General features: G+C 41.6%; 54 protein-coding genes (2 of these 54 only partly in view). 32 read left to right on the forward strand and 22 right to left on the reverse strand.

Annotation, left to right across the window (positions count from 1 at the left end):
- The 3 genes from ACT3ID_RS11125 to ACT3ID_RS11135 all read left to right on the forward strand — a co-directional run.
- Positions 1–213: the 3' end of a DEAD/DEAH box helicase gene (locus ACT3ID_RS11125; RefSeq protein WP_491542105.1), read on the forward strand. 1,380 nt of this gene lie to the left of the window's left edge; only the last 213 of its 1,593 coding nucleotides appear in the window; the start codon falls outside the window, past its left edge; its stop codon occupies positions 211–213.
- Between the two features lie 157 nt (positions 214–370).
- A complete protein-coding gene (locus ACT3ID_RS11130; protein WP_491542106.1) occupies positions 371–664 on the forward strand; it encodes a hypothetical protein in 294 nt (97 codons plus the stop codon).
- 29 nt (positions 665–693) lie between these two features.
- Complete coding sequence (locus ACT3ID_RS11135; protein WP_491542107.1) at positions 694–1,449, forward strand: lysophospholipid acyltransferase family protein; 756 nt, start codon at positions 694–696, stop codon at positions 1,447–1,449.
- Positions 1,450–1,671: 222 nt separating this feature from the next.
- On the opposite strand, the gene ACT3ID_RS11140 is transcribed toward ACT3ID_RS11135, so the two are convergent.
- Positions 1,672–2,883, reverse strand: a complete 1,212-nt coding sequence (locus tag ACT3ID_RS11140; RefSeq protein ID WP_491542108.1) for a sialidase — start codon at positions 2,881–2,883, stop codon at positions 1,672–1,674.
- Complete coding sequence (locus ACT3ID_RS11145) at positions 2,880–3,287, reverse strand: hypothetical protein (protein WP_491542109.1); 408 nt, start codon at positions 3,285–3,287, stop codon at positions 2,880–2,882. The genes ACT3ID_RS11140 and ACT3ID_RS11145 overlap by 4 nt, the downstream gene beginning before the upstream one ends.
- A gap of 67 nt (positions 3,288–3,354) precedes the next feature.
- Here ACT3ID_RS11145 and nei point away from each other — a divergent pair, with 67 nt between their 5' ends.
- The 3 genes from nei (at position 3,355) to ACT3ID_RS11160 (ending at position 5,571) form a co-directional block, all read left to right on the forward strand.
- On the forward strand, positions 3,355–4,179 hold the full coding sequence (gene nei / locus ACT3ID_RS11150; protein ID WP_491542110.1) for an endonuclease VIII: 825 nt from the start codon (positions 3,355–3,357) through the stop codon (positions 4,177–4,179).
- Positions 4,180–4,300: 121 nt separating this feature from the next.
- Positions 4,301–4,747, forward strand: a complete 447-nt coding sequence (locus tag ACT3ID_RS11155; RefSeq protein WP_491542111.1) for a DinB family protein — start codon at positions 4,301–4,303, stop codon at positions 4,745–4,747.
- A gap of 329 nt (positions 4,748–5,076) precedes the next feature.
- Positions 5,077–5,571 (forward strand): putative metallopeptidase, encoded by a 495-nt coding sequence (locus ACT3ID_RS11160; protein WP_491542112.1) that lies wholly within the window; start codon positions 5,077–5,079, stop codon positions 5,569–5,571.
- Between the two features lie 132 nt (positions 5,572–5,703).
- Here ACT3ID_RS11160 and ACT3ID_RS11165 read toward each other — a convergent pair whose 3' ends face one another.
- Together ACT3ID_RS11165 and ACT3ID_RS11170 are read right to left on the reverse strand one after the other, a co-directional pair.
- Positions 5,704–6,399, reverse strand: coding sequence for a response regulator transcription factor (locus ACT3ID_RS11165; protein ID WP_491542113.1), 696 nt, complete (start codon positions 6,397–6,399; stop codon positions 5,704–5,706).
- Positions 6,400–6,418: 19 nt separating this feature from the next.
- Positions 6,419–7,801: a sensor histidine kinase gene (locus tag ACT3ID_RS11170; protein ID WP_491542114.1), complete on the reverse strand. Its 1,383-nt coding sequence runs from the start codon at positions 7,799–7,801 to the stop codon at positions 6,419–6,421.
- A gap of 180 nt (positions 7,802–7,981) precedes the next feature.
- Between ACT3ID_RS11170 and ACT3ID_RS11175 the strand changes: the two genes are divergently transcribed.
- The 10 genes from ACT3ID_RS11175 (at position 7,982) to ACT3ID_RS11220 (ending at position 20,047) form a co-directional block, all read left to right on the forward strand.
- Complete coding sequence (locus ACT3ID_RS11175; protein ID WP_491542115.1) at positions 7,982–9,322, forward strand: sialidase family protein; 1,341 nt, start codon at positions 7,982–7,984, stop codon at positions 9,320–9,322.
- A 43-nt stretch (positions 9,323–9,365) separates the two neighbouring features.
- The gene (locus ACT3ID_RS11180; RefSeq protein WP_491542116.1) at positions 9,366–9,842 is read left to right on the forward strand and encodes a DUF411 domain-containing protein; all 477 of its coding nucleotides are present in this window, start codon (positions 9,366–9,368) and stop codon (positions 9,840–9,842) included.
- Between the two features lie 67 nt (positions 9,843–9,909).
- Entirely contained in the window at positions 9,910–10,392 is a 483-nt protein-coding gene (locus tag ACT3ID_RS11185; RefSeq protein WP_491542117.1) for a class I SAM-dependent methyltransferase, read from the forward strand.
- Positions 10,365–10,559, forward strand: coding sequence for a hypothetical protein (locus ACT3ID_RS11190; RefSeq protein ID WP_491542118.1), 195 nt, complete (start codon positions 10,365–10,367; stop codon positions 10,557–10,559). Before ACT3ID_RS11185 ends, ACT3ID_RS11190 begins: the two co-directional genes overlap by 28 nt.
- 275 nt (positions 10,560–10,834) lie before the next feature.
- Positions 10,835–11,257, forward strand: coding sequence for a hypothetical protein (locus ACT3ID_RS11195; RefSeq protein WP_491542119.1), 423 nt, complete (start codon positions 10,835–10,837; stop codon positions 11,255–11,257).
- Positions 11,258–11,389: 132 nt separating this feature from the next.
- Positions 11,390–15,205 carry an efflux RND transporter permease subunit gene (locus ACT3ID_RS11200; protein WP_491542120.1) on the forward strand — a complete coding sequence of 1,272 codons (3,816 nt, stop codon included), beginning with the start codon at positions 11,390–11,392 and terminating at the stop codon, positions 15,203–15,205.
- Positions 15,192–16,664: a TolC family protein gene (locus tag ACT3ID_RS11205; RefSeq protein ID WP_491542121.1), complete on the forward strand. Its 1,473-nt coding sequence runs from the start codon at positions 15,192–15,194 to the stop codon at positions 16,662–16,664. The genes ACT3ID_RS11200 and ACT3ID_RS11205 overlap by 14 nt, the downstream gene beginning before the upstream one ends.
- A gap of 59 nt (positions 16,665–16,723) precedes the next feature.
- A complete protein-coding gene (locus ACT3ID_RS11210) occupies positions 16,724–18,550 on the forward strand; it encodes an efflux RND transporter periplasmic adaptor subunit (RefSeq protein WP_491542122.1) in 1,827 nt (608 codons plus the stop codon).
- A 203-nt stretch (positions 18,551–18,753) separates the two neighbouring features.
- On the forward strand, positions 18,754–19,278 hold the full coding sequence (locus tag ACT3ID_RS11215; protein ID WP_491542123.1) for a DUF3347 domain-containing protein: 525 nt from the start codon (positions 18,754–18,756) through the stop codon (positions 19,276–19,278).
- 142 nt (positions 19,279–19,420) lie between these two features.
- Positions 19,421–20,047, forward strand: a complete 627-nt coding sequence (locus ACT3ID_RS11220) for a class I SAM-dependent methyltransferase (RefSeq protein ID WP_491542124.1) — start codon at positions 19,421–19,423, stop codon at positions 20,045–20,047.
- Positions 20,048–20,664: 617 nt separating this feature from the next.
- Here ACT3ID_RS11220 and ACT3ID_RS11225 read toward each other — a convergent pair.
- The 7 genes from ACT3ID_RS11225 to ACT3ID_RS11255 form a co-directional block, all read right to left on the reverse strand.
- Entirely contained in the window at positions 20,665–20,841 is a 177-nt protein-coding gene (locus ACT3ID_RS11225) for a hypothetical protein (protein WP_491542125.1), read from the reverse strand.
- 253 nt (positions 20,842–21,094) lie between these two features.
- Positions 21,095–21,319, reverse strand: a complete 225-nt coding sequence (locus ACT3ID_RS11230) for a translation initiation factor (RefSeq protein WP_491542126.1) — start codon at positions 21,317–21,319, stop codon at positions 21,095–21,097.
- Between the two features lie 15 nt (positions 21,320–21,334).
- A complete protein-coding gene (locus ACT3ID_RS11235) occupies positions 21,335–21,481 on the reverse strand; it encodes an oxidoreductase-like domain-containing protein (protein WP_491542127.1) in 147 nt (48 codons plus the stop codon).
- Positions 21,482–21,552: 71 nt separating this feature from the next.
- Positions 21,553–22,152 carry a hypothetical protein gene (locus tag ACT3ID_RS11240; protein WP_491542128.1) on the reverse strand — a complete coding sequence of 200 codons (600 nt, stop codon included), beginning with the start codon at positions 22,150–22,152 and terminating at the stop codon, positions 21,553–21,555.
- Between the two features lie 125 nt (positions 22,153–22,277).
- On the reverse strand, positions 22,278–22,904 hold the full coding sequence (gene can / locus ACT3ID_RS11245) for a carbonate dehydratase (protein WP_491542129.1): 627 nt from the start codon (positions 22,902–22,904) through the stop codon (positions 22,278–22,280).
- 3 nt (positions 22,905–22,907) lie between these two features.
- Positions 22,908–24,200, reverse strand: coding sequence for a metal-dependent hydrolase family protein (locus ACT3ID_RS11250; protein WP_491542130.1), 1,293 nt, complete (start codon positions 24,198–24,200; stop codon positions 22,908–22,910).
- Positions 24,201–24,390: 190 nt separating this feature from the next.
- Positions 24,391–25,833 (reverse strand): carboxypeptidase regulatory-like domain-containing protein, encoded by a 1,443-nt coding sequence (locus tag ACT3ID_RS11255; protein ID WP_491542131.1) that lies wholly within the window; start codon positions 25,831–25,833, stop codon positions 24,391–24,393.
- Between the two features lie 479 nt (positions 25,834–26,312).
- On the opposite strand from ACT3ID_RS11255, the gene ACT3ID_RS11260 reads away from it, so the two are divergent.
- Both ACT3ID_RS11260 and ACT3ID_RS11265 read left to right on the forward strand, forming a co-directional pair.
- Complete coding sequence (locus tag ACT3ID_RS11260) at positions 26,313–26,729, forward strand: hypothetical protein (RefSeq protein WP_491542132.1); 417 nt, start codon at positions 26,313–26,315, stop codon at positions 26,727–26,729.
- A 378-nt stretch (positions 26,730–27,107) separates the two neighbouring features.
- Positions 27,108–28,217: a hypothetical protein gene (locus ACT3ID_RS11265; protein ID WP_491542133.1), complete on the forward strand. Its 1,110-nt coding sequence runs from the start codon at positions 27,108–27,110 to the stop codon at positions 28,215–28,217.
- Between the two features lie 93 nt (positions 28,218–28,310).
- Here ACT3ID_RS11265 and ACT3ID_RS11270 read toward each other — a convergent pair whose 3' ends face one another.
- The 4 genes from ACT3ID_RS11270 to ACT3ID_RS11285 all read right to left on the reverse strand — a co-directional run bounded on the left by ACT3ID_RS11270 (position 28,311) and on the right by ACT3ID_RS11285 (position 33,094).
- On the reverse strand, positions 28,311–29,048 hold the full coding sequence (locus ACT3ID_RS11270) for an SDR family oxidoreductase (protein ID WP_491542134.1): 738 nt from the start codon (positions 29,046–29,048) through the stop codon (positions 28,311–28,313).
- Positions 29,045–30,343 (reverse strand): FAD-binding oxidoreductase, encoded by a 1,299-nt coding sequence (locus ACT3ID_RS11275; RefSeq protein ID WP_491542135.1) that lies wholly within the window; start codon positions 30,341–30,343, stop codon positions 29,045–29,047. Before ACT3ID_RS11275 ends, ACT3ID_RS11270 begins: the two co-directional genes overlap by 4 nt.
- Before the next feature lie 81 nt (positions 30,344–30,424).
- Positions 30,425–32,185, reverse strand: coding sequence for a hypothetical protein (locus ACT3ID_RS11280; protein ID WP_491542136.1), 1,761 nt, complete (start codon positions 32,183–32,185; stop codon positions 30,425–30,427).
- A 24-nt stretch (positions 32,186–32,209) separates the two neighbouring features.
- Positions 32,210–33,094 carry a UbiA prenyltransferase family protein gene (locus ACT3ID_RS11285; RefSeq protein ID WP_491542137.1) on the reverse strand — a complete coding sequence of 295 codons (885 nt, stop codon included), beginning with the start codon at positions 33,092–33,094 and terminating at the stop codon, positions 32,210–32,212.
- Positions 33,095–33,960: 866 nt separating this feature from the next.
- Here ACT3ID_RS11285 and ACT3ID_RS11290 point away from each other — a divergent pair.
- From ACT3ID_RS11290 to ACT3ID_RS11320, 7 genes are all read left to right on the forward strand, one after another.
- The gene (locus ACT3ID_RS11290) at positions 33,961–35,301 is read left to right on the forward strand and encodes a type II secretion system F family protein (protein WP_491542138.1); all 1,341 of its coding nucleotides are present in this window, start codon (positions 33,961–33,963) and stop codon (positions 35,299–35,301) included.
- Positions 35,302–35,562: 261 nt separating this feature from the next.
- Positions 35,563–37,335, forward strand: coding sequence for a GspE/PulE family protein (locus ACT3ID_RS11295; protein WP_491542139.1), 1,773 nt, complete (start codon positions 35,563–35,565; stop codon positions 37,333–37,335).
- A gap of 74 nt (positions 37,336–37,409) precedes the next feature.
- Entirely contained in the window at positions 37,410–37,913 is a 504-nt protein-coding gene (locus ACT3ID_RS11300; RefSeq protein ID WP_491542140.1) for a cyclic nucleotide-binding domain-containing protein, read from the forward strand.
- Positions 37,914–38,127: 214 nt separating this feature from the next.
- Positions 38,128–39,387, forward strand: a complete 1,260-nt coding sequence (locus ACT3ID_RS11305; RefSeq protein ID WP_491542141.1) for a type IV pilus twitching motility protein PilT — start codon at positions 38,128–38,130, stop codon at positions 39,385–39,387.
- An 18-nt stretch (positions 39,388–39,405) separates the two neighbouring features.
- Positions 39,406–41,112: a PilN domain-containing protein gene (locus tag ACT3ID_RS11310; RefSeq protein WP_491542142.1), complete on the forward strand. Its 1,707-nt coding sequence runs from the start codon at positions 39,406–39,408 to the stop codon at positions 41,110–41,112.
- 17 nt (positions 41,113–41,129) lie between these two features.
- Entirely contained in the window at positions 41,130–42,002 is an 873-nt protein-coding gene (locus ACT3ID_RS11315; protein WP_491542143.1) for a type IV pilus inner membrane component PilO, read from the forward strand.
- 1 nt (position 42,003) lies between these two features.
- The gene (locus ACT3ID_RS11320; protein ID WP_491542144.1) at positions 42,004–43,902 is read left to right on the forward strand and encodes a secretin GspD/PilQ domain-containing protein; all 1,899 of its coding nucleotides are present in this window, start codon (positions 42,004–42,006) and stop codon (positions 43,900–43,902) included.
- Between the two features lie 205 nt (positions 43,903–44,107).
- Here the strand turns inward: ACT3ID_RS11320 and ACT3ID_RS11325 are convergent, their stop codons facing one another.
- Positions 44,108–45,193: an alanine racemase gene (locus ACT3ID_RS11325; protein WP_491542145.1), complete on the reverse strand. Its 1,086-nt coding sequence runs from the start codon at positions 45,191–45,193 to the stop codon at positions 44,108–44,110.
- 171 nt (positions 45,194–45,364) lie between these two features.
- On the reverse strand, positions 45,365–46,597 hold the full coding sequence (locus tag ACT3ID_RS11330; RefSeq protein ID WP_491542146.1) for a dipeptidase: 1,233 nt from the start codon (positions 46,595–46,597) through the stop codon (positions 45,365–45,367).
- A gap of 227 nt (positions 46,598–46,824) precedes the next feature.
- Between ACT3ID_RS11330 and ACT3ID_RS11335 the strand changes: the two genes are divergently transcribed.
- A complete protein-coding gene (locus ACT3ID_RS11335) occupies positions 46,825–48,120 on the forward strand; it encodes a M20/M25/M40 family metallo-hydrolase (RefSeq protein ID WP_491542147.1) in 1,296 nt (431 codons plus the stop codon).
- A 22-nt stretch (positions 48,121–48,142) separates the two neighbouring features.
- Here ACT3ID_RS11335 and ACT3ID_RS11340 read toward each other — a convergent pair whose 3' ends face one another.
- The gene (locus tag ACT3ID_RS11340; RefSeq protein ID WP_491542148.1) at positions 48,143–48,631 is read right to left on the reverse strand and encodes a hypothetical protein; all 489 of its coding nucleotides are present in this window, start codon (positions 48,629–48,631) and stop codon (positions 48,143–48,145) included.
- 223 nt (positions 48,632–48,854) lie between these two features.
- Between ACT3ID_RS11340 and ACT3ID_RS11345 the strand changes: the two genes are divergently transcribed.
- The 6 genes from ACT3ID_RS11345 to ACT3ID_RS11370 all read left to right on the forward strand — a co-directional run bounded on the left by ACT3ID_RS11345 (position 48,855) and on the right by ACT3ID_RS11370 (position 54,684).
- Complete coding sequence (locus ACT3ID_RS11345; RefSeq protein ID WP_491542149.1) at positions 48,855–48,995, forward strand: hypothetical protein; 141 nt, start codon at positions 48,855–48,857, stop codon at positions 48,993–48,995.
- 270 nt (positions 48,996–49,265) lie between these two features.
- Positions 49,266–50,021, forward strand: coding sequence for a ParA family protein (locus ACT3ID_RS11350; protein ID WP_491542150.1), 756 nt, complete (start codon positions 49,266–49,268; stop codon positions 50,019–50,021).
- Positions 50,022–50,046: 25 nt separating this feature from the next.
- Entirely contained in the window at positions 50,047–50,361 is a 315-nt protein-coding gene (locus tag ACT3ID_RS11355) for a hypothetical protein (RefSeq protein ID WP_491542151.1), read from the forward strand.
- Between the two features lie 102 nt (positions 50,362–50,463).
- Positions 50,464–51,222 carry a GNAT family N-acetyltransferase gene (locus tag ACT3ID_RS11360; protein ID WP_491542152.1) on the forward strand — a complete coding sequence of 253 codons (759 nt, stop codon included), beginning with the start codon at positions 50,464–50,466 and terminating at the stop codon, positions 51,220–51,222.
- A 20-nt stretch (positions 51,223–51,242) separates the two neighbouring features.
- Positions 51,243–52,061: a lysophospholipid acyltransferase family protein gene (locus ACT3ID_RS11365; RefSeq protein ID WP_491542153.1), complete on the forward strand. Its 819-nt coding sequence runs from the start codon at positions 51,243–51,245 to the stop codon at positions 52,059–52,061.
- A 10-nt stretch (positions 52,062–52,071) separates the two neighbouring features.
- The gene (locus ACT3ID_RS11370; RefSeq protein ID WP_491542154.1) at positions 52,072–54,684 is read left to right on the forward strand and encodes an alpha/beta fold hydrolase; all 2,613 of its coding nucleotides are present in this window, start codon (positions 52,072–52,074) and stop codon (positions 54,682–54,684) included.
- 7 nt (positions 54,685–54,691) lie between these two features.
- Here the strand turns inward: ACT3ID_RS11370 and ACT3ID_RS11375 are convergent, their stop codons facing one another.
- From ACT3ID_RS11375 to ACT3ID_RS11390, 4 genes are all read right to left on the reverse strand, one after another.
- Entirely contained in the window at positions 54,692–55,246 is a 555-nt protein-coding gene (locus tag ACT3ID_RS11375; protein ID WP_491542155.1) for a tetratricopeptide repeat protein, read from the reverse strand.
- A 71-nt stretch (positions 55,247–55,317) separates the two neighbouring features.
- Positions 55,318–56,316, reverse strand: a complete 999-nt coding sequence (locus ACT3ID_RS11380) for a Gfo/Idh/MocA family protein (protein WP_491542156.1) — start codon at positions 56,314–56,316, stop codon at positions 55,318–55,320.
- 22 nt (positions 56,317–56,338) lie between these two features.
- Entirely contained in the window at positions 56,339–56,797 is a 459-nt protein-coding gene (locus tag ACT3ID_RS11385) for a dCTP deaminase/dUTPase family protein (RefSeq protein WP_491542157.1), read from the reverse strand.
- A 105-nt stretch (positions 56,798–56,902) separates the two neighbouring features.
- On the reverse strand, positions 56,903–57,671 hold the 3' portion of the coding sequence (locus ACT3ID_RS11390) for a lipase maturation factor family protein (RefSeq protein WP_491542158.1). It continues 677 nt past the right edge of the window; only the last 769 of its 1,446 coding nucleotides appear in the window; the start codon falls outside the window, past its right edge — the gene reads right to left on this strand; the stop codon is at positions 56,903–56,905.

Raw genomic sequence — 57,671 nt, forward strand, 5'->3', positions numbered from 1 at the left:
GTTTCAGAGAAGAAAGAAGAATCAAACGGTACAGATAAACCAGATAAATCGGGTAAAAAGGCAAGGCTGCCCAATCATCTTACCGAGTTTGATAATGAAGAAGATATTTTCCAGCCGGAAATTATTGAGAAGGCGGTTTCCCGAAATAGAAATTCGCTGAAACCGGCCAAAGGTATTTGGGGCGTGATAAAAAGCTATATTCCGAAATTATAGTCCTGTTATTGTGTATAGATTCGGGATACGATTTCTGGTTCCACTGTCTCTTTTGGGGATTTTAACTGCTTGTTCTGCTAACGAAGTCTCTCAAAGAACGCTCCTGTTATCTATATCTGCTGATAGCAGTGGTTTTAGCGTAACAGAACATCAAGTGGTGGATCAGCCCTTTAAAAAGTCACATCAGCAGGGCAATTATCAGGCATTGTTGCTAGACAGTGAAGGAAATACGCTCCGCGAAATTACTTTCCAGGATATAGAAAATTCTGGATCCAGGGAAGCAGCAGATCTTTCTGTCTCGATTCCGCTTGAGGAAAAATTGTATCAGATTGCTATTTTTCAGCTGGATGGCAGATCGGGTCATTTTAGGAGGACAGATGAATCGATGGTGACGTGGACACTGCCTGAATCTTTGAAAGAAAAGTTGAAACAGTCCGAAAGTGATCACTAACATTCGTTAATTCGATGAAACAGGGATAAATGGGTGCAACAATTAAGTCGTTGGCAATTTGGATAGGAGTAGCTCTGCTAATCCTGATTTGGCTGCCGATGCTTGTTATTTGCCGTTTGTTTGATCCCGATCCCCATTATCATACAGGCAAGCTTTTTCGAAAGCTCGGAAAAGCAATCTCAAAAATTAACCCCAATTGGCAAATTACTATCAGCGGCCGAACCGATGTAGATGATCGGGCTCCATATGTAGTGGTCTGTAACCACCTGTCCCAGGCCGATATCCCGCTGATTTCGAACTTGCCCTGGGAGATGAAGTGGGTGGCCAAAAAGGAACTCTTTGATACTCCGGTTGTGGGATGGATGATGAAGCTTGCCGGTGATATTTCGGTAGATCGCCGGGCTCCGAATCGGAAAGAGATGACGTTCGAGCAAGCCCGTCATTACCTGGAGAACCGATGTTCGGTGATGTTTTTCCCGGAGGGAACCAGATCGCGTAATGGTAACCTGAATGCTTTTACTCGTGGTGCCTTTGAGCTGGCCATCCGGGAGCAGAAACCGGTGTTACCGATGGTTATCGACGGCACACAAAATACGTTACCGAAGCGTAGCTGGAAGTTTGGAATTGCCAGGCATATTAAGTTGAAAGTACTCGACCCTGTTTCCACAGAAGGTTTGGAAAGAAACGATACGCGCTCATTGACCGAAGAGGTGAGGGGACGTATTCTGGATCAGCTTGCCGAATGGAGAGGTCAGTCACCCGAAGAGATCGATAATTTGGCGTGATTAACGGTTTTCTTTGTGGGCACATAATCAAGATCGATTTTTAAAACCGTGAGTTAATTTTGTGTTTAAAGGCTTTTATGTTATCGAGGGTTACCTTTTGGCTTGCCCTTGTGGAATCCTCCGAAATTCGGAGGGCCACTACGTGGCATTCCACGGGGCTTGATCCAAACGGCGAAAAAACTACTTTAGTTGAGAGCGAGTTATTCTCGTTTTATTGTAGAATCAAAGTGGCAGCGAAACCTGCTTCATCTCTACTTTCGGTTCGTCCGAAGAATCCACATCTGTCCACGCAAAAATGACTTCATTGCCGATGATCTCCATCTGAGGAAAGCCCGTCCGGCGCGAGCTGTTAATTTGGTCAACAGTTCTTGTTGTAGCCGTTGTTTCATCTAATCCGAAAGAAGCCAGCTGCAAGTTAGCCTGTTCATTGCTATCCTTTTCCATCCATGAAATATAAGCTTGTCCATTTTGGACCGCTGCGTCAACACGTCCCAATGATTCTTTACTGTTAAGCTTGATCGGTTTTCCGAACTCTTTACCATCGTTCATAGAAATGGCCATATTAGCGGTAGGTTTATCATTTGCCCCGGTATGCCAAGCTAAAACGGTCGTTGATCCCTCGGCAGCCAGTTTGGGCCCATTCACAGGACAGGCCCCGATCTTCCAGTTATCATTATGCACGGTCTGTGGATTCGACCACTGTTTCCCATCAAATCGACTTACATAAATATCTCGGATTTCATCATCGGTCCGGTTGCGGTAAGCTACAATAGCACCATCTGAAGTTTTGATGAGTGAAGTCTGACAACAGTCGCAGACGGAATCATCAATTAAAAATTTGTCTTCAATTGTTCCATCAATAGATATTAACGCTCCCCGCAGTGTCATGGCATTATCCAGATCATAATAATCATCTTCCGATCTGTCGGCTGTTTGGCGTCCGTCTAACCAGACAGCTAGTATGGTATCATTATTCCAGGGAATCATCGATACAAAACCGTGTTCGGTGGCGGTTTCATCCTGATGAGGTGTCAGAACAGAGGACCAAGGTTTGTCTTTATTATTGGTGGAGATGGTGACATTGTAGGCGTACGGTCCGCCCGGGATTTTCTTCAGCCAGTGAGCTGCTACCGGTCCGTTTTCGTCGGCAATAATTGATGGAAAATCTGCCCAGTTGACGAACCAGCTGGAATCGCGGGTAATAGTATAAGGAGAACTCCAGTTTTGGTTGGCATATTTAGTGTACTGTAACACATTTCCCTGATCCGCTGATGAAATCCAGCTCATATAAAGCGTGTCTTCAACTGAATACAGGTAAGGATAGGAGCTGTTTTCGGGGGCGGGATGTTGCAGTGTACTAATATTACTATCGCCAGTTGAACATCCTATCAAAATCCCACCCAGCATTAATAAAAGAATCAGTGTTCGCTTCATGTTGTCTGTGTTTCTGTTTTCTCGTTTTGTAGTTTAATGAGCCGGTATCCTGTGTAAATTCCCAACACTTTTAAGATAGGAGATGTTATCAAATACCAAAGCGGTTCCCGTTCATTAAGTACAGAATAATCTACGAATCCTATGACAATCATCAACAGAATAAATCCTAAAATTTCGACATATGCTTTTGAACCTGCAATTGTAGTTGTAAGCAGCCCGCCAAATAATCCGAATGCAAACTGAAGGGCCGTAACTCCGGAGATCCAAATGTTGGACGGCATTTGTGAGATGCCCGTCAGAAATAGTTCAGTATTAAAATATACAGATACTATTACGTGCACGAAACTATTTAGAGCTACGATGGAGAAATATCCTACTGCGATGGCAAGCATTGATCGTATCATAAATGAGTGAACGAATGTAGCATTATACTTGTAAAAGTGGTGATAAATACTAATCAAAGTTATTGCGATGCCTGAAGGACCCGAAATTTGGAATACGGCAGACAAGTTACAGGATGCTCTGCAACACAAGGAGATCACCGATCTCTACTTTGCTTTTGATGAACTAAAGGAATTTGAATCAAAGCTGAAAGAAACGCGCGTAAAAAATGTGGAGGCGCGGGGAAAGGCGATCCTCACGTTTTTTGAGGATGACCTGGTGATGTACAGCCATAATCAGCTTTACGGCAAATGGATGATCAGCGAAAAGGGACAAAAGCCTGATACCAATCGATCACTGCGAGTTGCTATTCATAACGGGACAAAATCTGCCTATCTTTTTTCTGCTTCTGATATTGAAATTATACCTAAGGATGAGGTTCCGGAGCATTCCTATATCAAAAAACTGGGTCCTGATGTACTGCACCCGGATACGAGCTATGAAGATATCATCGATCGTTTCCAGTCGGATACCTTCCAGAACCGAAAACTAACCACGCTGCTTTTGGACCAGGGATTTATCAGCGGTATTGGTAACTATCTTCGGAGCGAAATTATGTTCTATGCCGGGGTGGATCCGCATCAAAAACTGAAACAGTATTCTGATGAAGAGAAAGAAGCTCTTGCTAAAGCAGTCGTGAAGCTGACAACGCGATCCTACGAGACAGGTGGCATTACTAATGACCCGTCGATCGTAGAAGCGCTGAAGCGAGAAAATGCTAACCGCAAGGAATATCGACATTTCGTGTATAAACGAACCGGCAATCGCTGTCACAAGTGTGGAACAGTTATCGAGCAGGATAACACCGGCGGACGCAAAATCTATTATTGTCCAAAGTGTCAGCTTGGTGAGTGAAGGAAATAAAACCAACGAGATTTAATGTTACCACTTACCATTGTAATAAAAAAGTTCCCTCCAGAGAGGGAACAGGGGCGGATTTAGAACTAATCCTTTAAATAAAGAAGCCATTATCGATATGAGCTCACTTAAAAAAGAAATGAGATCCTATTTTCTGCGTGACTTGGATCAACTTATAGATAATCTGCGGGAAATACCTGAGGATGAACTCTGGAGAGTACCGGATGGCGTTACTAATAGCTGTGGAGTTCTTGTACAGCATCTGGTTGGAAATCTTAATCATTATATCGGTGAGGGATTAGGACAAATAGGCTATGTACGTCAGCGCGAGCAGGAATTTGCCTCTACCGAAAAGTCCAAAGATGAATTGATCAGAGAAATAGAGGATCTGCAAATTACACTGGATGACGTTTTCGATTCTATAGGAGAGGCGGATTTCAATGCTTCGTATCCTATGGAATTATCTTTTGAGGCGTCGATCGGGGGATTTTTGATCCATCTTTATGGGCATTTGAACTATCATCTGGGACAGATCAACTACCTGAGGAGAATTCAGTCATCCTAAGAAACCCCATTTCTTCCGTCGGGTGGTTGGAGTTGCCGTCCGGCGGATTGGAGAAGCAGTAAGTAAAGTGGATTTCTTTTACTATTCTTTGGTTATATATGGCTTTTCTAAAACCAGTTAATTATTTAGTAGATGTTTCCGTGAAGGCCGTCCGGCGGAAAGTCAAGTAAATAAACTGAATTTGTTTTACCGCCCGACCGTACACCCAGCGGTCGGGCGGGAATGTGCCAATCTTCCGTAAAATCATTTCCTCAAAACAGATGAAACTAATCTCGCAGAATCATACCTTTGGGACCTCTGAAAATTTGAATCTAAAATGAAGCACGTCAATGAAAGACAATGATTTTTTAAAACCGGGCGATACCGTTAGTCACAGTAACAAGCAGCTGATGGAATCTCCCGAAGTAGAAAAGATTGCCGAGACTGTTATCGAACGGGAAAGCCTGGATTTTGGTCCTGCCTCAATTGGTTATTTCCTGGTTTATCCAAATCTCTCAAAATATCGGGCGGCAAAATGCAAAAAAGCCTCCCGGGAGGTTGAATATTACTCCGGTAACAATTACCTGATTGAAATATCCGGTGAAATGTGGGATATGCTGGATCAAAAAACACGGGAAATGGTGTTGTTTCACCAGCTTCTGCATGTCGACCCTGTTTACAAGGCCAAGAATCAGGAGTGGAAGATGAAAACTCGCAAGCCTGACTTTTCTGATTTTTACGAAATCAACGATAAATACGGCAACGACTGGTATAAAACAGTACAAGCCACTGTTTCATCGCTCTACGATTTGGATCCAAAGCGTGAGAGCAAAGTTACCTTATAAATAATCACCACGAGTATGTTGAATTAAGCATCCCATCTGTTAAACTCTAAAAACGACATGTCGCAGAGGCATGTCGTTTTTTATTTGTAATAGGTTAATTAAATAAAAGAGGGAAGAGGATGTATAATGAAGTCAGCTAACTTCATCTTTCAGGACAAATCCCTTACTGTGTATATTTTCGATACTGACGCCGGGATTGTCCGCCAGGTGCTTTCGAAGCTTGGAGATATAGACATCCATAATACGTCTGTTGAAGTAGTTACTGTCTCCCCATATTTCCTTCAGCGCTTTTTCTCTGCTTAGAAGTTCACCTTTCTTTTTGCAAAAAAGAGTGAGCAAGTCGGCTTCCCGTGGAGTTAGCGACTTCGTTTCTTGTTCCTCGGAGGTAAGCTGACGCTTACTAGTATCAAAAGTAAAGTTGCCGAGCTTATAGATATTGTTGCTTCGATCATCCTTCGTGTTATCAAAGCGATTGAGAATTGCCCTTATTCGGGCGATAAGCAGTTCTTCGTCCACAGGTTTAACAATATAGTCGTCTGCTCCAAGGTTAAATCCTTTAAGCTGATCTACTTTTAACGTTTTAGCGGTTAAAAAAACGAATGGCGTATTGGGTTGTAGTTCCTTTATTTCACGAGCCAGAGTAAAGCCATCTTTCTTCGGCATCATAATATCCAAAATACAGAGATCATAATTTTGATCTTTGATCTTGGACAATCCTTCGTTACCGTCTCTGGTCCAGTCGACACGAAACTCGTTCATTTCCAGATATTCTTTTAGGATATAGCCGAGATTTTCATCGTCTTCAACCAGAAGCAGGCGATAACTCATAGTATAAAATAATTAATATTTAGGCGGGCAGAATAATTGTAAAAGTACTGCCCTTATTGATTTGACTGTTAAGCTTTATTCGTCCTTTGTGAGCCTTTACAATACTTTTCACGTAACTAAGACCCAATCCAAACCCTTTGACATCATGTATATCGCCCGATTGGGCCCGATAAAATTTTTCGAAAATATGTTTTTTGGTTTCTGTGTCCATACCAATTCCATTGTCAGTAATGCTGAAGCTGACACCTTCATCTCCATGTTCTGTTGAAATGGTAATATTGGGTTGCTGTTTGGAATATTTAATGGCGTTATCGATAAGATTCTGGATGATATTTTTGATATGGGTTTTATCGGCATAAATGATATGCTTGTCCGCATTCAGATTGAGGCTGACAGACCCATTTCTCTCGGAGAGAATAAGTTTAAATTTACTGACCTCCTTTTTAATAAGCTCATGAAGGTTTATTTTCTCTTTGTTGATTTTTGTGTAGTCAGAATCTGCAAGCGTCATTTGCAATACCTTGTCAACCTGTTTTTTAAGACGTTTACTTTCATCATGGATCAGGTCAAGATAGCTGGTGAGTTTTTCGGATTGTTGTAGCTGTTGTGACTTTCCAAGTGCTTTAGATGCAAGAGAGATGGAGAAGATGGGAGTCTTAAATTCATGGGTCATATTGTTTATAAAGTCGTTCTTCATTCTGGCTAGTTTCTTCTGTTTTCGAATGGTGAGAATTGTATAAGCAAAACAGCCGACTATGATCAGAATTCCGAGGATCGAAAGACTCAACATCCAGCCAATCTGTTTGGCAATGTAAAAGCCTTTGTTGGGGAAATGGAAATTAATATGCGCATCTCCCATTAGTATAGGAGTACACATCTTATACTTTGATTCTATAATGGGTGACAGATCGGGGCCGCTCATAGTCGCAAATATAACATACTCTTTATCGTCTTCCTGCCCACATCGATCACAATTGGGACTATGATTAACGAGTCCAAATTCGTAATCGATATTAAAATTATTCGCATTAAAGACGGAATCTATTTTTGCACGAAGCTTTCTTTTAAGTGTATCTCGAGATAATAAAAGGTTCTCACCGGAGAAGGTAGATTTATCATTATTAATGATGAAAGCTAATGGTTGAGGAAGGTCATAAAGATAAGAATGTAACGAGGGAAGATAGTTGTCATTGGCATAAGCCAGGAGAGATTTTTCCAGTTGGTCATCCGCTTTAACACTATTACTGATATCCCCTCTGATAGAATTTAAACGCTGGTCAAATTGCTCCTTTTGGGTTTTATATGCTGCATCGATCCAGAAGTATTGAACTACAACAATTCCCACTAACGAAATAACAGTTAGGGCGATGACTAAGTAGATTTTTTTCTGTGAAAAAGCCATAAGCAGGAAGTTTCACCTTTTCTGTTATGCTAAAAGTATAAAAGATATGTTCCTATTACACATTCGTTAACATTTCATTAACATTTTTAAGTTTCTGTTAGTAGGAAGCACACCGGTAGATTAATAGCTTAACGGAGCGATGAACTGTAAGTAAAGCATAATTGGTATCAACTTTAAGTTATGAGTTATTTTGTTGCGCTTTTGGTCTTATTCCATATTAACCAGGCCGATTCGGTAATATTTTCCAACAAGGTTCAGATATCAGCGGATAACCCCAAAAATTCACATGTTGAGCCTCATCTAAGCATAAATCCCAACAACTCAAATGAGTTTTTGCTGGCATCCGTAGTATTACCTGATTCCAGCAGGCATCATGTTGACGCATTTCGATCAACAGATAACGGCAGGAATTGGGTTAGGGAAAAGCTGCCGACTACGGATTCCCTGGGTACAATCGATCCTTGGACTGCTTTCGATCGCCGGGGAAATTCGTTTGTGTCTTTACTTACTGCTACTACTTTTTCCAAAGATGACAGCTTTATAGGATTTAAGCTTTTCCGGAAAAGTAATGTACAGAACGATTGGCTAAACACTTATACCCATATTTCGGAGAGAGGGCAGGGAGGTTCTTTCGATCAGCCCAAGCTTACTATTGATAATACTATGAATAGTAAGTATACCCACCGGCTTTATATGAGTTCTAACCGCTGGGCCCGTCCGACGAAGCTTCAAAATTCTACCAAGACCGTTGCTTTTTTGTATTCACAAAACGCCGGCGACTCTTTTTCAGATATCAATTATGTTGCTGAAAATAATTTCAGGAAGCAAAGTTTAAATACATTGATTTTATCGGATGGTACTCTTATTGGTGGATACTATAATTACATGACCATCGAGCCGCGGTCATTACGTACCAAACCAGCATGGACATTTAAATCATTTGACGGCGGAAAAACCACTTCCTATCCCAATATAATAACAATAAAAGCGGTAGATATGCCACTGTTGGCTGCTGATACGACGTCGGTTGAATATCAGGACCGAATATATATGGCCGGGGTACTTTCGCATAAGAATCCCACACTATCTGTACTTTTTTCCGACAGCAGGGGAGAAAGATGGAGTGAACCAAAGAAAGTAAAAGAATTGGCTACTGCACGTAAAATAGCTCACTATCCCGCAGTTGACGGAGAAGGAAGGCTGGGAATTCTTTGGACAGAAAAGATGAGTGAAAGTAAAAATAAGGAGTGTTATCGAGTGCATTTTTCTCACTCTTGGGATGGAGGGGAATCCTTTGCTACAAAATCAGTCTTGGAAGAAGGCAAATACTGCTTGGATATCCCGGGTAAGCCCAGAATGTATGCAATGGCTGATGAATACCGCCCCGTTAATCCTCGGTTTTCTAAAGGAGGGGAATATTTAGGATTGGTTGGAATGCCTGAAGGCGGATTTTACGCCGTTTGGGTTCAGACCGTCGATGGTATACTCCAGCTTAGGGGAAGTCACATAGAATTTGAATGAGAATGTATTGATAATCTTAAACCGTAATAAAATGACTACTAATATGACATGTTCACTAAAAACTTTTTTTGTCACCTCATGTTGCCTGCTAATAATCCCGTTTGTGGCCCACGCGCAGTCGGACCATGAGAGCGAAGAGCTTGCAGAGGACGATTCTATTGAGATAATGGTCCATAAACAACCCAATTGCCATTGCTGTACAAAATGGACTTCGTATCTGAAGGAAAAAGGTTTATCTGTCACCGAGACTCAGAGTGACACTCTGGATGCTGTTAAGGATCATTATCTTGTGCCCGAAGATCTCGAGTCCTGCCATACGGCAATCGTTGACGGTTATGTGGTAGAGGGACACGTGCCGGTCGAATCGATCTACAAATTACTGAAAGAACAGCCTGATGCCCAGGGAATTTCTGTCCCGAATATGCCAACCGGTACACCAGGTATGGGAAATGACGGGACCCCCTTTGAAGTATATCTTTTTGATGAAGAGGGGAATCACTCTCTTTTTGAAAAATATTGATATAGCTGATAGCCTTATCGCGCAATTATCTATCTAATTTTTTAACTCAACTGAAAAGCACCTCGTCATGTGTCGATATTTAAAAAAAGATTGCGTACCACTAAATAACATACTTCTGCTTGTTGTTGCAATAGTGACTGTCAATTCGGTGGCGTGTGCACAGTCGAACGCGGGAACTGCTGATGCGATATTTGAAGCAATGCAGATAGGAGAGGGGAGTTGGGCCGCTGATATCGGAAGTGGAGATGGGGATTACTCCATTCCGATGGCGTCTATAGTAGGCGATTCGGGCCATATTTTTGCCGTGGATATCGATGAGGATAAACTTCAAGAATTACGAAAAAGATTAAAAGTTCGGGAAGTAACAGGTATAAGTCCGATCTACAGCATTTCCGGAAATCCTATGCTCCCACCGAATTCGCTGGATGCTATATTGGTCAGGAATGCCTATCACGAATTTCGAAATTACATGAGCATGCTACATCATATGAAAAGAGCACTCAAGCCGGGGGACGCCTGGTTATGGTCGAGCCTATACAAGAAGAGATGATTGATAAGAGCAGGGAAGAGCAGACTGAGGAACACGATATTGCCATGCGATATGCACTCGATGATCTGAAAGAAGCCGGATTCCGGATAGGAAAAAAAGTTGACCGTTTTAATTCCAACAGGTACCAGCGGTACTGGATGGTTATCGCAAAACGACCCCAGGATTAATATAATTAATTACCTTCCCCTGGAAATCGACTAAAGCTCGATCAGCATGAAAACCGTAGCAATTACCAGTAACAAGGTAAGCACACTTACAATTAGTATATCGAGCCGGGTAGTGGATTCGGGCTGTATTTGATTGATCCTTTTTCTTATCAAGATAGTACTGAGGGTTATCATCAAAGGTAGTGATATAACATTTCGGCACTCTAAAATATCATTGCGTGATGTGCGATAAATTTTGTAATATTGGGATTCTAAATTAAATGCATTATCACTTCTTGTCATCATTTAAAAAGACATATCGCCTATTTTCGATGCTTCTGGCAATTTTAGTTGCCGTAAGCATCTCACTTCCGGTGGATCTGATAGCAGCACACTGTAGTATGGATATGGATTCTCCGGCAGCTGAAATGTCAGCCGATCACTGTCCGATGACAGAAAGCCATCAGTATGAGGAGTCACATGATCAGCAAGAAGACTGTGACTGGATTTTAAGCTGTGCTTGTAATATCAATAAAACAGAGGTAAAACCAGAAGCTGTACCATCAGTTTCTAATAATGCGAAAACTTTTGTTGTCTCTGTTATCCAATTTATTGATAGTGAATCCAAGACAACTTCTGCTTTTCTCCGTGCTTCGTACTTGACCTCCCATACTGAATTCCCACCCCTCTTTCTGGTAAATAGCGTATTCCTGAATTAGTCAATCCTGCCTTTAAATCTTTTCTAGGCCTCTACGCATTACGTATCACGAATCACGTAGTTAATCTCGTAGCCCGTAATGCGTTGTAGTTATTTGCTTTTATCTCACTACTCAAGACTCACGACTAATTCAATGCTCGACAAAACCATACGCTTTTTTCTTGAAAACAAGCTTATTTCAGTGCTCCTGCTGCTTCTTTTTGTGGGATGGGGGATAGCTGTGGCTCCCTTCAACTGGCAGCTTGATGATGTTTTTCCGCGTGATCCGGTGCCGGTGGATGCCATTCCCGATCTGGGTGAAAATCAACAGATTGTCCATACTGAATGGCCGGGTCGATCTCCGCAAGATATTGAGGATCAGATCACTTATCCGCTGACGACCGAACTGTTGGGACTACCGGGAGTAAAGACCGTGCGCAGCAGTTCTATGATGGGGCTATCCACGATCTACGTGATTTTTGAGGAGGATATCGAATTTTATTGGAGCCGCTCCCGCATTCTCGAAAAGCTTAACGCCCTTCCTTCGGGGACGCTTCCCGAAGGCGTGCAGCCCTCACTCGGACCCGATGCCACCGGGCTCGGACAGATTTTCTGGTATACATTGGAAGGACGAGACAGTGACGGAAATCCGGCCGGCGGCTGGGATCCGCAGGAGCTTCGTACTATCCAGGATTATACGGTGGATTATGCTCTGACTTCGGCTAAAGGAGTGGCCGAAGTAGCACCAGTTGGCGGATACGTCAAGGAATATCAGGTGGATGTTGATCCGGAAGCCATGCAGGTGTACGATATTACGATGCAGCAGATCTTTGAAGCGGTCCGGGGCAGTAACGTTGATGTCGGTGCGCGGACGGTTGAGATGAATAATGTGGAATACCTGGTGCGCGGACTCGGATACATCAAGAACCTCGAAGACTTGGAACAAGCCGTAGTGGTAAGCAGGGATAATACGCCTATTCGTATTAAGGATATAGCGCATGTTACGCACGGACCTGCGATGCGACGGGGCGCTCTCGACAAATCCGGTGCCGAAGCGGTCGGAGGGGTAGTCATTGCCCGCCAGGGTGAAAATCCGCTGCAGGTGATTCAAAACGTAAAGGAACAGATTCGCGAAATCTCTGCGGGTTTGCCTTCCAAAACGTTGGATGATGGCACTGAATCAAAGGTGACAATCGTCCCGTTTTACGACCGCACCGAGCTTATTATGGAGACGCTGGGAACCTTGGAGGAAGCTCTGTTTTTACAGATTCTGGTGACGATTATTGTAGTCATTGTCATGGTGATGAACCTGCGATCTTCGGTACTCATTTCCGGATTGCTGCCGATAGCCGTGCTCATGACGTTCATTTCAATGAAATACGGTGGGGTGGATGCAAACATTGTAGCACTGACCGGTATTGCCATTGCCATCGGTACAATGGTGGATATGGCGGTGATCCTTACCGAAAATATGATCCGGCATATTGACGAGGCCGGGGATGAAGAATCACTGCTGGAGGTTATTTTCAGAGCTACGAGTGAAGTTGCATCGGCCGTTGTCACCGCTGTTTCAACGACTGTGATTAGTTTCCTTCCCGTCTTTACGATGATTGCCGCCGAAGGGAAGCTGTTTATTCCGCTGGCTTATACCAAGACATTTGCGCTGATTGCCTCTATCATCATTTCCCTGATTATTATACCGCCGTTTGCACACTGGTTCTTTTCGGTACGCATCAAAAAGCGTCCTCTGAAATTTGCCTGGAACTGTTTTGTGGTGGTATTAGGATTGATAAGCATCATCTTTTCCGTACTGCCATGGGCTGGGTGGCTGTTACTGCTTTTTGGTGCCAATACACTTGCCTCGCTCTATATAGAAGCATACAGCGAGAGGCAGGCTGTTCGGATTAACAATTTTGTTGCTGCCATCGTGGTCACATGGCTGTTGGCGAAAGCCTGGCTGCCACTGGGGCCGGAAGTATCGCTCTTCAGCAATTTTATTTTTGTAGGCAGTATCGCCGCGCTGTTGATAGGCATTTTCTTCCTCTTTATCCGCTATTTTCGTCCGATTCTACAGTGGGCGCTCTATTACCGGAAAACCTTTCTTTCCATACCGTTGGTGCTTGTGATATTGGGCGTAACCATCTGGCTTGGATATGGTAAGATGTTCGGATGGGTTGGAAAGAGCTTCGATTCAGTAGGACTTCCGGTGCAGGAGACCACGGCCTGGACCTCGATGGAGGAGACTTTTCCCGGACTCGGCGAAGAGTTTATGCCGCCGCTGGATGAGGGAGCTTTTCTGCTGATGCCGACCACCATGCCTCATGTGGGAGTGGAAGAGGCAAAAGATTACATGCAAAAAATTGATATGGCGGTATCCTCTATTCCCGAAGTGGATATTGTAGTAGGAAAATTGGGTCGGGCAGAAACGGCGCTGGATCCCGCTCCCATATCAATGTATGAGAATGTAATTCAGTATAAAAGCGAGTACAAACGAGATGAGGACGGGCGAAGAATTCGATATGCCGTCAATGAGGACGGAGATTATATCCGTGATGAATCCGGAGCATTAATTCCCGACTATAACGGGCAGTATTATCGGCAATGGCGTGATCACATCAAAAACCCTGATGACATCTGGGAGGAAATTGTCAATGCCACTCGTATGCCCGGTCTGACTTCAGCTCCCAAGTTGCAGCCGATTGAAACCAGGCAAATTATGCTGCAGTCGGGAATGCGCGCGCCAATGGGTGTCAAGGTTAAAGGTCCTGATCTTCAGACAATTGAGTCCTTCGGTCTGGAGCTGGAGGAAATACTTCGAGGCGTGCCCGAAGTGAAGAGCCAGGCGGTGTTTGCAGATCGAATTGTAGGGAAACCATATCTCGAAATTGAATGGGATCGGGAAGCACTGGCCCGGTATGGATTAAAAATTGCAGATGTTCAGCAGTACCTGGAGGTGGCCATGGGCGGAATGGCGCTGACACAGACTGTTGAGGGACGCGAACGGTATCCGGTGCGGGTGAGATATGCCAGGGAGTATCGCGATCGTCCTGAAGAGATCGAACGGATGTTTGTATCGACGGCTTCGGGGACAAGTATTCCGCTTGGATTGCTCGGAGAAGTTAAGTATCGGCAGGGTCCGCAGATGATCAAGAGCGAAGACACCTTTCTTACCGGCTATGTTACCTTTGACAAAAGAGACGGCTATTCGGAAGTAGAGGTTGTTGAAGCGGCCCGGCAGGAGATTGAGGAGAAAGTTGGAAGTGAAGAGCTTTCAGTACCTCCGGGGATCAGCTTTGAATTTGCCGGCAGTTATGAAAATCAGGTACGGGCCGAAAAACGCTTGGCTATTATAATGCCGATCACCTTGCTGATCATCTTTTTGATTCTCTACTTCCAGTTCCGATCGATCTCCACGACCGCCATGATCTTTAGCAGCATATTTGTGGCCTGGGCCGGCGGCTTTATTATGATTTGGCTGTACGGTCAGCCGTGGTTTATGGATTTTGAACTGTTTGGCACCAACATGCGAAATCTGTTTCAGATGGGGACCGTAAACCTTAGCGTTGCAGTGTGGGTTGGCTTTATCGCTCTGTTCGGGATTGCTGCCGACGGTGCGGTGGTAATTGCCACCTATATTCACCAGCTGATGGATCGGCATAAACCTAAAAATGTAAATGAGCTTCATGAGATCATTATTAAAGCCGGTAACATTCGTATTCGTCCAACCCTGATGACAACGGCTACTACGACGCTTGCTCTGTTGCCGATTCTTACATCCAGCGGACGCGGTGCCGATATTATGATTCCCATGGCTATTCCAACATTTGGCGGCATGATGGTTGCGATCGTCACGCTATTTGTGGTGCCCGTGCTCTACGCCGTTTGGCAGGAATCCAAGTGGAAGATGGAAGAGAAAATGGAACAATTACCGCTGACGAGTGAAAGTGAAAATTCCAATGAATCAAGCTAAACTGGTGATTATGACGAACTATAGAATAGATGTAGATCAATCTTCCTGTCCTCCTTCTCCCGCTGAAGTCTCGGGGCCGGCAAGGAGGAACTCCTACAATTATTGGAGGCTTTTGAGTTTAAAGTCCCCCTTGGAGAAGGGGGGTTCAGGGGGATTGAAAATCCTCACATTTATTTTCCTGTTACTAATCGGTGGAAGTCTCCAGGCCCAGGACCATCCTTCACCCGGATCGCACGAGGCCGTGGAAGACAGCATTGCCTTAAATCGCTATATACGAGAGGCATTGGCCAATAATCCGCATATTGATGGATTGTTTCACCAATACTACGCTCGTCTGGAGCAGATTCCGCAGGTTGGCGCTTTACCGGATCCTGAAGTCATGTTGCAGTATCATATAAATCCGGCGGAATACAGCAATCCGCTGACCCGTACGACGGTCAGTGCCACTCAGATGTTTCCCTGGTTCGGTGTGCTCGGCAAAAGAGAGGAACAAGTTGAGAAGATGGCAGAAGTAGAATGGACCGCTTTTGAAGCGGCCCGCAACGAGATCGTTCAGGATATTAAAGAGCGCTGGTACCGAATGCATGAGCTGCATCATCACTTGATGATCTTTGATCGAAATATGGATTTGTTGGGACAGCTTGAACGACAGGTACAACGACGGTATGAAAGTGGGAAAGTCAGCCAGGTTGACTTGCTTCGAATCCAGATTGAACAAGATAACCTGGAAATAAAAATCATAAACACCCAAGAGAAGTTGGAGGCAATGAAGATCCGGTTTAATTCACTGCTTAATCGTCCGGCGGAGTCCGAGGTTCAAATTACTGATGTAATGTATATCACACAGCTGACTAGAAAAAAGGACCGCCTTCGACAAGTCGTATATGATAATAATCCCGAACTCCGTGGGAGAGAACTAGAAGAAGAGGCTGCTCTTGTAGCTGAGGAACAAGCCCGTCTGGAGGGACGTCCGTCGTTCGGTCTTGGGCTGATGGTTATGAATAAGAACTATATGTATATGCCCCTGATGGGCGGCGATAAAGCGGCTCTGACAGGTTCGCTTACTATTCGTGTTCCGTTGTCGCGATCCAAATATCGGGCCCAACAGAAGGAGGCTAGAATTGAAGCACGAATCGCACGTGAAGAACAGCAGGAGGTTACAAATCGATTGACTGCCGAGGTAGAATCTTTGCTTCAGCGGTACCGGGATGCCGATCGAAGAATTGCTTTGCATGAAGAACGGCTGATCCCTAAAACCCGTCAGGCACTGGAAATAGCACAAGCTGACTACAGTTCGGGGCGCGCAGACTTTGAGCAGATCATCCAGTTGCAACAGCAATTGCTGGATTATGAAATGAAGCTGAATACAACCTATGTGGAGCAAAATATAGCCATAGCTGAAATAGAGACCTTGGCAGGGGAATACAACATTAGCCCAGAAGAAATTGAAACAGAATAAAAACGTACGGACGTACCTTGGTACGTCCCGACCGTTTTCATCAAAAAGAAAAAGGAATTATGAAATCACTAAAATTAAAACAGATAGGAAAAACAGTCGGCATACTGCTGATTGGACTTTTCTTAGGATGGCTGTTCTTTGGCGGTTCCGCCGGGGAAGAGGCAACAGATATAAACCAACACATCGAAGAAACCCATACCGATGAGGAGGGAAAAGTAGTTTACACCTGCAGCATGCATCCCCAGATTCGGCAAAATGAGCCCGGAAATTGCCCCATTTGCGGTATGGAGCTTATACCTGTCGACCAGGCTGAAGAGCAGCAAGAAACCGTATTTACAATGACCGAAGCCGCAGTGAAGCTGGCGGAGATTCAAACATCAACCGTAGAGCGGCGCATCCCTGAACTGGAAGTTCGTCTGCCGGGACGAGTGGCTGCCGATGAGCGGCGGGTGTCATCCATCACCGCGCAATTTCCGGGACGTATCGAAGAACTCTTTGTCGATTTTACCGGTACCTATGTTGAGGAGGGGGAAAAACTGGCTACCATCTACTCACCGGAACTGCTCTCCGCGCAGCAGGAACTAATTGAGGCGGCCAGAAATAAAAAAACGAATCCCGGGCTCTATGAATCCACCCGCAGAAAGCTGCGTTTGTGGGGACTTGCCGAAAGTGAAATACAGCGCATAGAATCAGCCGGAGAAGTAACCGATGCATTACCGATAATTGCCACCCGCAGTGGATATGTGACCCAGAAAAATATCGATGTAAAGGATTATGTAGATGAGGGGACCGTTATGTATAAAGTGGCTGATTTTTCTAAGCTCTGGGTGCTGTTTGATGCCTATGAGACAGATATCGGAGTTTTAGAGGAGGGAGATTCGGTTGATTTTACCGTCCGCAGTTATCCCGGCAAGACTTTCGAAGCCGAAATAACCTATGTAGACCCATTTGTTGATCCGGATACAAGGACTGCACGCGTTCGTGCCGAAGTGGAAAATCCCAATGGGCAACTTAAGCCGGATATGCTAGCCCGCGGTACGGTTTCAGGGTCTCTCAATGAAGGTGAAAAGCTCATGGTGCCTCAATCCGCGGTTATGTGGACTGGTAAACGATCTCTCGTTTTTGTGAAGCAGCAGGATAGTGAGGTACCATCTTTTGAACCGCGACTTGTAACACTGGGAAGGCGTTCAGGTGATTATTATGTTATTGAAGAAGGACTTGAAGAGGGGGAGCAGATTGTGACCCACGGAAACTTCAAACTCGACAGCGCTGCTCAGCTGGCCGATAATCTTAGTATGATGAATCGTGAACCAGGAAGTGGGGCCAACCGGGTAGGACATGATCACGATGACAATAGCAATGAACAACAGATACAACAGGATGGCCGCAGTCAACTTATTGACAGTAGGACAGAGGTTAACAATAATAATACTGAAGTTCCGCAAGCATTCCGTGAGACATTAAAACAGGCTGTTTACAAATACCTGGATTTAAAAGATGCGCTGGTGGATTCTGATCGGAAAGAAGCTTCTCAACAGGCCGAACGTTTCCTCGATCAGCTGGAACGTGTAGATATGTCACTACTGAAAAGTGATTCACACGATCGATGGATGGAATTTATGGAGGATCTAAACAGAGAAGCTACACAGATGGTCGAACAGAAAGAACTTGATGCTCAACGCAAAGCTTTTTTCCCTCTTTCTGAATTACTGGTTGAAAGTGTGCGTGAAATTGGTGTGGACGGTGTTTTGTATTACCAGTTCTGTCCAATGGCCTTTGGGGATGACGGAGCCTACTGGCTCAGTACAGAGGAGAAAATACGCAATCCTTATTTGAGCGAAAATATGCCCAACTGCGGTGAGATCATCGAAGAAATAGAATATTAAAACTACTAACTAGCACACACCCCTAAATTCTTCCCGAAAGCTTTCGGGAGGGACTTTTACTTATTCCTGTAATTAAGGAGTTTCCTCCGGGGGAGGGGACAGGCCCTGTGGAATGCCACAAAGTGGCCATCCCTAACTGGGATGATTCCACGAGGGCAGGGGTGGGTCAGTAATACTAACTTAAATTTATCTAATCTACTGATATGTATAAATTAAAGACAATTGTACTCTCTGCACTAATAATATCGTCAGGTCTTACTGTCCACGCACAGGAACATCAACATAACGAACATCTATCTACTCTGCTGGAGCATTATTTGGAAGCCAAAGGGGCACTGGCTGAAGATGATTTTAAGGCTGCTCAGCTAGCGGTATCTGATTTGAGTGACGAGGTTGTTGAGAATAACGAAATGAATAATCACCAGGAACACGCACAAATGCATGCCAACCATCACGGTTCTATGGTCGAAGCTGTTACCAATGCAGTACAGGCCGAAGATATTAATGAGTTGAGATCTTCCTTCAAAGATATTTCATCCAATCTAATAAAAGCGCTTGAAAATCAGGGCTATGATGAAAAATCATTATATCTGCAATTTTGTCCGATGGCAGATAATGGTGAGGGGGCTCGATGGATAAGTGACCAAGAAGCGATTATCAATCCCTATATGGGTAAGAAAATGCCGGGATGTGGAAAAACAGAAGAAATAATTGAATCACATCATTAAATGATTGAGTATTTATAACTGGTAGGTGATGTTATTATTTATCAGCCTTCTAAATAATGGAGTTTTTAAGAAGTTGATGATTGCTAAAACTGAACCAAAGCAGTTTCTGAACCCGATTTATTATTAACTTTAAGATATAGTCATGTCTAACCATACCGGCTTCCTCTCCCGATTACATGCATGGCTGCTGCATAAAGGCAGCGACCGTTATAATGAGCGTGTTGATGAAAGAAAAAGAAAACTTTTTTCGGGACTTTCTGGAAAGGTATTGGAAATTGGTCCGGGAACTGGAGCTAATCTTGAATATTATCCCGATGAGGTATCGGTTACAGGTTTAGAACCAAATCCCTATGCACAGAAATATCTGCAAGAAAAAGCCCGTGAAATGAAAAAGCAGATAACTATTATCACAGGTACAGCTGAAAATATTTGCTTGGATGATAAAAGTTTTGATGCTGTTGTCAGTACATTGGTTTTATGTTCGGTAGACAACCTAAACAATAGCCTTTCAGAGATAAAGAGGGTCCTTAAGCCAGGCGGGCAATTCCTTTTTCTGGAGCATGTTGCTGCCGACGATAAAAGTTGGCTGCATTCGATTCAGAAATTTATCAAACCGCTGTGGAAGTGTATGGCCGACGGATGCCATCCCGACCGTGAGTCGTGGAAAGCCATAGAATGTGCTGGATTTCAGCATATAGAAATGGAACATTTTAAACTCCCATTGCCGGTGGTTGGACCTCATATCATAGGGAAGGCAGTGAAGAAATAAGATGAGTGAATTTTGTTCTGGTAATTCCGATTGCAGCTGCTATCGAAAGGACGGAGCCGGGAGGTCTAGGGTATACTACTTATTTCCTTATTTATTGAAAGGAGGGAATTTTTGTTGCTGGATTCAAAAATTTAATCAAACTGTAAATTATGTGCTGAAGCAAAAGGATACTGATCGGGAGTTACCTTTAGTCTCGTACCGTAGCTCCGCTGCGGTACGTCGATTATACCCGCTCTGCGGGTGGTTTTGCGAAGTAGTAACTATTGGAATAATTTATTTTTGTAATTGAGTGGTACTGCTTGGTTGAAAATGTTTGTGGTGTCCCTTTTGTCTTGATACAAAGGGACTAAAAAATCAAGTCCTCCGTGGAATCCTCCGATTTATCGGAGGGTTACTTTGTAGCATTCCACAGGACGAGCTGAAGAATTGTGAAATCGGCTTCTGCCTGCAGGATGCGCGGATTTTGATGGTCCGTTAACCTTACAGCTTGTTTTCTTAGATATCACCGGTACAAAATCCACACCTGCTTCCTTTGGCTTCAGCACACAATTCTTAGGCCCAGGGGAAACGTGTAATCGGATTTTAAATATGAGCTATGTAGAATAAAGCTGATATTCCTATTCCTCCTCCTCAAAAAATTTCATCTCAAGCGCCTCAAGGCGATTTTCGATATTTATCAATTTTTGAAGGATGAGAACATGCGTCTTACCGGCGTCGATACCAACCGGACTGTCATCACTTTTGATCTCTTCAAGAATTTCTTCGTACTCTTGCTTCGAAATATTAAAACTCATAGCTGTAAATCTATCTGTTAAGTTTCAATTGAGAGAGCTTAGAAAAGCACCATGTCACATTGAATCCTGTCCCGAGCTTGATTCAGACTCTCTTCGGCATCTGTTGCTAAAATTTGTTTAAAGATTTTGAATCATGGTTTATCTATAGATCCTGATCCGTCGTCTTGCCCTGTGGAACCCGTCGGTATGTTCCACGGGACTGGCCTACAGGATGACACAGTTTTGAAGCTCTTAGCTCAATAAAATATAATACTTATTGAACATCATATCCTTCTTTCTTCAGAAAATCGCGCACCTTGTCAACATGGTCGCCCTGAATTTCAATTGTTTTGGCGTAGCTGGTTCCACCGGCGCCACACTTTTGCTTGAGTTGTTTTTCCAGCTTTTCAATGACTTGCGGGTTATGTTGAATATTGCTAACCATAGTAACAGTCTTACCGCGACGTCCGCTGGTATCCAATTTTACTTTAATTGCCATGATAAAGTGTAAACTTTATTCCGTTTCTAATTCATTCTTATTTTCCTGATTCTCAAGCCATTGCTTGTACTTCTGCAATTGCTCCAGGTAGATATCATAGACACATCGTGGACATCCTGTTCCGCAACAGTCGGTAGGGAGAGGCTTTTCAGGTTTTTGCATAATAGATTCTTATATAAAAAGTTGCAGCGATTCCGCTTTTGGGTCATTATCAATGAGAATCATCCGCAACTTTACACACTTTCTCCGTAGGCTTCGGGTCGTTTGGTTTTGAGCTCAAATCCGTGCACCGAGTAATTTTTCAAATGCCAGATAAAACGTTTCCATTTCGATTCGGGCAGTGTAAATGAGATAACTGAACCTGCAGCGCGACGTAAGGTTTTGTCGGCGTCTATAAATTGTTCGATATCCACAATTACCAGACCGTTAAACGATTTTACCTTATTCAGGAAATACCGTTCTTGCGGTGTGGCATACTTTACACGTGATTGCGAATAGCTGGAATATACACCCGAAAGCTTATCGCCGTTTTTGAAATACAGGATATCGTCAGATTCATGCATATCTTCAAAAAAACGATCCAGCTTTTCATACGTTTCAGATTCAACTCTCGAAGCCAGTTCTGAAGTGTCGATAATTTGAGCCTTGCGGTTCAGCTTTTTCTCTAAGTCTTTGAGTGCCTTTCTCTTATTGGGCTCATAGATCCCCAAAAATAAGCTTAAATGATGCCTGTCTTCATCTATGGTTGAGACAAGGTGATTCAGCAATTTTTCGTACTTCGAATCACCATAAGAAATATCCTGAAACTCGTTTTCAGCTGTTTTGATCTCCATCTGTTTCTTTCTGATTTTCCTAAGTTATTCTGAATAAGTAATAGGGGTAAGAGAAAAAATTACCCACCTACTGCTTTAATTATTAAACGCCCGCAATATAAAAAAGCTTCTTCATTCAACGAAGATTAAACTTGATAAATCGAGGAAGTTTCTTCCGCCGAATTAATAGTAATATCCAGATCTTCAATACGGCCGTTTTCGAGGCTGTAAATCCAACCATGTACAGATAAGTCCTGATCTTGTTGCCAGGCCTCTTGCACGAACGGTGAATGGCACACATTCATTACCTGTGCCCGGACATTGATTTCACAAAGACGGTTGATCCTATCGTGTTGATCTTCAATAGCGCCTATTTCTTCGACATGATCCTTGTACATATCCTTTATATGACGAAGCCAGTGATCGATCAGTCCCAGCCGCTGATTTTCAAGTGCCGCCGTAACACCACCACAACCGTAGTGACCGCATACGATAACATGTCTCACTTTAAGCTGTTCGACCGCATATTGTAAAACCGACTGACAGTTCAAATCCGAATGTAATACCACATTGGCAATATTTCGGTGGACAAACATATCTCCCGGAGCCAGATCAACCACCTGCGTTGCCGGCATGCGGCTGTCTGAGCAGCCGATCCACAGGTAATCGGGACTTTGTCCCTCTGCCATTTCCTCTACTAGTTCAGGGTTTTCATTTTTAAGACGATCAGCCCATTGTTGATTGTTGTCTAATAGATCTGTTGGATTACTCATTATCTAATTATTTCCTTTATAGATTTTACCTTCCTTCATGACAAATGACACTCGTTCAAGTGCAGAAATATCCTTCAATGGATTTTCGGGCACGGCAATAATATCGGCCGTTTTATCTGGCTCAATCGACCCGAGCCGGTCATCTATTTCCAAAACTTCTGCTGCTGTTATTGTTGCGGATTTGATAGTCTCCATGGCTGGCATACCGGCTTCGGTCATATATCCGAACTCTTTGGCATTCTCTCCATGAGCAAAAACGCCGGCATCGGTCCCGAATACAATATTGACACCACTCTTATAGGCTTCTTCAAATGTATTTTGTATTTCCGGTCCAATTTTAAGTGCTTTCGGTCGTACTACCTCGGGAAAATAGCCTGGTATTTTAGCTGAATCTGCTACTGCTTTTCCCGCAGTTATTGTCGGCACATAATATGTTCCGTGCTCTTTCATCAGTTCCATTGTTTCAGATTCCATATACGTGCCATGTTCTATTGTTTTGACGCCCGCTTTGATTGCTCGTTCCATACCTTCAGTGCCGTGGGCATGAGCGGCTACGTGATAACCGATATCATCGGCAGTTGAGATAATTGCTTCGAGTTCGTCTGTTTTAAACTGCGGTGCCCGACCGCTTTTGGCAAGACTGAGAACGCCTCCGGTAGCAGTAATTTTAATAAGGTCGGCCCCGTTTTTATAGCGTTGTCTAACACCTTTTCGTGCATCGCCGGTACCGTTTACAACGCCTTCTTTTGGACCCGGATCGCCTTCAATATCATCCTTCCAGCCGTTGGTAGGATCCGCATGTCCGCCGGTCGTTGCCAACGCTTTTCCAGCCGTAAAAATCCGTGGCCCATCTATCTTGCCGGTATTAATGGCATCACGCAGCGAAATGTTGATGCCTCTTCCGCCGAGATCACGAACTGTTGTAAAACCTGCCATCAACGTTGTCTCGGCATATCCTGCGGCATTGAATGCAACATCGGCATCATTCAGCGTGAATTGCTTTATATAATCATCCGGACTCGTTTGGCTTTCGATATGCACATGCATATCAATGAGTCCCGGAAGCACCGTTTGATCTTTCAGATCAACGAGTTCAGCTTTCTTCGGTACTTCAACATAGCCGTCTTCAATGGCTTTTATCGTCGATTCCTCAACAATAATTGTGACTTCTGTTTGAACCTCATCGCTGACCCCATTAATGAGCTGACCGCAGTGGATATAGGTTGTTTGTGCGTGCAGAAAATTTCCTATTCCCAGTAGCAGAACAATGACAATACTTGAAGTGAGATTTCGCATAGTGAAGATATTTGTGCTTTATAGCTAACAAATGGTCTTAACTCTTAGTGAGTTATACCCAAAGCATTCCAATCATTGATTTGATGCGAATATAATGATTGTAGCAGGTATTTAGAAAAAGATAAGAAAATAAGAACCCTGCCAGGTTTTTAGAGTCTCTGGCAGGGTTATAGTGAACAATCAGTAATAGTTATCGAGATTTTCTTCTGGTACCTGATATTTCAGTATAGGTGGTGGTATTTCCAGAGGGGGTAGTTACTGAAATTTTAATAGTTAAACTTGCTGGATCGTTTGATTCGTCATCGGTATCCCGGATAGAAAAATTGAACTCTGTTGCTCCTGGTCCGGGAAATAGATGATTACCAAGGGTAAAGTCTGCATCTCCTGTAACTTCGATTCCGTCACCAGCTTCTACTTTAATTTTCGTACCGGCAGCCATAGGGTTGCCATTCATATCGGTAACCGTATATGAGAATTTTTCACCGCCATTTGGGTCTAAATCAAACGTAGTGGGAGTAGCACTGATCTGAGCCCCCCGTGTAGAAAAGACTACGTTGATATCTTTTGAAACAGTATTATCATTCTCATCTACCGTGGTAGCGGTCACCGTTGCGTACCCCGGACGTCCGCCACTGCCACTTATATCATCATCAGGTCGGGGATCACCGGATATCAGATCTACTTGTACAACACCATCCTCATCGGTTTCTCCGGATCCCTGTATGATACCTCCTGTAGAGTTGAAGTAGACGACCGTACCTGGTTTTACGGGATTTGAAAACTTATCACCGACGATCACATTAATGCTATTTCTGACATTATTGATATCATATCCCTCAAAATTATATTTGTCGGGTGATATGCTGAAGTGATCGGGATCAGGAAATCCTCCATGAATAGCAACAAGTACAGGAGAAGACTTTATCGTTACGCCCAGGTCAGGCCGATCGATACTTGCTTGTATCTTTACCGGACCGGCAATGTTTCCGCTAAACAGGGAGCTCGTAACCTTACCCTGCGCATTTGTCGTGGCCGTTTTGGGGATAAGTTCTTCGTCCCCACCGGGCCCGGAAAGAATAGAGAAATCAACATCAACAGCTTCATCATTGTTAATTGGACGTCCCGCGGAATCCTGTACAACAAACGTGAATGCGGTACTAACTTGATCGCCCGTTTCTTTAATATTTATTGCCTGATTGGCGATCCCGTCCAGGATGATAGCAGCAGGTCCTTCTGGTTCACCACCTACGCTGTCTTCCCCTTCATCCCCGTCATCATCATTGTCACTGGAAGAGGAAAGCTCAATAACCAGATCATCTACATTTGTTTCAGGGGCAACTTTAAAACTGGTTTGTGCGGTTTCATAACCTTGTTTCGATACTTCAATTGCTACATTTGCAGTTTCATTACCCGGATCCACATCAAACGAAAAGTTGCCGACAGAGTCGGTTGTGGCTGTTTGTTGCAGTTCAGCTGGCTGGGTGATTTCCACAACTGCGTTTTCTATGGCACTTCCGGAGCCCGATTCAACCACTTGGCCTGCTATAATGCTGGTTTCATCGGCAGCGCTGCAGGAGTAAAGTAGTATAGATGCAATTATAATGGGGAAGAGATAACAGAGATGATTTTTCATTGTTTTTTTAGATCCGAATATTTGTAAATGATTTATCCCGGTTTTGTTTGTCAAAGAGTCTTTTACACCAACGTAGTTACTGATATTAGAAAAACTTAATATTTATTGTAAGGTTCAGTTTTCTCATTGTCAAAACAAATTAACAAATTCCCGTCCGGGTTCGAATTTAATCCCGGATGAATAAGCAGGGGAGCTAAATTGGACTGTGAAATCAGCCCCAGGAGAGACAGAGGGTAATATTAGAAAATTTTAATATTTAACTTGCTTTTTCTCTTGGTACCTATAATATTTGTAGTTAGAATTTCTCACTGATTACTGATGTATTTATTACATGATACAGTGAGAAATATTAAAAAATTTGTAACATTCTTCTTTCAAATAACTCTTGATGGGTGAAAAAGAAATGAAAAGTTCTTCGGGGTAAAATCGAAGCTTTTTAAATGTTTAACTTAATAAACCATAATAAATAGGTAACAACCATGGGACAACAACAACTTTTACTCGTAATACTTGTAACAATTATCGTAGGTATCGCTACAGTAGTAGCTATTAACACGTTTTCTAGTGCATCGGATACGGCTAACGTAGATGCGGTACGACAGGATTTACTTTCTTTGTCGGCTGCAGCACAGCAATATTATATGAAACCGGAGGCACTTGGCGGTGGCGGTCAGGATTTTGGCGGCATCACTATGCGCGACATGTCATTTGCTGGTGAGATTACTAGTGATACAGAAGCACAAAACCAAAACGGTTCTTATAATATGGGATCTGTTCCTGCTGACGGAGCTTCCAGCTTTACGATTACTGCCACACCGGCAACTGCTGGTGGATCAATTGATGTTGAAATATTTGCTGATAGTACTGCTATGGGATCCTATACTCCTCCTTCATAATATCTAAACTATACTATTTTAAATTTTGAGAGGCTCTCTTATTCATAAGAGAGCCTTTTTTTGTTCAATTTAATTTGACCCTATATATATCCAATACCAGATCCGAAATATCTTAAAATGTTCTTTAATAGGGTAAAGTAAAGCTAATTTGTACCGCAACCTTTGATGGAGTTTTTATTTTATGATTACAGCTATTTCGGCAGCTGCAGGGGCATTCATTCATAACATGTTTGCAGTATTAAGATGAGTAAACATTTAAATGGAAACAGTCTTATTTTGGTGCCGAACAGACCTACTGAATTTGGTTGGGACCGGTGTATTTCTTTACCTAAGTTATAAAATATGCGATTTGTAGATACTGATTTTAAAAGGGAGAATATGCTATGGGCAAGTGTTGTATTACTGTCCAGTATAACTCTATTTGCTGTTGCCAATCTCCGGTTTATATTCTGGGATTTTGCTCTTTTTCCTTACATGGAACCGGGCAAGGTTGCCCACTATTATATGAGTTATTACGATTTTGGCTTTCTAAAGCGGGGGCTGTTAGCTACGCTCATCAGGTCAACCGGTTCCTATCCGAGCATTGATATTGTTCATTTTTTAGGATTTGCAATAGGAGTAACAACATGTAGCCTGGGTTCATATTCGATTTATAAGATGAGAGATTATTTTGAAAAATGGAGCTATATGGTATTTGCCGGTCTGCTGATTTTTAACCCCGCTACCTTTGCCAACTTCGGTTATGATCTGGGTAGATTCGATCAGCTGCTGATTATTAGCAGTATTCTTTCTCTTTATTTCATCCGACGAGGGGAACCATTTAAAGTGATCGTTATTACGATAGTAGCCCTGTTGATCCATGAAATATATATTATCATGTTTTTTCCGCTCTTATTTTATTTGATGTTTTTTTACTCTGACTTTGGTTTTCGTGAGGTTGGCAATCTGGTGTTAGGGATAGGAATAATACTCTGTGTGCTATACATTTTTGGTCAAATCGAGACCAAAAATGTTGAACAAATTGCCCATACTGTTCCCGTAGAAAGGTTTGAATTCTGGGATATCGGAACAATATGGAAAAGAAGCTTAGAAGAAAATATCAGATATACCACCGAATATATATCGGGATTTAGTTCCGGGGAATATATCTCTCTAATCTATGGTGGAATTTATACTCTGCTCATTTTTATTCTACTTGTAATGATATCAACCTATAACAATATGGACCGGTGGGGGTATTTCGTGATACTTGCATCATCCATAGTCATTTTCTTTTTAGCAATTGATTATTCCAGATGGTATTCATTGATGCTCGTTAACGGTTTTTTATATTTTGGATTTACTACGTTTTACGGGAAAGACAAGGAACAGGATAGGGTTGTATTAACCAATCAACACATGGGTGTAAGTTTTTTGCTTTTAATTATTGGACTGATCCTGGGGCCGATAGGCATAATACAATCTTTTCCACTTTTTGACTTTTTTTGATTAGATCCTAAATAAGGATAACCGGGTCTATATGGATTCGGCTCGTTAATTTTACAGAAATACATTGTATTTGATGCTTCGAGAACTTGGAACCTAGAGTTTGAATTTCTTAAAAATAAAGGTCGGAATATGTATAATAATGAGCATGATAAATCGCCATATGCCCTTCACGTAGATTTTTTCGCTACTATTTTTAATTCCTTTATAAATGGCTTCAGCTACATCTTCCGGTTGCGCTGTTAGAAAGGAGGGAGGGTCAAGATGAGCGGTCATTTTAGTATCCACATATCCCGGTTTAACCGTCAGGACCGAAACTTCTGTTTCATATAACCGATGAGAAAGCCCTTGCAGATATGTTGAAAACGCGGCCTTAGTGCTTCCATAGATATAATTACTTTGCCGGCCTCTGTCGCCCGCCACAGAGCTAATGCCTACAATGAATCCCCGTTTCCTGTTTTCGAAATCTGCACTTACGATCTCAAGTATACTCACCGCACCGAGATAATTAGTCTCAATCATATTTTTTGAAAGCTTAAAACTTGATTGGGCTTCATCCTGGTCGGCCATTGTTCCGAACGCCAGAATGATCCCATCAGGTTTATGGCTTAGGCTATTGTAAAAATCTTTATGTGAGTCATAGTCAGTGGCATCGAATTGTAAAGCTGTAACGTTAACCTCATGTCGGATAGATATATCAGCAGCTGCTTTCTGTAATTCCACGATATCTCTGGATGCCAGCTGTAGGTTGAACCCTTGCTTGGCAAAATGTTTTGCCGTAGCGGTGGCGATATCACTGTTGGCTCCTAAAATTAATACTGTTGATCTGTTCATAAGCCCAACCGTACTGATTGCAGAGAATTTATAGTATCGTCAATATTAAATTTCTTCCTGAGTCTCCGGAACTTGCTGACATTGGGATATCCGGCTTCAAATATCTGTTGATCCATCGTTGCATCTTTAACTAAGTATATTCGGCCGCCATAGTTGATTACTATTTCATTCAATTTATCGAGAAAATTGATCAATCCCGGCTGCATTTTGAAATCCAAGGCCAAGCTATAGCCTTCCATGGGGAAAGAGAGATAATTGTTATTTTCTTTGCCATGCAGTTTCAGGACCGACAGAAAACTTCCGAATTTGCTGTTGCCAACTTTATCGAGTATGCTCTTCAATCCTTCAAAACTAGTTGCTTTGGGAAGTATAAATTGATACTGGGTAAAGCCACTGCTTCCATAGATCCTGTTCCAGTTGCATAATCCGTCTAGTGGAAAAAAGAAAGAGTCTATGCCCACCGTTTGACGTGAAATCCCTGCTTTTGTTTTTGTATAATAGAGCATATTAAAGGCCTTAACCGTTTTGTTGTTCAATATAAAAGATGGGAAATCAAAAGGTATGTTTAGGGTTGTCGAAGGCTCATAAGAGAGGTCGCCATCGCTTTTAAAGGATCCTGCCATCAGGATTGAGCGTCCCAATTTATTTCCTTTTGCAAAGGCGTCGATCCACGCTACCGAATAGGGGGCCGCACTGTATTCTTCAAAGGCCTCAAAAGTTTCCTTGAGATTTGAGGTCTTGATTGTGATCTGATCGAGCCACCGGGATTGTACCGGCTTGAGCTGGATGGTTGCCTCTAAAATGATGCCGGTTAATCCTATACCACCGCAGGTAGCATGAAATAGGGCCGAGTTCTTTTCCCGCGAACAGCGGTACGTATCACCACTGGGCAGCAACAACTTAAAATTTCTGACGCATTCGCTGAAACATCCTTCTTTGTGATGATTTTTTCCGTGTACATCCGCAGCAATGGCACCACCCACAGTAACTTTTTTTGTTCCCGGCGTGATTTTGGGAAACCAACCGCGAGGAAGAAAAGTCTCAATTATATCTGACAATAGCACACCCGATTCGCACGTAAGTATACCATGATCAGGGTCAAAGTTCAGAAAACGATCCAGGCTTCTCATTGGCAGGTGGTGTTTAGCCAACGCACTGTCGCCATAACTACGACCGTTTCCGTAGGGGATTATCGGAGAGGAGTTTCGCAGATGATCATAGAGATCTTTTGACTTATTAAACCTAAGTCGAATAGAATCAATAACAGGATAACGTCCCCATCCGGATAGCTTCATATACTCTACGTTGCTTTATAATAACTTTACAATAACTTAGAAATCCATTTTCAGAGACCCATAGTTAGTAATAAGGGTTTTTTAAGGCATTATATGGTGAAACTTTCTATTCAACGTGTGAAAAGAACCTGACCTTTTCATCAGATCTCTTTGTATGGCGATTGCCATATCGCCATAAATAAGTTTCCCATTAAAGATTCGGGAGCCTGATTCAATTAACCCTTCTTGCCGGTATATAATCTGATATCCCTCAATATTTGCTAATTCTTGCGTCATATGGCTTCCAAGGGTAAAGATTATGTGGGGCTGTTGAATACCACAGAGCTCTTTATACAATTCATGATTATTAAGATAGTGTATCAAATCAACTTGTATTCCTGCAGTTGACTTTTGTAAATAAAATTTATCAACACATCTGGAAAATTTTCTATCCGTCAGCCCCCTTAAATCCGTAAATTCGATGTCACCATAATACTCCAGGGAAAGAAAATAAGGAATCATTCCCATTTGCTTTGTTAATATTTGAATTGGCTCATCACTTTCAGCTTTGAGATCGCCAATTATTTTTTCCAACTGGTCTATCATTGGTATATCGCGAAGATGAACCCGATTCGTCAATTCAAACCAAGAATAATTTTTAGTTGTTAGTTGCCTGTCATAATTCCTATAAAAATGAATTCCTCGATTAATTGGAACCCCGGTAGATTGTTCTGCTGCAAATTGTAACATAATCCCCAACTGTAACACGACCAGCAACATTACAGCCGCAACTTTAGTCCATTTTATCAATGGTAATTCCGAAACTGTATATGCTATTAACAAGCTTGTAAAGGGGAGTATGGGAGCGATAAATCTACCGCCTTCCATCCAGTCTCCGCCCGAAAGCAGAATGAATGAAATATAGGCCGTAATAAACAGGAAGCTGAATAAGGTAACAAAAAAATAAAAATTCACCTTCAGTCTTTTAGCAGTAAATATTTTTTTTGATATATAACATATACTGCTCAGGCTTATGATAAACTTGAGCTCTCCCATCCCAAAAGAAAAATTTTTTTTCAGGTATTCATAGCCGTTTTCTATGGAAGATAGAGTTATTCCTGATAGTTTGGCTGTTGCAGGCTGAGGGAAAAGGTCTCCAAAATAGTAGTACCTGAATAAAATCATTATCAGTATTGCAGTAAAGGATATATTACTCAGAAAGAGAAAAGTATTGGTCTGTTGGTATAGATTATGATTACCCCTCAGATGTAAAATTATAAAAAGACCGGCAAAACCGACTAAAATGCTGAATATCACAAATATATTTTCCGGTCTGTTCAGGATAAACGATAGTATGAGGCAAAATATAAAGACATTCCTACGCCATGTTCTTCGTTTCGTAAAATAAACGGCCAAATAATACACCAAACTAACAGACAGAAATGCCATTAGCGTGCTTTCAAGTCCTGAAATACTCCAGTAGACAAAGAAGGTTGAGGTTGACAGGATGATAGCCGATATAATGCCGACCTCATGATTCCATTTATTACCCAAATTGTATGTCTGTAAAAGGGTTAAAAATGCACAAATCAATGAAAATAACGGGCCGATGAGATGTAACTTGATCCCAGTGAAGAAGTTTAGAAGAGCAAGGAGAACGGTATGCAGTAAGCTTGAGCTTTGTTCTACCGGCATTCCATTATAATTAATTACTTCCCCCCAGTGAGAAAGAGAATAGGAGGCCCAATAGGTAATGTATACATCATCCCTGCCAGAAGATGAAAATAATGAAAAGGCTAAAATTGATAAGGTGGTAGTTAGTAAGGAAACAACTACTGCCTTTCGGCTTAGAAACCTGTTCATAAATTATTCATTAGACCTTAGCAATTAACTGATATACAGCATCCATGTACAAACACCGCCCCATCCCAGTAATATTAATTGAATAAACGTATCTGTAAGCAATACTTTAGAAGGATTCCCGCTTTTTTCTTCTACAACTGTTATTTGCATGTACCTTAGCAAACCTAATAATACAAATACAGCACTTAAATAAAGGTCATTGCTTTGAAGCCTGGCAGTAACCTCGGGCGATATAGACCATAGTATATAAGTGACTATAACTATTGAGGCAACTATTCCCATGGCCATGGTCAGAAAAGTAATATTATAACCATCAATAGCTTGTCTGGTTCTTTTTTCCGTATCAAGATATAGAATCACCTCATTCCGCCGCTTGGCCAACGCCAGGAATAAAGCTAGTAAAAATGTCAATACAATAATCCAGTGGGATAATTCCGTATTGGTTGCACTGGCACCGACCAATAGCCTAATTAAAAATCCGATGGAGATTATAGTAATATCAAGCAGCGCGATATGTTTTAGCTTTATCGAATAGGCTAAGTTGATGACTACATAGAACAGTAGCAGCAAAAACACATGAGGAGAAATACTCAGTCCTAAGAAACTACCACCGACAAATAGTACAGTCATAAAAACAAACGCTATAGAAGGATTAACACTCTCATCAGCAAGCGGCCGATCTTTTTTATCCGGATGTTTCCGATCTTCTTCGCGGTCCATCCAGTCATTCAGAATGTAAACACTGCTTACAATCATGGAGAAGGCAAAAAATGCTTTAAAACCGTTCATCCAAGCAGTTATGGTGTTAAGCTTAAATGCAAAAAATGCCGGCAGAAAAACGAATAAATTTTTTGTGTATTGGTAAGGCCTGATAAGCTTTATTAAGTTTCTTGGTAACTGTTTATTCATTTTCTAGTAATTGGGTAAGACTTTGATATATCTGCTTTTTTTAAAAGCCAATCCTAATAGGATAAAAAAGCTGTTTTTACTTTGAGTAGCTGTATGAAAGTAATCCTTTTTCATTCTAATCATTAAATGATACAGGAAAAAAATAAATTTATTACAGAGTAACTAGAATTATGGCAGATTCAGAAAAGCTGCCTTAAGACAGCTCCCGGCACTTTATCCTGAAGATGACCTATATAGGGGGAGGGGATAAAAAACTTAAAAGTTGGGCAATAAATAATTTTTTCTGGAGGAAGTGTCTGTTCCGTGGATTTGCGGGCGATGGGTATAAGGTAACGTGGTAAATGAATTTTACCTATTTCAGTAGTTCCTCTTTTTTTGATCCAAAAGGGGGGGACAAGGCTGAGAATTGTGAAAACGCTTCAGCCTGCATGTGCTGATTTAGATGGGTTCGTTTACTTGCAAGCTTGTTTTCCTGAAATAGTCACCGGTACAAAACATTACATCCAGAACCCCTTGGCCTTAACTCAGAATTCAAGGCCGAACTAACACCACCATACAAGGTCATTTCGAAGTCCGCCGACCGCCGGATGAAGTGGAGAAATCTATTATGGCAGGTACAAGCTAATAGGCCCTAGCTATCCAACGCGTATTTTCACAGCTGTCTTAGACCGGTCCTTGCAAGGCGGGGACAAACTGACAGTGTCTATAGGGGAGGGGGCTTGGTGAAACCCTTTACAGTCTTTATGAGTTGCTTGAACAGCTTTTATTTGATCGATGTTAAATTTTTATTTGTAACAAACCTATTTTATTATCATCCTTTAATGTTACAGATGAAGTATAAAATCTATTACAGGTAAACAGGGATTATGGCAGAGTTCAGACTTAAAGCAATTTCTCCCCAAGGCAAAAAAATTAAAACAGAGTTTGAGGCAGACAGTAAACGCGAGGCAAAAAATCGCGTCGAGAAGCTGTCTAGAAAGAATGGATTCAAGGTCCAGTCTATAGATAAGAAGGAGACCTACCAATACAAGGTTCAAAAGGGAGGCAAGGACCCGGTAACGGGAGAGCAGGAGGCTTATTCAAAGGAAGAGGTTGAAAAAGCGCTGGTTAAGCTGGGTTATAAAGTCATCCGCATAAATAAAAAATGGTTTGATTTTAAAGGAGGAGTACCACAAAGTGAGGTAGTGACATTTATCCGTTTGTGTGCAGATCTCTTAAAGCAACAGCTCAGCTTTGATGAAATATTGAATCTGCTGCACGAAGATACGCAAAACAAGCGTATGAAAGAGACCATAAGTACTATTCAAAAGGATTTAAAGGATGGTAAAGAGGGGGATGAGGTTTACGGCAAACATGAAGATATTTTCGGTGAGTTTGCGGCGTTTATGCTGAGTGTGGCCTCAACCAGCGGTAATATGGCGCAGGTGTTTGAAAGTACGGCCAAATTTCTGGAACGCGATGCAGAATTCAAAAGTAATTTGAGGCGCTCGTTGCTTATGCCGGCAATCACGGTGTTGGCAACAATTGGCGTTATCTTGTTTTATGTGGGATATATTTTCCCCGCCACGGCCGAGGCTTTTGTGGATATGGGGATTAAATTACCGCCAATGACGGCCGCTACGCTGGAGATGAGTTATTGGCTTCAGTCTAACTGGATTATGCTTACACTTTCGTTTACGATACCCATTGCTTCTGCCTGGTATTGGCTTACACAGACCCCCAAGGGACAGCTATGGAAAGACAGGAACATTATTAAACTACCGGTAATGGGGGATCTCTTGCATAAAACGAGTATAGAAATATTTTCTCGTGTTTTCTATACCTTGTACAGTGGTTCGGGACAAAACATCGAGGTGATCAAAGTGGCTGCTGAAGCCTGTCGAAATAAATATATTGAAAAGCAGGTGAAAGAGGTGGCTATCAAGAAGATGCTGAAAGAGGGCGCCGGGCTTATTGAAGCTTTTGAGGCTACGGGGGTATTTCCTGATACAGCCCTCAGTAGATTTAAATTGGGAGCCGAATCAGGGGCTCTAAAGTCGAATGCCAAACAGCTGGCTCAGTATTATGAGACGCAGACGACCTATAAAATGGATACGGTTGTGGATATGATTAATCTGGCGGTTAACCTCTTCATTATGTTTGCTCTTATTGCTATAACGATCGTATCTGCGGAATCAGCCTTGGTTAATCCAAATCAATCTATGTAGGTACACAACGATCGTCATGCTATCCGGCAGCTGGTAGACAGAGGAGCTGATAAGCTAGAAAACATTTAAAGCTGTTGTTGCTGGATTTGAAGTTTCTCAGTCTACCGTACAAGGTTTTAGGAGAGATGTAATATTTTATTACATCAAAAAACATAAACTTTGATGTTTAAATACTATTGTAACTTACATTTCTATAATTAACAGTTATATTATGTCATCATTAGGGATCAACCCTGTTAAAAAGGATTTATCGTTTTCAGTATGGGCAAGGTAAATACTCGCAGACATATTGGTGATATTCTGGTCAACAGAGATATCATTACGCAGGAACAGCTTCAGGAGGCACTGGAGATTCTTCGTGAAGAACCAGAGTCATCTAATCGTCGTCTGGGGCAGATTCTCTACCAGGATCTGGGTATTGACCGCCACAATGTAATGCGCGAGATTGCCTCGATATATGCGTTTGAGGAGGTATTTGAAGGTCATAATTCTGTGAATGGAGAGGTCATCGAGGAAATAAAATCTCACATCGATAATTTACCAACCGAAGTTGTTGATGAGCTGGTTCATCAAAAAGCAGTACCGCTTAGCAAAGATCGACAGTCTCTTACTATAGCTGCTGCTGATCCATCTGATCCCCGATTGACCAATATTATATCTAAGCTCAACTTCAAGCAGCATGAGATTGTTTACTGTCGCTATGAGCTTGTCGAGCAGATTTTAACACAGGTATACGAGCAAAAAAATGAGTTTCTGGATCTGCTGGAAGAGATAGAGTATGAAGAGCCCGATCTGCAGGAAGATTCCGAAGAAATTGATGAAGAAGAGATCGATGCCGAGATTAATCAAAGTATGCTCAACTCCTTGGTTGAGGGCTTTTTGGTTGAGGGAGTTCGAAAAGGAGTGAGTGACATTCATATTGTCCCCAGCGGACCGGCTTCAACCGATATTCGTTTTCGGGTTGACGGTAAGTTAGATTTATGGCATCAGCAGAATAACGTTAAACCTGAGGCTATTTCAGCAGTTGTAAAAGATAAAACACGTAATGTGGATCGTTTTGAACGTGACGCTTCTCAGGATGGATTTATTCAGCGTCAGGTTGACGGTCATAATATTCGGTACCGGGTTTCTATCATGCCGATGGTAGGAGAACAGTTCGATCGTAAATTTGAATCTATTGTGATCCGTATTCTAGATGACCGGGAGGTTATAACGGATCTCAATGTACTGGGGCTTCAGAAGAAAGCTAAAGAAGATTTTGTAAAAGCTATTGAAAAGCCTTCGGGCATTGTCATTGTTACCGGTCCGACGGGTAGTGGTAAGTCAACAACCCTTGTTGCTGCACTGTATTATGTGATAGATCCTTCGGTAAACGTATTAACGGTGGAGGAGCCTGTAGAATACTTGATCGATGGTGCAAGGCAGCTGAAGATCAGTGATCACATGACCTTTGACATGGCGATGAGAGGTATTTTACGTCACGACCCGGATATTGTGCTTGTAGGTGAGATTCGTGATCTTAAGACAGCTGAAATTGCTATTAAGTTGGCCAACACGGGGCACCTCACATTTTCAACACTGCATACAAATGATGCGCCCAGTGCTATCTCCCGATTATATAAGATGGGAGTAGAGACGTTTCTTATTGCCAATGCCGTAAACTTGATTATGGCTCAGCGACTGGTTCGAACCCTCTGTAAAAAGTGTAAAGAAGAGTATGAACCTCACATTGAAACAGCAAAAGGAATAGGATTTACCGAGAAAGAGTATGAAGAAACAACCTTTTATAAGGCTGTCGGCTGTGATAAGTGTGGTGACGGGTATAGCGGTCGAACTGCAATTATGGAAGCTCTGTATTTTGATAAAGAAATTCGGAAAATGATTTTGGAATCTGGCGATGAAATTGATGAAGTTTCAATCAAAGAATATGCTATGAGCCAGGGCATGTTAAGTCTGCGAGGCTCGGGACGCGAACGTATCAAAAATGGTATGACAACCATCGAAGAAATCGCAGCGATTACTATCGAGGACTAAATGCTTTTAGGATGCTCACATTAATTATAGGATAATTGGATGGGGTTAGCACAAGTTAAATCTGGAGTAATGTTATGACAAGTCAAAATCAAGCAGAAAAGGAAGCAACGCCTGAATATATTCGACAATTTTTAAAAGAACCGCCTTTGCTCTTACGTAATTTTCATTATGAGGATATAATGGAGTTTCTAAATCTTGGTAAAGAAGAGCGTTTTGTCCAGGATGACATTATTGTCAATGAAGCGGAATATGTAAACTCTGCATATTTAATTGCTGAAGGAAAAGTTTCCATATGGAAAGATAATATTCAGCTGGCTACTCTTGAAAAGGGTAATTTTTTGGGGGAGACTTTTCTTTTTAGCAAAAATAACCGGATGGCTAAAGTTATTGCTGAAGGTGATGCTCAGCTTTTGAAGTTTGAACGATATGAAGCCCTCAACTTCTTCCGAAAAAAACCAGAAAAGCTGTTTAATATCTTTACTCGAAATATTATCGAAATTCAGCAGCAAAAAATAAGCAATATGAATGTACAGCTTCTGCAGCTAAAAAAACGCTTGTTGGATGATAGTAAATGGTAAATTTGGCTGACTTTAGAGTTTTTTACGCAAACAATGACCTGGGAAAAGAATTATTTGGAAGTATTAAAAAAAATTAATGTTTTATGGGTGGGAATATACACTTTAGAGGATATTGACGGGTATAAATCAGTAATTTCTAATTTTTTCGTAACAATTAGAGTATTTATTGCTCTTTATACATGCAATAGGATAAATTAAGGTAAGTGATCTACAGATGACAGTAGGGGTACAGCAAGATAAAATTGAAGAAGCAAAGAATATCATTGCTTCAATGGCAGAAAAAGTCAGGGAAAGTGCCAGGGGATTGGAGCGTCACCGTCAAATTGGTGCTATTATTGAGGAGCAATCCGAGGATGTTCGTTCTATGTTAAGAGATACGGTAGAGGTATTCCTCAACAAAATGTATGCTAATGAAGCTTCGGATATTGATATGGGTGGCCCGGGATGTGATAGCAAGATTTGGTATCGGATACACGGGGACAAGTCTCCGGATACAAGTGCTCCAGAATTTACTCTTACTGAAACAGATTTCCTGCTGCACAACCTTATCATGCCCAGTCAGCGCGAGCATCTATTTGAAAACCGGAATCTGGACTTCTCCTACTCTATGTCGGGTACTGACGGTATCGTTGGTGGCAAGCGTTTTCGGGCCGATATGTATTTCGACCTTGAGTATCTGGCGCTGAATATGCGTAAGATTGACAATGAAATCCGACCTTTTAAAGGGCTTAATCTGCATCCCGAGGTTGCAAAAGCTCTCAGCCTCAAATACTATAAATATGGTTTAACACTTATAACAGGTATCACCGGTTCAGGTAAGTCTTCTACACTTGATACTGTGATAGATGCCAATAATCGAACAGTCGATTCTCATATCGTCATCATTGCATCACCGGTGGAGCTTGTTCATCAACCCAAGAAATCGGTTGTGAGACATCGTGAGGTAGGTCGTGATGTAAGAAACTTTAAGGAAGGGGCTATACAGGCGTTACGACAGGACCCCGATATAATTGTGATTGGTGAGCTTCGTGATCCCGAAACAATAATGACAGCTCTGGAAATTACGGATTCAGGTCATAAAACATTTGGTACACTTCATACCAGCTCGGCAATGGAAAGCATCGAACGTATTCTGGGTGAAGTACCGCCTGATGAACAGAATCGAGTGCGAACCCGATTGGCTGATGTGTTGACGTGTGTAATCAGTCAGAAATTAATCCCCAGCCTGGACGGTAAGCGCGTATTGGCAAAAGAGGTCCTTATTGTTACAAGTTCAGTAAAAGCTGCTATCCGAAACGATAATGTTAATGAAATTTACCAGATGTTGATGGAGGGCAGTGAGAAGGGGATGAATACAATGGAACAGGATCTAAAGCGCCTTTATGACGAGGGTAAGATATCAAAGGAAGAAGCCATTAATAATGCAAATAATAAAAAGCGTTTGAAGCAGCTTATTTCAGAAAATCAACTTTAATAACTCACCAGTCAACGGATGTTTGGAACAAAAGAATATATAGGGCTTGCTCTGCAGGATGATATTGTCCGGGTTGCACGACTGCGCGTTAATGGGGGAGTTCCTCAGGTAGTTAAGCTGGACCGTTATTCTCTGGTGGAAGAAATAAAAGCAGGTCGTCCTCAAAAGCATCAGATAGAGGGGGATACAGAAGATGAGGCGGTTTTTGAAGAGGAAGATGCGGATTCTATATTCGGCCTTGAAGAAGATGAAGAAAAACAAGATTCTGAGGATGAAGACCTGGATCTCTCTGCGCTTGAAGAGGAGGGAGGTACAGAAGATGATGAGTTTGGGCTGGACATGGTTGAAGAGTCTGAAACTGCTCAATCAAATGAGCTTCTTTTTTATAATATTTTGACGGATGTGGATTCCGATAAAGCCTATTTGGGTCTTAATATACCAGCCGGACATACCATTTTTCAGGTAATTCGGGAAACCGATTTTAATGAAGTAAAGCAGAAAAACCTGGAACAGGATATTGAAGATAAGCTCAACTCAATCTATGGAACACCGCCTGCATCCGATAATTATTCCTACGAGATTCGCAATAACGGCTCACTGTTACTCGGTTCGGTAGATGACGAATCGGTTACTCTCCAGGTTTTAAATCGGGCAAGAGAACTCTATTCAGGTAAATTAACTATTCAGGATGTAGTACCCGATGAAATTGGTCTTGTTGGCTTGGTAAGAGCCAATTATGAGCTTGAGCCTGATGAGATGACAGGAATCATACAGTTTGGTAAGGAAAACTGCAGGATTGTTTTTATGAAAGGGGAAGAGATTTGGTTGGTTTCTCCCATTATTAATGAGGGTACGAGTCAGAAGTCATTTAAAAATACAATCTTTAGTAAAATCCTGTTTCAGCTCGACACAGGTGAAGTACCCAGTCTTGATCGAATTTTACTGGCAAACAATACAGAGGGGGATTCTGCTGTAAATTTCTTCAAAGAGAATTTCCCGGATATTACAGTGGAAAATATCTCATTACGCGAGGACTTCCTCGATACTCATACTATCGACCCCTCCAGTGTACCTGCATTTACAACTGCTATTGGTACGGCTTTAGCAGCAGCTGGAACACATGATGATGTTTTTCCTCAACTCTCATTTCTGCCTAAATATGTTGTTGACCGGCAAAAGATATTTCAGCTGGAGTGGCACGGTATGCTTATCCTGTTTTTAATATTCCTGACACCTATCACTTTTAATTATTTCTATAATCAAAATGTACAGCAGATCGAGTCACTGACCAGTGAAATCAATAATATGAATAGACAGTTAGAGAATGTAACACCTATTGCTGCGAATGTTGATGAACTGAATCAGGATTTATCTCTTCTTCAGGATAAGCTAACGATGCTGGATACACTTTCACAAGGCAGCAGAGAATGGTCTCAAAAATTGAATATTGTTAATGAAGGTATCAGTAGTGTGGGTAATAGCTGGATTACTACCTTTTCGCCCTCAAGTGAAGGATTATTATTGCAGGGTTATTCACTGTATAGAAATCGCATACCCCGTATTGTTGATCTTTTTGAAGATGCAACGTTGCAAAGCGTCAATAATCAGGAAATCAGGGAACAGAGGGTATTCAATTTTTCTATCGTGGTGAAAGATTTTACAGCGGCGGATTCTATTTACTCACCGCCAACTCCTGAAGAGGTAAAGAAACTGATAGAAAAATAATTTAAGTATTGAACGAAATGTCCTACGGAGTACGAAATACACTGATTTTACTTATTGTCCTGACGTTCTTTGTTGGGGCAGGATGGGGCTACATTTATTTTTATCAGGAACCACAAATTGAGGAGTTAACACAGGAGGTTGAAAATACTCGACAAGAGCTCAATCAAAAACAACAGAAGGCCGATCAGTATCCGGCGCTCAAAAAGCAGTACGAAGAAGCTACCCGTTTTTTTAACAATTATAACAAAGCTCTTTATCCCAGCAGTAACGAAGATATTGTATACAATTTGCTTGATGATATAAGTTCTGGTTCTGCCTTTACTGATTTTACTTTTAGTTTTATTGATTCGGTTCAATACGACCAGTATGGTCTAATGAGGATGGAGATTACCGGAGAGGGCTACTATCGTAATTTTATTAATTTTATTCGTCAAATAGAGCTTAACAAACCGCTGAATAAAATTAATGGGATTACCATCAATCCTATAAATGATATTGATTCATATGGAAAAGTTACGTACAGGTTTACTCTGGAAAGTTATTATGATCGAGTTAAGCTATTGGGAGAGCCTGAATTAGCCATTTCTAATAATCTTGTAGGATCTGTTTATAATCCCTTTTATCCGCTGATTCGATCCGTAGCAGAAAATGAAGAAAATCTTGTAAATGTAGAAAAAAGTTCCCTGCTTGCTGTCAGCTCTGGAAGAATATTTTTAATCGATCAAAATGGAGTGATGCAAAAATTATCACCGGGAGATGAAGTGTATCTAGGTAAGTTGTCATCTATTGATGTAAATCAGGGAGCCGCTTCATTTGAGCTAAATAAAGGCGGTATTATTGAACAGATTACCTTACAGGTTAATAATGATGAAAATCAAAGCAGTAACTGATATGAATTTTTACAGATACAAAAATATTATTTCCCTCTCCTTGGCATTTTTGTTCTTACTCTGTTCCACAGCTAGTAGTCAAAACAGAGATAATTTACCCTCGGAGTTCAGAGAATATACTAATCCTGAAGAAATTGTCACTTTTGATAGAACAACATCATTTGCCCGGGCTATTGATGTTATTAATGAGTTTGCCCAGAAGTTTCGCGGAAAGATCGTTATTGATCGTACGGACACATCTGGAGAAATTGGTATTTCGGTACCTGCTATGCACTGGATGGATGCACTCAAGCTGATTTTGCGTGTAAATAATTTACATTTGGTCGAGCAACCGGAATATTTTGAGATTGTAACTTTAGAATCTTTGGAAACAGAAGGGCAAACCCAACCAACAGGTACTGCCGGCCAGGCAGGTGCTGAAGAGGGACCTGTAGCCACTACCCAAACTCATGAAGTTCGTATTAATGCTATATTTTTTGAAGGAAATCGCAGAGCTCTGAGAGAGATTGGTGTGGATTGGTCTACAATATCTGAAAATGTACCTGATGAGATTCTTGGCGGCGGTGATGGTGGCCAGGGGGGCGGCCAGGGAGATGATAGGCCCTCAATACCCGATTCTCGGTTTGACGGACCGTTTGTACAGGTGGATTCCAAGGGAGCCCAAGATGTTTCTGAGAATATTTTTAATTCATTAATTAATATAGGTGAAATCGGAAATACTGGTATTCGTGTGCAGGCTTTATTCAGTGCTTTTGAGGCGGATAATCTCGGTGAAATCCTGGCTTCTCCCACTGTTAAAGTGATGGATGGACAGGAAGGACAAATTCAAGTAGGTCAAGATTTTTCTATCAAGCGGCGTGATATTGCCGGAAACGTAATAGAAGATTTCTTTTCTGTAGGTACTATTCTTACGGTTACTCCGCAGGTTATAACGCAAGACGATACAACTTTTATCCACCTTGATATTGCTGCCGAGCGATCTTCGGCACAACCTGACCCTGTAAGTACAGTAATAAATAAGCAGGAGGCTGAAACACAGTCGTTACTTCTTGACGGAGAAGCAACGGTCATTGCCGGTCTTTACCGGGCAGAGAAGTCGGAAGTTCGAAGAGGTATTCCGATTCTGAAGGATCTGCCGCCCTGGTTTTTCGGTTTGCGCTATTTGTTCGGGTATACGTCGGATGACCAACAGATGCGGGAGCTGGTGATTGTTTTACAAGCATCTCTTGAACCTTCTATTCCGGAACGGCTTAGTCAGGATAGATTAAGGGGTAAATATGAAGTTCTACGTGACGAACGGAACCGAATACACGAAGAGGTTGAAAGAGGAGATAAAGTTCTTCAAGGTGAAGATATGGGATTAGAGTATAATCCTGATAAATTGGAGAACAGGGATCCTGAACCAGAGTTAGAGGAAGAACAAACGAATGAGCAGGGATTTGAGGAGGAAGATGAGGCGAAGGTTGAACCTGACACGACTGAAAATGAGCAGATGAAGAACGAAGATCAGCAAGAGGAAACAGAGGAACCTCCAGTAACTGATCCTGAAATTGAAACTGAAGAGATACAAATTAATCTTGGCGGTGAACAAGATGAAGATACAGCTGAGGCGGTTACCAAAGATGAAGAGTTGCAGGAACAATCAACAACCGAAGAAGACCGTTCTGTTACTACTTACTATTTAATTGGCGGATCTTTTGAACAGGAAGAGAACGCCCTGTCATTCAGAGATGAACTTCGCGGAAATGGATATGATCCTGTCATCGTTCAAATGCAAGAGTCCGATATACATTTGGTTGCGTATCGCAGCTATAATGACTTAGGAAAAGCCCAAACGGAGCTTAAAAAAATTCAGCAAAGTGAGAACAGTGAGGCTTGGTTGTACAGAGCTGAATACTAAGAATATAACTAACACACTACGTCACGCTACTGGCGCGAGTCTGTGACTTGCGCCAGGTGATGACAAGCTATATGTTATCCTTAATTCAGCTAATATCGGAGTTATTCATCAAGTTGTGAGGGAGTTGTACTCCCGAACAATAGTTGGAACAAATGAGCGCCAATTATGGAATTAGTGCATAGATCGAGCTCTGTCACTTATTCATTTAAAACTGATGAATCACAGCTCCATTTTTCAGACGATAACTATCCATTAAATTGGCAGTAAGGCAAGAGTGAACCGGTAAAATTGTTATCAGATCTCCAACTTGATAGTTGTCAAAATCATCATCCGAGCACTTAACGATTCCATGCTCCTGTGAAAGTGCTTTGAGATACAATTCAGAATCAGAAATTTGCCAGTGATTCTCTTTTTCTACAGCAGGCTTTCCGAAATGGGTTATACTCTTTTCCAGCATCTTTTCTTTTGAAAAGTGAATAGCTCCTCCATGTATAGCCAATTCCTTTCGTGTCGGAAGTTTATCTACTATGGGGCAAACCATAGCCACGGCAATATCTTTGGTTTCGCAACTCCCAATTTTGTGTTGCATAAGATCATAAAAGACAAAATTGCCGGGACTTATTGCATCAACGCCGTTAAAATTATTTCCTTTGGAACAACAAGGTGTGTCACCAATACATACTTCAAAATCGCCATACTCAGTACTGAAGTTGTTTCGGAGATCATTTATTTGGGATAGTACCGATTGATGGACAGCTTGTATTTCTTTTTCTGATGTTGAATCGTAGGAGTGTCCGGGATGAGAATAGAAGCCAATCCAATTCAAATTTTGTGTAGCATCTATAGTATCAATCAGCTCTTTAATTTGACTTTTTTGTTCAACTTTTAAACCGGTTCGTTCAGATCCGGTATCAAGCTCAATGTAAGCATTAACATTATTTGACAGCTGATTATTTAATTCTGTTGCAGTAAAAGGACTATTAATCAGAAGGGTAAGTTCAACTTTGGCAGCAAGCTTATCAATTTTTTCAGCTTGTCGTATGTTAGCCGGAAAGGCAATAGTTATATCCTCCCATCCATTTGAGGCAAAATATTTGGCCATCTGTATGGATGAAACGGTGATCGATTTTACTCCGACCTCTTTCAACCATTCGCCTACCTCTGCAGTTTGATGAGTTTTCATATGAGGCTTAAACGCTAAGTTATGACGTTGAGCCTTCTCAGCCATCCGCTGGATATTGACTTTGCAGATGTTTTCATTGAGTAGTAGGGTAGGTTCGGTGATATCCATTTGAATGTTTATGATTATGTGAGGTAGTTTATTATAAAAAGCGGATGTTTGGGTTACTTTAATAATTAGCGCGGGAATTAATTCCCGCGCTAGTAATTATCACTGTTAGGTATTCGACTTTAGTTGTATAAAAAATTGACCGTTATGTAAACTATTTGAACTTCTGGATACCTACTGGCTCATATTTTCTTTGCTTTGCAAACTGTCAGCAACATCAATGACTTTACTCCAAACACGGAAGATATTACCGGAGCATATCTTTTGGATATCTTCCTCTGAATACCCGCGTTCAAGCAATTCAGCGATTAAGTTGGGATAGTCTGAAGGATCTTTCAAACCTTCTGGCAGAGTAGGTCCAACACCATCGAAATCTGATCCAAATCCAACATGTTCAACACCTACGAGGTCTACGACATGATCGATATGATCAGCAACTTTTTCGACCGTGCTAAATTGGTAATTTTCCTGGAAATAGGTTTCTCGGAATTTCTCAGCTTCCTCACTTGATGGATCCAACTCTTTTTCCTGAATCTGTTGTTCGATCTCTTCTCTGACTCTGTCTCTGCTGTTGCTTGAAGCACTGTCAAGAAAATCAGAGCCAAAATTGATCATTATTACGCCATCATTTTCGGCCAAACGTTCAATCAGTTCATCACTCATGTTGCGCTCGAATCCTGGGGTAAAATGTCGGGCCGAAGAGTGTGAGGCAATAACGGGAGCTTCTGTAACGTCGATTACGTCGTGAAACGTTTCGTCTGTGATGTGAGAAACATCGACCATAACTCCAACACGATCCATTTCGGTGACAACGTCCCTTCCAAAGTCACTCAATCCGCCGTGTGTATCGTCACTGGTATCATATGAGGAGTCACCTATTTGATTGTCTTCACCGTGGGTGAGTGTAACGTAGCGAATTCCCTGATCATAGAAATACTGCACATCTGAAATTTCTTGAATCGGAGCTCCGTTTTCCAAACCCATTGGCAGAGAAATCAATCCTTCTTCAAACTGGCTTTGGATCTCTTGCGGAGAAGTTGCCACGGCAAATTTGTCAGGATTATCAGTTGCAATCCCTTCTACCATATTGATGAGGCTGTCGGCAGCAGCTTTGGCACCGCCTGTTTCCTGATATCTGGTTGGGATATAAATCGACATAAAGGGAGCATCAAGTCCGCCTTCTTTTGCCCGAGGGTAATCAAAGTCACCGCCAGGGGCCGATTCCGATATATCTTCCCACTCATCTTTCAGCCGATAGGGGATATCAACATGTCCATCTACAATAATAAACTTTTGGGCCAGCTCTTCGGCTTTTTGATCATACTGATTTTCATTATCTGCAGAGGAGCATCCTGTAAATATGAATGCCAATACAAAGAGAGCACTGAGTATTTTGATATTTTTCATATCACCTTTTTTAGATTAGAAATTTGGAATAAATGTTGTTGAAATAATATTTCTTTGCAAATCTTAAAAAACCTTTTACAACATTTCGGTACTGAGTCTTTTATCCTATAAGAAACTTCTTAGCGAATATTCCAATTACTTTAAGATTGCCAATGATCCGATCACTTATCTTTGGGATGGTACTATTTCTGGTATTATCTGCCTGCAGTTCCAATCAGAATGAATCCATGCAAAAGAAGAAAACACAAATAGATGAGATTACGGCAAAGATTTCATCCGATACCATCAGAGCCAATATAAAAAAATTAGCTTCTTTTCATACACGCCATACAACTTCAGATACAACCAGTGATTCTGTAGGTATTGGTGCGGCCCGAAGATGGATTTATAAAAGCTTTGACCGGTACAGTTCTGCATCGGACAATCGTCTGAGAGTCAAATTTAATAGCTATGTAGAAGATGAGCATCCGCGTATTGCTGAACCGACAGAAATTGTGAATGTTGTTGCTGTTTTACCTGGCACACAGCTTGAAAGCAAAGATCGCAGATATATTGTAAGTGCACATTATGATTCTCGTGTATCGGATGTGATGGACGATACAAGCTATGCACCCGGTGCAAATGATGACGCCTCAGGTACCGCCGCGGTAATGGAGCTGGCCCGGGTAATGGCGCAATATGAATTTGATGCAACAATAGTTTTTATAGCCGTTGCCGGAGAAGAGCAGGGATTATTAGGTGCTAAACATTATGCCGGAAAGGCTAAAAAACAAAATCGAAATATCGCGGCTATGTTCTCGAATGATATTATCGGAAATACTATTAAAAGTACTGATGGATCAGTACATGACGGCAGGGTGCGTGTTTTTACACAAGGGATTCCCTCTGAAAAAGAACTTTCAAAATACCATCAGACCCTGCTTAGAACAGGAGGTGAAAATGATACCCCCAGTCGAGAGCTGGGGCGGTATATTCACGAAGTCAGCGATCAGCATATTAAGGATCTGGATGTGAGTATAATCTATCGTAAAGATCGTTACCTGCGCGGTGGAGATCACTCCGCTTTTCTGGATCAGGGATATCCGGCTGTGCGATTTAGTGAACCGCATGAGTTTTATGAACGTCAGCATGAGGATGTGCGCACAGATGATGAAAAACAATATGGTGATCTACCGCGGTTTGTAGACTATGATTATGTTACTAAAATCACAAAATTGAATGCGGCAGTGCTGGCTTCCATAGCAAATGCTCCTGCTCGTCCCCGAAAACCCAGAATAGAGGTAAAGGAACTGGAAAATAATACCACATTGTCCTGGAAGAAGAATAAAGAGCCCGACTTAAAGGAGTACGAGGTTGTATGGCGGCGGACACATTCTCCTTATTGGCAAAATTCCGTATCCGTAGGTGACACAACAGGTTATACTGTTAAAGGGGTATCAAAAGACAATTACTTATTCGGTATCCGTGCTGTTGACAAGTTTGATAATAAAAGTCCTGCCGTTTATCCAATTCCCAAAAGATAGTTTATGGTGAGGGTTACGTTTTTTAGCTGATGTCTTCTAGAAAATTATTTATCTCTGCCTGAGAATTCTCGTTAAAGAGAAGGGGACGCCCACGAAATTCGAAAAGATATAAATCCCGGTTGGTATCATTAAAATTTATTTGAAAAGTAGCGACATCAGGCTGGATTAATGCCAGGAAACTATTCGAGGGTCGTATAGGAGCAATTTTTTTGATTGTTTCTTTCTCAAACTGTTCCTCCTGTATCTCCTTGCCTTTTTTAAAGTAGGAAACCAATAAAAAATCTTGATCATAGCTTAGGGTAATTTCCAACGGACCATCCATCAGCTTTAAATAGCCCATCATAGCAATAGCAAAGAAAATAAAGGCACCCAACCGAAAGATTCCGGCCCAAAATGGATCAGAAATGCTCCAAAAGATGCCAAAGAAGATGATGCAGAGGACAGCTGAGGCTATTGTTCCTGTTTTCCAAAGCCGGTGAGAGCTTTCACGAACAGTAATCGAGGTATTCATGTAACAAGTTGATTTTTATCGGCATTGGGCTACTCTTAAAGCTGAATATCTTGCTATTTAGTTCAGCCATCAAAATTAGAGCGCTGTTTCCATATTTCAAAATGTTCATTTATTCAGTCTCTGAACTTTGTAGATAATTTTAATGAACTCTTACTAATTTAAATGTTGATAATATTCATTGGTTCATATAGATTTTATTAACCAATAAATAAGAGGTGTAGTTATGGCAAATAATAAAAAGGGATCTACAGAGCTTTCGGAGGGGCAGACAATTGCAATTGCTGTGATAGTATTTGCCGTTGTCTTAGTAGCTCTAATCTATGGCATTCAATTTTTGATTGACTATTTCTTTCCCAATTTCTGAGCTAAACTTTTTGGGCAATTAATACTATTCTTTTAGGATCGCATTTCGAGTATCAGCCCTGCATGCTGTCAGGCATTAAAATCATCTTTATTAAATAAGCTGATAGCAGGCGACTCGCCGTTTCTATCTTTTTAGTGCCTTTTTATGAGAAACATTAAAAAAAATTAATAAAATTTGTAACAAATCACCGTCGCAATACTCTATTAAATAAAGGGGTTATTTTCCTTTGATCGATAATGATTTCGGGTAACGAGAAAAACGGCAGATATTATGAAAACTATAGCATTTACAAATCAAAAAGGCGGCGTTGGCAAGACAACATCAACAGTGAATATTGGCGCTGGGTTGTGCAGACAAGGGCAAAAGGTACTATTGGTTGATTTGGATCCCCAGGCCAATCTAACATATTCATTACGAAAAAGTTCAAACAGACTGGAAAGTAGTGTTTATGATGTTTTAAAAGGACGAACAGATCCAGAGGAAGCAATAATAAGTCATAACGGGTTCGATATTATGCCTTCTTCAATTGATTTGTCGGGGGCGGAAATGGAATTCGCCAATGAACCGGCACGTGAAACAATTTTGAAGAATTCACTAGAGGATTTTGCCAAAGGTTACGATTATGTGCTGATTGATTGTCCGCCAAATCTCGGATTATTGACCTTGAATGCTTTTACGGCTGTAAAAGAAATATTTATCGTCTTACAGTCCGAGTATCTGGCATTGCACGGTTTATCTAAGCTAACGGATGTTATTCAGGTTGTGAAAGAACGCCTCAATCCTGAAATAGAGATTACCGGTATTATTTGTACGCTATTCGACGGACGCAAGAATCTTAATAACGAAGTGGTTGATCACATTAAAGATTATTTCGGTGATAAAGTTTTTGATACACTAATTCGGGATAATGTGGCACTGGCAGAGGCTCCCAGTCACCATAAAACTATTTTTGAATATGCTCCGGATAGTTATGGAGCAGAAGATTATGAAGCGTTGGCTCGAGAAATAAGTAATGGACAAGCGTAATAAATGGGTTTAAGAGGGGATCAGTATGTCAAAAAAGAAAAGTTTGGGTAGCAGTCCTATCGAGTATAAGTCTCAAAAAAACTCTATGGATTTCATTCCTGATTTGGGAGTTACTGCATCAAAACAAAAGGCGAAAAAATCATCTTTTCATCCCGAGGATAAGCAAGATAAAAAGCAGGAAGTAAAAAAGGATAAGGAAAAAAAGAAGAAACAGATTGTCAGCTATAGCCTGGAGGCTGAATTAGTTAATAAAATCAAAGAAATTGCCAACAAAAAAGATATATACTATTCATCACTGGTTAGCCAAGCTCTAAAGAGTTGGATTGGCCAGCATAGCTGATCTGCATATTTGAATATCTTTTATCAACTTTTGTTGAAGAAAGTAACTGGGTATTTGTAATTTCTGTATAAGCGGATCCCAAAATAAGAAAAAATATCAGTAGTGATAAAAGGTATTCCGGGGCAGATTCTTTCAAACAAATATATTGTTCGATTCGCCCAAAACGAAGCTGATCTGCATGCGGCTCAAACATTGCGATACAGTGTATTTAATATTGAGCTTGGAGAAGGACTGGATTCGTCAGAACAAGAGGGATTGGATTCAGATATTTTTGATGAACAATGCCATCATCTTCTGGTGATAGAACGAGAAAGCGAAAATGTGGTCGGGACGTACAGAATGCAAACGTATGATATGGCCCGACAGAATCACGGATTTTATACAGCCAGTGAATTTGATCTTTCGGGGCTGCCTGACAAGCTAATAAGTGAATCAATTGAGTTAGGCCGCGCTTGTATAGCCAAAGAACATCGCAATGGAAGGGTACTATATTTATTATGGAAGGGAATTGCGGAGTATATGAAGATGACTTCTACCCGTTATTTGTTTGGATGTTGCTCACTTACCAGTACAAATCCATATGATGGTTGGACCACTATGGATTATCTTCGTCACGAAGGGCATATGAACGATAAATACCTTTTGGAAACCAGACCGGAATTCAATTGCCCAGAAGTAGAACGTGATAATGAAGCCTGGAAGAGCGTAACTCTCCCCAAGCTTTTTCGTCTTTACATAGATATGGGGGCTGAAATTCTCTCAGAACCGGCTCTGGATCATAATTTTAAAACCATCGACTTTTTAATTATTGTAGATACAAAAAAGCTGGACGAACGAACAAAAACCCTTTTCTTTCGGTAAGGAAATACTATCTTTCTGGAATGATAAATGTTACAAGAGCCCTTGGCAGACTTATTCTCTTTTTTCTTGTATCGCTGATGGTGGTTGTTTCTGTAGCGGTCGGAAATTTGTTGTTGGGGCTTTTTAGTTCTCGGTGGGCTGTTCGTTGGAAAAATGTCGTCATCAAGAAGTGGGCCCAGATTATCTCTACTTTAATAGGATTGAGAGTTAATATAGAAGGCACTCCACCCCAAGCTCCCTTTTTTTTGGTAACCAATCATCTCAGTTATCTTGATGTATTGCCTTTACGGAGTTATCTGAATGCTACCTTTGTAGCAAAAAGTGAGCTGAAGAGCTGGCCATTTTTCGGAATCGGTACACGTGTTTTAGGTGTTCTCTTTATAAATCGGGATATGAAGAAAGATGTACGACGAATGAATAAGCGAATATCAGAGGTTGTCAGTAATGAGCAAGGTGTTATTATTTTTCCGGAGGGAACAAGCACGAAAGGAGAGAATGTTCTGGATTTTAAATCCTCCCTGTTACAATATCCGGTTGACCAAAATATGCCTGTCCATTTTGCAGCCATCACCTATTCATCGTATGATAAAGATCGGCCTCCTCATCAGTATATCTGCTGGTGGGGGGATATGCCATTTTTCAGGCATTTTTGGAAGATGCTAAAACTGGCAGGTTTTGAGGCCAGAATCAGGTTTGGGGAATATGCTATTACGAAGCAGAATCGCAAACTTTTGGCACAATCACTTCATGAAAAAGTTTCAGATTTGTTTATTCCGGTAATAAATTCAGATCTTCCGACTGATAAGTACGAACCTGAGTTTGGTCAAGGCAATAATTAGTGCAAGATAGATGAAGCAAAACATTTTAGCAGGTTTAAAGGGATGGAAGAAATTTGCACTGGTTTACGCAGTTTTCCTTATCCTTTCGCACTTTTCGATCTGGCTTATCGATAATCCAATTGAAGAAGAAAACGGGGCAAATAATGAAGTTGTCCTTCATACGGTTCAGAAAGATCAAACGATTTCAGATGAACCAATAACTATTCAATATCAGGATATCTATAAAGGGCAAGAAGCCGATCCACCAGTAGTACTATTGTTGCCGGGGGGGCTTGAAGGACCCGAAGTGTTTGAAGAGATAATACCGCATTTGTCCTCTCAGTATCGGCTCATTATTCCGCATCTACCCGGTTTTGGCAATAGAGAGGATGATCTGCCTGACTATTCATTCGAGACGCTGGCCGTATATACCAATCAGCTGCTGGAAAAGTTAGCTTTAAAAAAATTACACGTACTTGGCTATGGGTTCGGAGGCGCCAGTGCTATATATCTGGCCCATGATTATCCGGGAAAAGTAGAGTCCCTGAGTTTGGTGTCGTCAATCGGTGTTCAGGAGTTAGAGCTTCTTGGCAGCTATCGTTTAAATCACGCTGTACATGGATTGCAACTTGCTGCGGTATGGCTGCTGCATAATGCGATACCTCACTTTGGATTGTTGCAATTAATTGAAATTGATGTTTCTTATGCTAAGAGCCACTACGAATCGGACCAGCGGCCAATCCGGTCGCATTTGAAGCAATATAAGAAGCCAATGCTAATTCTACACGGCAAAGAAGACCCATTGGTGCCGTTGGCTGCTGCTCAAGAGCATCATCGTATTGTGCCACAGAGCGAATTGATACTTTATAATGCTGATCATGACTTGATTGAAATACACAGTGATTCTGTAGCACACGACTTCTCACGGTTTATACAAAAGGTAGAGAGCGGTAATGCTACCACAGCCGATAATGCATCCCAAGAGCGTATTGAAGAGGCACAAAAATCATTCTCGAATGTTGAGTTTGCAAAACTGGAAGGTCTCTCGCTCATACTTATTATGTTAATCATCATGCTGGGAACATTATTCAGCGAAGACCTAACCTGTATAGGTGCCGGCTTGCTGGCTGCCCGGGGGCTTATTGGTTTTTGGCCTGCTACCTTTGCGTGTTTTGCCGGTATTTTCATCGCCGATATGTCTCTGTATTGGGCCGGTCGTTCTTTGGGACGTCGTGCTGTTTACAAAGCCCCTTTTAAATGGATTATCAATAAGCGTGACTTGGAAAAAAGCGAGCAGTGGTTTAGAGTTAGAGGCCCGGCAATTATCATCGCTACCCGTTTTTTGCCGGGAAGCAGGCTACCTATATATTTTAGTGCCGGCATTTTAAAAGCCAACTTTTGGATGTTTTTATCTTATTTCTTGCTGGCTGCTATTGTTTGGACTCCCTTGCTCGTAGGGATTTCTCAACTTCTGGGAAATGAACTTTTACGCTACTTTTCGCTTTATCAGGATTATGCGATATGGATATTTTTGGGAGGGGTTGTCTTTTTGGTGATGATCATAAAAATCATCCTCCCAGCTTTCAGTTACAAAGGACGCCGGCTTCTTGTTTCGCGTTACCGGCGGTTAACCCAGTGGCAAAACTGGCCGTCAATAATCTTATATATACCCGTTTTCTTTTATGTAGTGTATTTGGGGATAAAATACCGCTGTTTATCCTTATTTACCGCTGCAAATCCGGCTATTTACAACAGTGGATTTGCAGAATCCAAATCACAGATCCTGGAACTTTTCGATCGACAAGATTTGATTGCACGATATAAGCTTATCCCGTCCCATCTGGATAAACTTAAAAAAAAGGAGATGGCCGAGCAGTTTATGTATCGGCAAGCAATCAGCTTTCCCATTGTGCTTAAACCAGATGTGGGACGACAGGGACAGGATGTGGAGATCATACAAACTAAAGAAGATCTTGGAACCTATTTCACCGGAGTAGAAAAGGATGTGATCATACAGGAATATTTGGATGGCCAAGAGTATGTGATATTCTATTATCAAATGCCGGATGAACACAAAGGACATATTTTTTCTATTGCTGCTGTTGAATTGCTAAGTGTAGAGGGAGACGGGCAACAGACAGTGCAGGAACTTATATTGAACGACGACAGGACGGTAACTTTGGCAAAACATCATCTGAAAAGAAATGAAGATATATTATTTGAAGTACCAGCAGAGGGAGAGAAAATTCCGGTTGTTGAACTCGGGACACATGCTAAAGGAGCAGTTTTTAAAGATCGAAAAGAGCTTACTTCGGAAGCACTTACAGATAGAATAAATAATATTTGCAAGTCCGCTTCGGGATTTTATTTCGGACGATTTGATATAAAGGCACCTTCTGAGTGGGATTTAAAGAAAGGAGATGGTATTAAAATTATGGAGATTAACGGGGTTACTTCTGAGTCTGCTAATATTTTTGATACCGATAATTCATTTCTCGAGGCTCAAAAAGTCCTGTTCAAACAGTGGAAATTAGCTTTTGAGATAGGGGAGCAAAACAGAAAACAGGGGACGGATGTGGTTGGTTTTTCCCCGTTTATAAAAAACATTTTCCAGCATTTTACATATGATGGTGAATCTACTTAAACGGGTATTAAAAATATTTTTCAAGCATTTCGTTTGCCTTTTCATGTCCTCTGTCATATGCCTTAAGCAGATCCTGTTCGGCCTTTCCCATTTCGTCGATAAGCATGTAGCTGCAACCACGGCTGAAATATATATCCTTACTTTCTTTGCCTAATTCAATCGTCTTGGAAAAATGAATAACAGCCTTTTCATGTTCACCGAAAATTCGTGCATAAAGCATTCCGAGCCCTTGGTGTGCTACAGCGTTATCTTCATTAAGAGCCACAGCCTTGCGTAAATATTCAAGTGCTTTTTTATGGTTTTCAGTGTTATGGTAAAAAGTACCCAGCATTTGATGGAGTTGATCATCTTCGGGCTGTTGTTCAATGGCAAAAAGAAGAAATTCTTCGGCCTCTTCGGGATCTCCATCTAATACTTTGACCAGAGCTTTGTTACGGAGCGCTTCTTTATTACGCGGTTCACGATTTAAAACTTCATTTAGAAGTCGCAGCGCATTTTCGTGATTGTCATCTTTGAGGTTTACTTTCGCCCGCTGTAATATTTTATCTGTTTTTTGTCCCATTGCAAATTTGGCTACATCTAAAATTTAACACTTCGAAGTTACTAATTTTATCAGCCACTGGCAGTTAAAATTCAATTCTTATTTTGCCGTGCACTCTTCCTGAAGGCATCAATAACACGCATATTCAATACGGCATCTTTCAGTGAAGTAGGGGGAGGAGTATCCTCTAAAATACAGTTGGCGAATTCCCGTGCCTGCAACATATATTGATTAGCCGCCTCGATGGATATCTTTTTCTTTTTTCCTTCTTTAAAATACCACAGGATTGTTTGTTTGTCCAATGGGGCATTAAAGGGGATATCGATGACAATTCGCCCTTTTGTGCCTACAACATTTACTTTCTGTTGGGGTGTCGTCTTTGTGGCGCAGGTAAATGTTGAAGTTCCGGTGCCAAAATCGAGCATCCCCGAAGCAAGATAATCGGTGTTAAATTCCGGATCAATTTTCCACTGGCCGATCACTTTTTGAGGCTCAGAGTCAAACAAAAAACGAGCCAAAGAAATACAGTAACAGCCAATATCCATAAGCCCACCTCCACCCATTTCCGCTATATTTCGAATATCATCGGGATCATCTTTGTAATATGAAAAGAAGGTGTTAATCGTTTGCAATTTCCCAATTTTTCCATCTGTGACCATTGACTTGGTCCTGATCCACTGAGGATGAAAGCGATACATAAATGCTTCCATTACCTTCAAGTTGGGATATTCGTGAACAGCATCGAGTAATTTTTCAGCTTCATCGGCATCCAGGGCGATCGGTTTTTCACAAAGTACATGCTTGCCATTTTTCAGAGCACGCAGGGTTAGGGGCACATGAAGGTGATTGGGCAGTGGATTATAAATCGCATCGATTTCCGGATCAGTCAATAAATCATCATACGCGCCGTACCAGCGGGATATATTTAGTTTGTCAGCAGCCTGCCTGGCACGATCTTCCGAGCGAGAAGCTATCGCTTCGACACTGCAATTAGGTGCCTGTTTAATACTGGGTATAACTTTTTTCATCCCGATTTTAGCTGTGCTTAAAACTCCCCATCTGACGGTATCCATGCGCAGTGATAAATTCATTAAGTGAAAGTTAATCTAAAAATTAGTTTGCAAGTAAATACAGTACAGCAAAGCGTGCATTTTCTTTTATATTGCATCCTGCTTCAGGAACGCGAAAATTCATAACTACCGATTCACCCTCTTCACCACTTGTAAGAATGGTGGTATTAGCGATAATTCCGGCCTGTTGTGCGTGAGTATGAGGAGACAGAAAAGCAATACTATCTTCAAACCCTTTAATTTCTTCATTCATCGTCGCCTGATAGATTCCTTTGCGCAGATGCCACCAGCCGTAGTCATCTTCTTTATTTTTTTTCTGTGGTTCCAAATTACGGCGTTCAGCAGGTTGAAATTCACTACCACCAAAATCCAGAGAACCTGCTTCAGTCAGTCTATGAATTTCAGCTACTGTCAGATCAAAACGATTATCATGCAGTTGTGTATCTTGATGAATTATCGATCCAATGTGATTTATAAGCTCATCTGATTTAAGTAAAATCATAAGGCACTTCTTTAGACTTTTTTTGTGATAATCTCTATAGTTGATGATAACAAAGTAACTCCGCCAATAGAATGTGGGATTAAATTAACTAAATTAGGATCCTTTTTATAGCGCAATACTCTTTAGATCTTCAAGAGATTGTGGAGGCAAGTACATGCGTTTATAATTGCGCTTCCACCAGTTTCCGGTCTGCTTATATTCTTCATGACTGGTGAACTCATAATGAAATAGTCGTGCTCGTATCTGTTTGGGAGCACTGTCTTTAAAAGGATTATCTTTCAATAGTTTTACGGTTGCCTCATCACCATCAAGCAGTTTTAATATTAAACGTAACAGCCATGGATTTGAACGGATGGAAGACATGGCGGCAAACCATATTTGCCAATCGAGTCGAAGGTGATAGGGGGCAATTTGCGGTGGTACACGTTTGCAATTGCTGGGCTTGCCCTTAAATTCATAAGTTTTCCATTCGGTTTCGGGAGTAATAATTTCATCAGTCGTTCCTTCAATAATAATTTCGTAACGTTTTCTGGTTACGCTGCCGAAAGCCCCGTAGGTATTAACCAGGTGCAGGGGATTAAAGCTAGCGTTCATACGTTGATTAGGAGAAATCATATTTTTAATTGGATCAATGCTCATATAAGCAACGACTAATCCCAGTACGATTATAACAATATTAAACATCACCGGCGATGAGAGGCTGGAAGGTATACTCATGGGGATGATATACTGCATATACGCGTCGCTGATACCGCTAAAAGCGAGAATAAGTGTCATCCAGTTAAGCCAGGCGTAGTTACCGCTTATAACGAGATATGCCTGTGAGAGAATAATTAATGCGGCTCCGACAGTGGCAAGAGGCTGTGGCAAAAAC

The organism is Fodinibius sp. GM108 (assembly GCF_058386985.1).

What these genes read in the sequence shown, in the direction of transcription:
- ACT3ID_RS11180 (WP_491542116.1), top strand. Translation starts at nt 9,366, where the DNA reads ATGACATGTTCACTAAAAACTTTTTTTGTCACCTCATGTTGCCTGCTA.
- ACT3ID_RS11220 (WP_491542124.1), top strand. Translation starts at nt 19,421, where the DNA reads ATGTCTAACCATACCGGCTTCCTCTCCCGATTACATGCATGGCTGCTG.
- ACT3ID_RS11340 (WP_491542148.1), bottom strand. Translation starts at nt 48,631, where the DNA reads ATGAATACCTCGATTACTGTTCGTGAAAGCTCTCACCGGCTTTGGAAA.
- ACT3ID_RS11330 (WP_491542146.1), bottom strand. Translation starts at nt 46,597, where the DNA reads ATGAAAAATATCAAAATACTCAGTGCTCTCTTTGTATTGGCATTCATA.
- ACT3ID_RS11235 (WP_491542127.1), bottom strand. Translation starts at nt 21,481, where the DNA reads ATGCAAAAACCTGAAAAGCCTCTCCCTACCGACTGTTGCGGAACAGGA.
- ACT3ID_RS11320 (WP_491542144.1), top strand. Translation starts at nt 42,004, where the DNA reads ATGAATTTTTACAGATACAAAAATATTATTTCCCTCTCCTTGGCATTT.
- ACT3ID_RS11285 (WP_491542137.1), bottom strand. Translation starts at nt 33,094, where the DNA reads ATGAATAAACAGTTACCAAGAAACTTAATAAAGCTTATCAGGCCTTAC.
- nei (WP_491542110.1), top strand. Translation starts at nt 3,355, where the DNA reads ATGCCTGAAGGACCCGAAATTTGGAATACGGCAGACAAGTTACAGGAT.
- ACT3ID_RS11255 (WP_491542131.1), bottom strand. Translation starts at nt 25,833, where the DNA reads ATGAAAAATCATCTCTGTTATCTCTTCCCCATTATAATTGCATCTATA.
- ACT3ID_RS11190 (WP_491542118.1), top strand. Translation starts at nt 10,365, where the DNA reads ATGGTCGAGCCTATACAAGAAGAGATGATTGATAAGAGCAGGGAAGAG.
- ACT3ID_RS11200 (WP_491542120.1), top strand. Translation starts at nt 11,390, where the DNA reads ATGCTCGACAAAACCATACGCTTTTTTCTTGAAAACAAGCTTATTTCA.
- ACT3ID_RS11265 (WP_491542133.1), top strand. Translation starts at nt 27,108, where the DNA reads ATGCTATGGGCAAGTGTTGTATTACTGTCCAGTATAACTCTATTTGCT.
- ACT3ID_RS11160 (WP_491542112.1), top strand. Translation starts at nt 5,077, where the DNA reads ATGAAAGACAATGATTTTTTAAAACCGGGCGATACCGTTAGTCACAGT.
- ACT3ID_RS11205 (WP_491542121.1), top strand. Translation starts at nt 15,192, where the DNA reads ATGAATCAAGCTAAACTGGTGATTATGACGAACTATAGAATAGATGTA.
- ACT3ID_RS11175 (WP_491542115.1), top strand. Translation starts at nt 7,982, where the DNA reads ATGAGTTATTTTGTTGCGCTTTTGGTCTTATTCCATATTAACCAGGCC.
- ACT3ID_RS11275 (WP_491542135.1), bottom strand. Translation starts at nt 30,343, where the DNA reads ATGAAGCTATCCGGATGGGGACGTTATCCTGTTATTGATTCTATTCGA.
- ACT3ID_RS11135 (WP_491542107.1), top strand. Translation starts at nt 694, where the DNA reads ATGGGTGCAACAATTAAGTCGTTGGCAATTTGGATAGGAGTAGCTCTG.
- ACT3ID_RS11335 (WP_491542147.1), top strand. Translation starts at nt 46,825, where the DNA reads ATGCAAAAGAAGAAAACACAAATAGATGAGATTACGGCAAAGATTTCA.
- ACT3ID_RS11225 (WP_491542125.1), bottom strand. Translation starts at nt 20,841, where the DNA reads ATGAGTTTTAATATTTCGAAGCAAGAGTACGAAGAAATTCTTGAAGAG.
- ACT3ID_RS11210 (WP_491542122.1), top strand. Translation starts at nt 16,724, where the DNA reads ATGAAATCACTAAAATTAAAACAGATAGGAAAAACAGTCGGCATACTG.
- ACT3ID_RS11140 (WP_491542108.1), bottom strand. Translation starts at nt 2,883, where the DNA reads ATGAAGCGAACACTGATTCTTTTATTAATGCTGGGTGGGATTTTGATA.
- ACT3ID_RS11170 (WP_491542114.1), bottom strand. Translation starts at nt 7,801, where the DNA reads ATGGCTTTTTCACAGAAAAAAATCTACTTAGTCATCGCCCTAACTGTT.
- ACT3ID_RS11315 (WP_491542143.1), top strand. Translation starts at nt 41,130, where the DNA reads ATGTCCTACGGAGTACGAAATACACTGATTTTACTTATTGTCCTGACG.
- ACT3ID_RS11240 (WP_491542128.1), bottom strand. Translation starts at nt 22,152, where the DNA reads ATGGAGATCAAAACAGCTGAAAACGAGTTTCAGGATATTTCTTATGGT.
- ACT3ID_RS11145 (WP_491542109.1), bottom strand. Translation starts at nt 3,287, where the DNA reads ATGATACGATCAATGCTTGCCATCGCAGTAGGATATTTCTCCATCGTA.
- ACT3ID_RS11260 (WP_491542132.1), top strand. Translation starts at nt 26,313, where the DNA reads ATGGGACAACAACAACTTTTACTCGTAATACTTGTAACAATTATCGTA.
- ACT3ID_RS11290 (WP_491542138.1), top strand. Translation starts at nt 33,961, where the DNA reads ATGGCAGAGTTCAGACTTAAAGCAATTTCTCCCCAAGGCAAAAAAATT.
- ACT3ID_RS11250 (WP_491542130.1), bottom strand. Translation starts at nt 24,200, where the DNA reads ATGCGAAATCTCACTTCAAGTATTGTCATTGTTCTGCTACTGGGAATA.
- ACT3ID_RS11310 (WP_491542142.1), top strand. Translation starts at nt 39,406, where the DNA reads ATGTTTGGAACAAAAGAATATATAGGGCTTGCTCTGCAGGATGATATT.
- ACT3ID_RS11365 (WP_491542153.1), top strand. Translation starts at nt 51,243, where the DNA reads ATGATAAATGTTACAAGAGCCCTTGGCAGACTTATTCTCTTTTTTCTT.
- ACT3ID_RS11230 (WP_491542126.1), bottom strand. Translation starts at nt 21,319, where the DNA reads ATGGCAATTAAAGTAAAATTGGATACCAGCGGACGTCGCGGTAAGACT.
- can (WP_491542129.1), bottom strand. Translation starts at nt 22,904, where the DNA reads ATGAGTAATCCAACAGATCTATTAGACAACAATCAACAATGGGCTGAT.
- ACT3ID_RS11215 (WP_491542123.1), top strand. Translation starts at nt 18,754, where the DNA reads ATGTATAAATTAAAGACAATTGTACTCTCTGCACTAATAATATCGTCA.
- ACT3ID_RS11375 (WP_491542155.1), bottom strand. Translation starts at nt 55,246, where the DNA reads ATGGGACAAAAAACAGATAAAATATTACAGCGGGCGAAAGTAAACCTC.
- ACT3ID_RS11305 (WP_491542141.1), top strand. Translation starts at nt 38,128, where the DNA reads ATGACAGTAGGGGTACAGCAAGATAAAATTGAAGAAGCAAAGAATATC.
- ACT3ID_RS11295 (WP_491542139.1), top strand. Translation starts at nt 35,563, where the DNA reads ATGGGCAAGGTAAATACTCGCAGACATATTGGTGATATTCTGGTCAAC.
- ACT3ID_RS11185 (WP_491542117.1), top strand. Translation starts at nt 9,910, where the DNA reads ATGTGTCGATATTTAAAAAAAGATTGCGTACCACTAAATAACATACTT.
- ACT3ID_RS11350 (WP_491542150.1), top strand. Translation starts at nt 49,266, where the DNA reads ATGAAAACTATAGCATTTACAAATCAAAAAGGCGGCGTTGGCAAGACA.
- ACT3ID_RS11380 (WP_491542156.1), bottom strand. Translation starts at nt 56,316, where the DNA reads ATGAATTTATCACTGCGCATGGATACCGTCAGATGGGGAGTTTTAAGC.
- ACT3ID_RS11300 (WP_491542140.1), top strand. Translation starts at nt 37,410, where the DNA reads ATGACAAGTCAAAATCAAGCAGAAAAGGAAGCAACGCCTGAATATATT.
- ACT3ID_RS11270 (WP_491542134.1), bottom strand. Translation starts at nt 29,048, where the DNA reads ATGAACAGATCAACAGTATTAATTTTAGGAGCCAACAGTGATATCGCC.
- ACT3ID_RS11280 (WP_491542136.1), bottom strand. Translation starts at nt 32,185, where the DNA reads ATGAACAGGTTTCTAAGCCGAAAGGCAGTAGTTGTTTCCTTACTAACT.
- ACT3ID_RS11325 (WP_491542145.1), bottom strand. Translation starts at nt 45,193, where the DNA reads ATGGATATCACCGAACCTACCCTACTACTCAATGAAAACATCTGCAAA.
- ACT3ID_RS11355 (WP_491542151.1), top strand. Translation starts at nt 50,047, where the DNA reads ATGTCAAAAAAGAAAAGTTTGGGTAGCAGTCCTATCGAGTATAAGTCT.
- ACT3ID_RS11165 (WP_491542113.1), bottom strand. Translation starts at nt 6,399, where the DNA reads ATGAGTTATCGCCTGCTTCTGGTTGAAGACGATGAAAATCTCGGCTAT.
- ACT3ID_RS11155 (WP_491542111.1), top strand. Translation starts at nt 4,301, where the DNA reads ATGAGCTCACTTAAAAAAGAAATGAGATCCTATTTTCTGCGTGACTTG.
- ACT3ID_RS11385 (WP_491542157.1), bottom strand. Translation starts at nt 56,797, where the DNA reads ATGATTTTACTTAAATCAGATGAGCTTATAAATCACATTGGATCGATA.
- ACT3ID_RS11345 (WP_491542149.1), top strand. Translation starts at nt 48,855, where the DNA reads ATGGCAAATAATAAAAAGGGATCTACAGAGCTTTCGGAGGGGCAGACA.
- ACT3ID_RS11370 (WP_491542154.1), top strand. Translation starts at nt 52,072, where the DNA reads ATGAAGCAAAACATTTTAGCAGGTTTAAAGGGATGGAAGAAATTTGCA.